This window comes from Pantanalinema rosaneae CENA516, from assembly GCF_050753385.1.
GTDB classification, from domain to species: Bacteria; Cyanobacteriota; Cyanobacteriia; order Leptolyngbyales; family Leptolyngbyaceae; genus Pantanalinema; species Pantanalinema rosaneae.
This window is the reverse complement of sequence record NZ_JBLZFZ010000061.1, coordinates 1-41,187: the sequence shown is the minus strand read 5'-3', so window position 1 is coordinate 41,187 and position 41,187 is coordinate 1. Positions and strand designations below refer to the sequence as shown.

The window sequence follows — 41,187 nt, the reverse complement described above, 5'->3', positions numbered from 1 at the left end:
AGATGTGTATAAGAGACAGGGTGTGAGGAGTGGGGTGTGGGGAGTGGGGCTACGATCGCAGGGCGTGTTCGGCGGCTTGTAGTAGGCGATCGCATTGGTGATCCCAGGAGAATTGCTGGGTCAGGGCTTGGCGGGCAGCTTGTTTGGCGGTTTGGAGTAAGTGTGGATGTTGGATCAGATCGGTGATGGCAGCGGCTAATGCCAGCGGATTTTGAGCCGGAATTAGATGACCGATCGGGGGGCATTGTTGGAATACTTCCCGCTGTCCGGCTGTATCGGTGGCAATTACGGCGAGTCCGGCTTGCAGGTATTGAAATAGTTTGTTGGTGATGGTGAGATTGCGGCTGGGTGGATCGGGTTGCTCCAGGGCTAATCCAATATCATGCTCGGCAATTCGGGCTGGGAGTTCGTCGTTGGGAACCGTGGGATGGACAAAGACACGATCGCGCCACCGCTCTGGAATTTGGGGTTCCAACCACTGTCGCGCATGGTCGGGGTAATGCCCACGCAGATGAATTTCCACCGGGAGATGTAGTGCTGGCAGGGCTTGGAATAAGGTTTCCAGGCCACGCCCAGGGCCGATCGTTTGGGAGAACCAGTGGAGACGAGCCACCGTAGTAGCCCGAGGAGAGAGCACTTGCAAGGAAGAGTTTGTTGCTGGGAACAGGTTGTAAATAACCGTTGGTGGGGGCGCTTGATAAACGGTAGACAGGGTGGCGGCGAGGGCATGGGAGGTGGTGAGACGATACGCGCAATGTTGCATTAGGGTGGCTTCTAAACCCTTCAGGGCGTGAATGGGGCGTGTGAGCAGAGCCGCAGGTAACAGGTCTTCAGAGAACCAGTCTTCAAAATCCACCCCAACCCGCCAAGCGCGTTGCAGCAAGTGTGACCCAACCCATAATCCCGCTTCTGAATGCACGATCGTCAGATCCGCTTGTTCTTGCAAAGCCGCTTTTAGCATGGCTCTGGCTCCATAGCCGAACAGGTCGGGAACAGGCTGACCTCTTCGCTGGAATTGTTGCCGCGCCAGCTTACGGGTCAACCGAACCCAACGGTTGGTGAACCAATGGCAGGGACGAAAATCCAGCACAGGTTGAAAGCGCCAGGGTTTTTGAGCAATAATTTGGCGATCGCGCTCTACCAACCCGGGATCAAACCACACCCCCCGCACCACAACTTCATGTCCAGCCGCCGCTAAAATATCAGCTTCTTTCTGGGGACGAGGAGCGGTACAGAGATGGGCACCAATCAGAATCAGAATTTTGGACATAGCTCCCCTATGGGTTCACAGTGTTCTGCTCGTATCCCCTTTTCCTGGTTGCGGCGGGCGGTTTGTTGATCAAGGAACTGCCACAGTTCGGGAAATGTGGCGATCGCCCGTGATATTTGCCAGACTGCCACCGGATGTTTTAGGCAATAGACCAGGAAGAACCACCAATCTGCCAATTTTGCTCCTTGCAAGACCTGAGTTGTACCGGGACAGCAGAAGGCGGCAAAAAAGAGGGTTGTGACTGAGGTGGGGCGCTTATGGCGGGCATGTTCCCAAATTTGCCGTAATTCAGCAGGGCTGTGCGGCATCTGCTTGAGAAAACTTCCTGCCAGGAGAGTCTGCAATTGCGCCCACAGAATCGAGTTATTGGAGCGGGAAGAGTGGCGAGTAATGGCGAAATTTGCACAGATCTGCGGCACAAATAACAATGGGAAATGAAAGGCTCGTTCCCGTGTGGCTTCAACGGCTTCAAATGGGATATTTTCAGGAGTTTTGTACTGGTTAGCGAACTGCGATCGCACCAGCATGGCTCCATTGGAATGTAACGCCGTAAAAAGCTGGCGCGGATTGCCCCATTCAATTAATTGGGGTGGCGCATGGCTGGAAATATCCCAGATGTTTTTGCCCGTGTCCACCCAGAACCCATCGGCTTCTTCTCGCCAATAGCGCATATTTGCCCAACCGACTTTGACGGCTGGAAACTGCGCCATCGCATTGAGCATGGTTTCCAAAAAATCCGGATCCCACCAGTTGTCGTCTTCCAGTAAACTGACGAATTCTTCTGATACTGACTGAAAAATCAGGTTAAAGCTGGCGGTGGCTCCCAAATTCTCCGGATGATCGACTATTTGAATGCGTGGATCGCCTAATTCCTCTACTAACTGTCCGGGAAAAGGATCGGTAGGGTCGTCGTTATGGAGTTCGCAGACCCAATCGGTAAACGTTTGATCGAGCAGGCTGGTCAGCGATCGCGGCAAGGTTTGATGCCGCCGATAAGTAATTAGATAAATCCGACAACGTGCCATGACCAAACTCTCCAATAAATTCGATTTAAATGACAGCCATTCTCGCCCCCTTGCCCCCCAATTCTGGGGGAACTAATCTGCTAAAGTCCCCCAAAGTTGGGAGATTTAGGGGACTTAGAGTGTGTGCTACTCAACGTCAACTTTGTCAGCGATCGCAGCGTCGTACTCCAGCCTTGCAACCGTTTTGCGGTCTGCCAACCTAGAATGGCAGCAGCTTGCTGAAATAAGGGACTGCCAACAGGTGGTAAGTCTGCGCCACCCAATTGTTGAATTTCGGTTTCGATCGCACACAATAAATTTGGATAATGGGGGTAAAGGTCGTAAACCAGACGTTGCCACCGATTAGCACAGGCTCGCCGGGTACGCGGGCTATGTTCTTGATTCAGGACATGCGTTTGATCGAGTTGGAGCGATCGCCATAAGGAATTCCAAGCATCCAACGACTTCGATCCGCTCAAGCTGCCGTTAATTCCAGATCGGTAATAGACTTTGGATTCTGGGCAGAACTTAATGGCACAACTTGCCAGCACCACGCGACAGAAATATTCACCATCATCATTCAGGGACAGTGATTCATTCCAACCGCCAACGCGATCGACAATAGGGCGGGGAATTAACCATGCCGCAGGATGCATCATCCAGTTACCCTCCCAGGCACAAAGCAACCAATCGATCGGGTGAAAATCTGCCCACAGGGGTTGGGGATAAAATTGGGCTTCGGAATAATCCGTATAAAATCGCGCCCAGGCTCCGGAGGCGATGCTGTTGGCATCTTCCTGCAACAGACGTTTTACCTGCTGTTCAATTTTGTCTGGAGCCAATACATCATCGGCATCCAGGTACTGGACAAAATCACCTTGCGCCAATTTCAGCGCCCAATTGCGGGCGGCACTGGCACCCTGATTAGGCTGAGTGATCACTTTGAGCTTGGGTGATTGGTAGGATTGAGCGATCGCTAGGCTGCGATCGGTTGAACCATCATCAACCAGAATAATTTCTATGGGTTGCCAGGTTTGATTCAATGCTGATTCCAGCGTTTCTGCCAGCCATAGTTCGGCGTTGTAGCAAGGAATGAGGATGGAAACGAGGGGAGGCATGGCAGGGAGGGGATGAGGGGGTAAGGAAGATGGGGTGGGAGGTATATAGTTTTTTGTCTATTACTCTATTGCTCGATCACTGCGACACTCCGATCGCTTGATTTCAGCGCCGGTGTAACCTGTGGCTAGCCAGATCAAGGAGCGGGTAACATCACGGACAGTGCGAAATCTGTCTTCTGGAAGTCTGGTGGACGGGATGGCGATCGCGGTAAAGGTAATGCCATGACTACCGAGAACAATGGTCGCGATCGCTTGGGATCGTGCCATGTGGTAATCCGAGGTAATCAGATAAACATGGCGAATGTGTTGGTGTTCCAGGTCTTTAACCAGTGTGGTGAAATTGGTGACGGTATCGATCGCTCGATAGTCTAACGTGACACGCTCATCGGCAATTCCTTGCTGCCGAAACAGGGGTCGGGCATCTTTGGGCAGGAGACCGGAGGATATCCAGATGGGTAATTCGGGATGCAGTCGGGCGAAGTCGGCGGTAAACACTTCGCGGGCAGGGCGACCCCCCAGAGTCAGAATTGCCTGGGGTTGCGGTGCTTGCCAGCGAGCGATCGCCAGCCGTATGGGAATATAACTGATCGCCACAGTCAATATCAGACCTGAAAGCAGCAGATAGGATTTCTGCGTCATCTGGAACGCACGACTGGCTGGAAATAGATGAGCTGAACGTTGCAGAAACGCCATAGCAAGAGTGGATGTAATTGCGTTCAGTTTGGCTGAGTCAAACTTGCGATCGTGGTTGTTTTCTTGTTCAACTTATGTCTGCGATCGATATGGAGGAAAACAACTGTGATAGCAAACGCTGACTATTTAAGGTGCGGATAGAACGCTAAGGAAACTTGGTTATGACAATTTCTCCCAATTATTCACCGAATTCTAGTTCGCAAAATATCGGCTCGATCGGGAATACTCCGGCAGCCCCGACCCTCCAGCAACAAAAGACGATGCTGCTATCCCGTCGGGTTGGCTATGCTCTGCTGATGCTCTGTTTTATCGATCTGCTGTATGTCCTGATTCCACCCGAATTTATGAACCCGGTCTGGGAATATCAGACGATCGGGGATCTGGTCAAACTGGTGCCCGTCCCGCTCCTGGCATTGATGCTAATCTTCTACGGCAATGCGGCGCTTCGTAGTAAACCAGAACGCTTGGCTCTCAACCTTTTATCATGGTTGACACTGATCGCTGGGATAGTCTTTCTGCTGTTAGTCCCACTGACAGTCAGTGATGCGATGCGAATTCATCGGTTCAACAATAATCAAATTAGTACCCAAGTTAGTCAACAACGACTCCAACTCGATACAACTCGAAAACAACTCGAAAAAGCATCTCCTCAGCAGCTCCAAAATCTAGTTCCCGTTCCAGATAAAGATGGTAATTTGCCGGACATTCCCAACAGTCCACAACAAGCCAAGACGCAGATTCTGAATAACTTAAATCGAGCCAAGGAACAGGCAGAGCAGCAAGCCAGTCAGGCTAGAACCAACCTGCGACAAAACCTGGTGAAAAATACGATCAAATTGGTGGCACAGTCCCTGATTGCTGGTTGTTTCTTCATCTATGTCTGGACGATGACGGCATGGACTCGGCGTAAAGAATCCTATCAGTATGAAATGCCTCGCAAGTCATCTTTGACCAGTTTGCCGAAGCTGTTCAGTGGTTTTGGCTCCCGATCGCGGCGACGCTTGTAAGTGTTGAGTTAAAGCTGAAGTGATGACATGATCACTGTGAACAATGTTTTACACAAGTTAGCGGCTGGTCAGTGGTTCAGGGGCGATCGTCCATTTGCACTGATCAGACTCGGGATTGGTCTGGCTGCGTTGCATTTGATCTTAACCTGGCGGTTACTGCACCAATTTGATCAACTGGTGCTGAATGCCGTGTTCTGGTTGGCAATTCTGGGAGTGCTAATCCAGTCCAGACACCAGCCTAATCGCGATCGCGGGTCACGCTGGATCGGGCTGGCACTGTTGGGAGTCGGTCTGGTCAAAAGCCTGTCGATCAGTCATCCTGAAGCCTGGTTTGTCCGCCTATTTCCGGCACTGATGATAGTTAGCCTGATCTTATTGATTTCAGGATTTCAGTTCCAGCCACACGGGCGGATTGGACTATTGTTAATGCCGCTGATGCTACCCAGAAGGCTGGTAGAACACCTGGCTGAACAGTTCGTTGGAGAACCTGTTCAAGTCCTCACGGCTCAATTCGCTGCGTTTATGTTGCACTACATCGGTTATGATGCCGTCCAACAAAATACCATCATTACCCTCAATCAAGGGGGAGTAGATGTGCTGTTTCGCTGTACTGGCATCCCGTTACTGATTGTGCTGTTGCAACTAGCCTTACTTTGCTTTGGCGTATTTTCCCTATCCTGGTCACACAAGATTAGGCTGCTTACTGTAGCCGCCATGATTGCTTTCTTGATCAGTGGTCTGCGTGTCGCGATGATGGCGGTGGTGGTGTCCGATCGAGCGGCGTTTGACTACTGGCATGGTGGCACTGGCTCCCAACTCTTTTCCACTGGCGCGATCGTCCTGTTTGGCTGGTGTTGTCAGCGATCGCTACCGCGAATATAAATCGACCGAGTAGTTTTTCACGCCATTGGCAACGACACCCAAAACCGGAATTTGAGCACTTCTCAGGCGTTCGACGGTTTGATTAAACGCATCGGCTCCATGCCATTTACCAAAGCCAGTTACCAGAATTACCCCATCGGATTCGGCCGCAATCAGGCTGACATCGGCTAACCCCATCAGCGGCAACGTATCATAGATCACCAGGTCAAATGTCTTGTGAACCCGCTGCATAAACTCTTTCATTTGGTTGGAAGCCAGCAACCGCGTCGGATCAGGCGGAATCGTTCCAGCCGCCACGACAAACAGACCCAACTCCCAATCCAGCCGTTGAATCACTTGTTCTAGAGTTGTTTCTTCACGCAGCAAATTACTCAGTCCAGCAGTAAACGGCAGACCAAACAAGTGCTCTACCTGAACACTCCCACTCCGCAAGTGAGCATCAACCAGTAGGACTCGTTTCCCTAATGCCGCAGCGGCTTGTGCCAGGTGAACAGCAACCGTGGTTCTCCCCTCCACTGGTAACGCAGAACTGATCACCAGCGATCGCAGGGGGGACTGTTTGTTAATGCCTTCAAGGGACGCATATAGAGCCCGAAACGCTTCGATAAATCCATAACTATCCTGTTCACTCAGATCAAACTGTGGCTTAGCCGCAGGCGGAATTTCCAGGTTGCAAGCGTCTGCTTCCGATGCATGAGCGTGGAGCAGGGATTTAAAGCGGGTTTTGATATCCTCTACATCTTTGATCACCGATCGCACCCCTTCTGGATACAGATGTCTGAGGTCAACCACATGAACTTCTGGGCCAGCCTGTTCCAGATCAGGGCGGAAGGGAATCACGCCTAAAATCGGTAGTTTGGTTTTCTTTCTCAAATCTGCAATGGTAAAGAAAGTGCTTTGCAGTTTCTCAAGTAAAAAGGCGATCGCGACTCCTAACCCCAGTCCGGCGGCAGCACCCGTCATCAAACTTTTATAGACATTACTGGCAACTTTGCTATCCGGCTGTTTCGGCGGAGTAATTAATTGCCAGGGTAGCTCATTTTGAGCCGCCTGAATTTCCAGGGATTCGCGGGTATCACTAAAACGTTGCAGGCTTTCCGTTGCCGATTTCAGTTCTCGTTGCAGGTCGGTATACTGGCGCGAAAGAATCGGGGTTTGCTGGAACTGCCGCTTAAGTTGCTGTTCTGTTTGGAACAGGGTTTGATCCCGCTTCTGCACCACCTGCATGTCATTCACTAGGGTGGCAATTTGATTGTCTAATGCCCGTTTTGCCTCATTCTGCAACAAGGGTACAAGGTTTTCTTGCTGCTGCCGTAGCATTTTGATCGTAGGGCTTTTATCCCCAAATCGTGCCGATTCGATCGCGATCTGACGATCCAATGCTTGAAATTGTTGCAAAAACTCTTGATAAAAACTGGCATTACTCAGGGTTGCCGTGACTCCCATTTGCTGTTGCAAAGTGTCATACCGGGTGCGTAGAGTCACCATTTCAGTTTGCAGGGTTTGGCGCTGTTGGGCGATCGTGCCCAGTTGCCCAGATAGTTGTTGGGCATAGGTATCGGGATCTACAAAATTATATTGCTGTCGTAGCGTTTGAATTTGTTGTTGTAAATCAGCGACTCGTTTTTGCAGCGCCGGTAGCTGATGATCGACAAATTTAATTCCCTGGCGTAAGGTGGCTTTTTGTTCCTCTAAACTATGTTTCAAATACCCTTGAGACAGTTTTTCCAACACATATTTCACCTTTGCTGGATCAGTACCGGAATAACCCACTTCAATAATTTTCGTTTCTCCCAGCCGATTCACAGAGAGTTTACTACTCAGTCCCTCATAGTTCACGTCTGGGTAGCGATTATTGATCGCTTTAATCATCGGTTCCAGTGTTTTGGGGCTGAACATCACCTCAATTTGGGTGGAATAATCCAATTCTTTGGTGGTTTCGCTGGGCCCATCGGTCAGCTTAGACAGTTGTTTCCGTTGCGTCACCGGCTCTACGAGCAAGGCAAACGTACTTTGAAATAGCGGGGTTTGGCGGGAGGCTTGGAACCCGGAAAATGCACTAGCGGCGATCGCCACTGCCGCAATGATCGGAGCCTTGCGTCGCACCATGCCCATAATTTGAGCGGGATTAAACCCCTCCTCTGGCGGTTCCACGGGAACGGTTGCATCCACTGCCTTGGCTGGTTTAGGAAGTGGAACATCATCAATGGGTTGAAACTGGCGAGACGGCTCCATTGCAAGTCAGGGCAGAAAAGAACAGGATGAGATTAAGGAACGGGTATGGCGGTTGTAGGGGTGCTGGTTGAGCCCCCGGCTGGAATAATGATGCTACTACCAGAACTGCCGCCGTTGGCACTGCCGTCCGAACTGGCTGGAAACAATGCTTTAAATAAGGTGTATACCGAGAACACCTGATTCACGGGATCTAAGACCGATGTTAAACCATCTGATAGACCCGCCCAAAAGTTTCTGCCCACCAGGACAACATCACGATTATGCAAAATGGGATTGGTTGCCTCATTAATTCCTTGCGAAAAATCAACCCGAATCTTGCGGCGGTTGACGCTGCCATCTCGATTCAGGCGGATCAGTTCAACAGAGCCTTTACGTGCCCGATTGTTGAACCCACCCGCTGCCAGAATCGCCTGATTCAAAGGTGTGTTGGGCGGAACCTGCACCACTCCAGATTGGCGGGTCTCGCCTAAAATTCCCACTTGAATAAATGGGGGTGAAACCGTCGCTGCTCCTAATAACCCTGCCTCCGTGGGATGCACTGGCGTTGCTGCTGTTGCCAACACGATACTATCCCCATCTCGCAGGGTTGTGTCCTGGCGTAAATCGCCCGATCGCAGTAATTCCCACAGGTTAATTTGAAAGGTTTCATCTGCTCCCGATCGTCGCACTCGAATCAGCTTTACCTGGCGTAAATCGGCTTGCTCGGTAATGCCCCCCGCTTTTTGAATGGCTTCGGTTAAGGTTGGAAGTTTACCGTCGGCGGAAGAGATGTTGTAGGAGCCGGGACGATTCACCTCCCCTGAAACCGCGATCCGTAGTGGACTGACCGTTAACACACTCACGGTAATGGCCGGATCCCGTAAAATTTCTGCCTGGACGTAACGGGTGGTTAACAGTTCAGCAATCTGTGAAACCGTTAAGCCCCAGACGGAAATTGCCCCAATCACTGGAAAATCAACGCTGCCATCGACCTGCACCTGATACTGACCACTGAACTCAGGAATATTCGCGATCGTCACAGCAATACGATCGCCCGCCGTGACTGTATAAGCTTCAGCCTGGGGAGAGGCGGCATCTGGTTCGGGGTTAATGCCACTGGCAGGAGCAATCAGTTTGATAGGAGCCATCTCCGGTTGGGACGATGGCGATAGCGCTGGGAGTGGCGGAGGATGGGTAGGCTGGAGGATGGGAACAGGCTGAGTTGTTGATGCAGGCGGATCGGCAGAAACCACCTCGGCACAACAATTGCCGACTAACAAGAGGGTTGTCAATATCGCAACTTGCCGCTGTAACCCGTTCATTTGCTTCTGGAATATCTGTGGTGGCTATTCCTACATTCGGCTATTCATCCTCTTGATCAGCCTGGATTTCTAGAAAGTTTGTCATTTCCTCGCAAATTATACATCACGAACAAATGAATCCGAAGTCAAACGTTGCCCTATACGAGACAGCAACTCTCCCTTTTCCACAGTAGAGGTATGCAGTCATCAAGGCTGCAATCCCTATTCCCAAATCCTGAACACGATGACTTCCAGCCCAAGTGAAATTATTTTAGCGACCGGACGGCGCGATCGCGATTACTGGCAAGACCTGTGGCGCTATCGAGAGCTGTTTTATTTTCTGGCATGGCGGGATTTATTGGTTCGTTACAAACAAACAGCGATCGGGGTTGCCTGGGCGGTCATTCGTCCCTTTGTCACCATGATTGTCTTTAGTGTCGTCTTTGGTTATCTGGCAAAGCTGCCTGCCAATGGTGTACCTTATCCAATTCTAGTGTTTTCTGCGGTGCTACCCTGGCAGTTATTCGCTAACGCTCTATCGGAATGCAGCAATAGTTTGATTGGAAATGCCAATTTAATTGCAAAAGTATATTTTCCCCGATTAATTATTCCTGCTAGCGCCGTGATGGTTAGCCTGGTTGATTTCTTGATGGCAGGCATGATTTTGTTGGGATTGATGGTGTGGTATCACTTCATTCCCAGTTGGCGGATTTTGACCCTACCTATATTTATGGTGCTGGCATTGCTCGCTTCAATGGGAGCGGGGCTATGGCTGGCGGCATTAAGTGTGAAATACCGAGACTTTCGTACCGTTGTCCCCTTCCTGATCCAGTTTGGACTCTATATTTCCCCGGTCGGTTTCAGCAGTAGCATCGTCCCGGAGTGGTGGCGTTGGCTGTATTGCCTGAACCCAATGGTGAGTGTAATTGATGGATTTCGTTGGGCGATTTTAGGTGGCTCAACCGAGTTGTATTTCCCCGGCTTTCTCTTATCCAGTGGTTTAGCGATCGTTGTCTTTCTCAGTGGTATTCGCTGCTTCCGAAGGTACGAGCGCACGTTTGCGGATGTCATTTAAGGATTTTGAACCATGTCAGATGTTGTTGTGCAGGTGGAGAACCTGGGTAAACGGTATCGCTTGGGTGAGCCAAGTCAGCCGAATTCTCTTAAATCAGCTATGAGTCAGGGGCTGCGATCGCTATCCCGGACGTTAACCGGGCGATCGCGCCGTCGCCAGCCAGTTGCTCAAGCCGATGAGTTTTGGGCATTGCGAGAGGTGTCGTTTGAGATTCGCCAGGGCGATCGAGTCGGCATTGTTGGTCGGAATGGGGCGGGAAAATCCACCTTACTGAAGATCTTAAGCCGGATTACCGAACCCTCGCGGGGCGAAGTGCGGTTACAAGGACGGGTAGCCAGTTTGTTAGAAGTTGGGACAGGCTTTCACCCGGAATTGACGGGACGGGAGAATATTTTTCTCAATGGTGCCATTTTGGGCATGAGTAAAGCGGAAATCCGACGCAAGTTCGATGAGATTGTGGCCTTTGCGGAAGTAGAACGCTTTTTGGATACGCCGGTTAAACGCTACTCATCAGGGATGTATGTTCGGCTGGCCTTTGCCGTCGCCGCTCACCTGGAACCGGAAATTTTGATTGTCGATGAGGTGCTGGCTGTGGGAGATGTCCAGTTTCAGAGCAAATGTTTGGGCAAGATGCAGGATGTGGCGCAGCATGGACGCACCGTTCTGTTTGTCAGCCACAACATGGCGGCAGTGCGACAGTTGTGTACCTCTGCCATCCTGTTACAGCAGGGCGAACTGATCATGACGGGAACTGGAGAACAGGTGGTGAGTCGGTTTCTCAGCCATCCTCAGACCCAGGCGAATGTGCGGCATATCAGTCCCTACGGCATTGAACTGGTGGAAGCGGTTTTGCAGGATGTTGATCATCTTCCTACCCGATCGCTGGTTTTCGATCGCGATTACACCCTACGAGTCATCTTACAGGCTCATCAATCCTTAATGAATTGTGGGGTGGTGGTGAAGGTATTCGATAGCGTTGGCACTCTAGTTTCAACCTTGTGTAGCACCGAAGAAGGGATTGCCCCCTTTGCCCTGCGCGATCGGCACGAAGTCACCTTTGATTTACCCAGACTGCCGTTATTTCCAGGCGAGTATCGCGCGTCCATTTACATCTTTCGTCCCAACGATGGCATTGCATATTTAGCAGCGGAAGATGTGCTGTCGTTTGAGGTGCATCCCGCCATTATTCAGGATGCGATGTGGGCCTACGGTCGGCAACACGGCATTTTCCGGTTATCTCAATCTGCGAGCGTTATGCACTATGAAAATTGCGTTTATTAGTTATGAGTATCCCCCGGATACCGCCACGGGGGGCATCGCCACGTATGTTTATCAAGCTGCCCGGATGATGCATCAGCGAGGACACTATGTTGAAGTCTTCACCAGTAGTCCGTATCGATCGGGAACAACGATCGAAGATGGCATTGTCGTCCATCGCCTGCTCTACCTCACCCCTACCGATCGCCGGGACTTTGCTGGTCTGGCTGGACAGATGTTCGCTCAGCGTCATGCCACCGTTCACTTTGATGTGATCGAAGGCCCAGAAAATGATGCCCATGCCAGAGGCGCGATCGCCCTAGTTCCTGAGATGCCCCTGGTCGTGAAGCTGCACACTCCTTTGTTTATGGTACAGGCGCTGAATTATGTCCCACCGTCACGGCAAATGAAATTACGGCGGTGGCTGGGAGCCTTACGGCGAGGACAAATGCCCAAACCCTTTCCGGTGCCGTCTGTCTATGATCCTGCATGTGACCTAGAACGATCGCACACCCTGGAGGCAGATGAAATCACCACTCCTTCACAAGACCTGGGCGATCGCCTGATTCACGCCTGGGGCTTACCCGCCGCAAAAGTGGCGCACTTGCCCAATCCCTATATTCCCAGTTCCGATCTGCTGCAAATCCCGGTGGAGACCCATACCAATACGGTGTCTTTCTTGGGGCGGTTAGAGGTCAGGAAAGGAATATTGCAACTGATGCAGGCGATTCCACTGATTTTGCAGCAACGTCCGCAGGTCAAATTCCAGTTTGTCGGGGAAAGCTGTCCGGCTCCTCCCAATCCAGAGATCACCATGCAGCAATACATGACTCGCAAGCTCTGGCGCTATCACCGATCGCTGGAGTTTACGGGATCTGTGCCCTTGCCAGAAATTCCGCATTACCTGGCGCAGACGGATATTTGTGTATTTCCCAGTCGGTGGGAAAACTTTCCCAATGTTTGTCTGGAAGCGATGGCGGCAGCCCGAGGCATTGTCGGTAGTCAGGCGGGTGGCATGGCTGACCTGCTGGATCAGGGCAATGCCGGACATCTGGTTGATCCGGAAAATCCTGAGCAGCTTGCTACCGCCGTAATTGACTTCCTAGATCATCCAGAACGCCGGATGCGATTTGGGCAAATTGCCCGTCAGCAGGTCTTGAACAACTACAACCTGGAACGAATTGGAACCCTTCAGGAAGCCAGCTACGAACGAGCGATCGCCCGCCGTCAAGCCCTGGGTTCTCGCACATCTACACAGGTGATCTGTTCTTGAACAGTTGAAAGACATGATGGCGATCATGTCTCCTGCATCATCGAATTATCCTAATCATTCGTCTTAGCCCTAGCTATGAAACCGCTCATTAGTGTTATTCTCTGTACCCACAACCCCTGCTTATATCAGCTTTTCAGCGCGATCGCCGCCTTACATAAACAAACCCTACCAGTACAGCAATGGGAACTGATCGTGGTAGATAATGCTAGTGATCTGCCGTTGGCAACTCAAGTAGATTTAAGTTGGCATCCAGCCGCAACCGTTATTCGCGAAGACCGACTGGGACTGAGCCATGCCAGGTTATGTGGGTTCAATGCCGCTAAAGCTGATTTAATTGTCTTCGTCGATGATGACAATGTTTTAGCATCGGATTATCTGGCCCAGGTGGTACAGATTTTTCAGGCTCATCCAGAACTCGGCGCGATCGCAGGCAAATCTCTACCTCAATTTGAAGCCGAACCAGAACCCTGGATTCGAGACTATTACTCTATCTTGGCACTGCGGGATTTTGGTGAACAGCCGTTAACAACCTCTGGTCAATTTGGTGCCTTAACGGCAGCATCCTATCCCTACTTCGCTCCCTGTGGTGCCGGAATGGCACTTCGGAGTGCCCTATTTGCCACCTATACCGTCCAGGTTGCCCGGAACGCCGGTCGCTTAGCCCTCGGTCGTATGGGTCAACAACTGACATCCGGAGAAGATAACGATATTATCCTGACCTTGCTAACGGCGGGATGGGGCGTTGGCTATTTTCCCCGGTTAACGCTGACCCACCTGATCGCAACGTATCGCTTACAACCCGATTATTTAGCCCGACTCAATTATGCCACTGCCCGATCGTGGGTTCAAGTATTGAGTCTGCATGGCATTCAACCCTGGAAAAAGATTCCCGTCTGGACGGTGTTCCTGCGTCAATTAAAGGCGGCGATGTGGTATCAACCCTGGCGCAACCGCACCGCGTATATCCAATGGCGTGGAGTCTGCGGCACTTTTGCCGGACAAAGCCTGTTGCCTTAGGTTCCTCCCATGCTTCCATCCACACTCATCAAGGTCTTGAACAATGCAGTTATTGAAATTGCCAGCTCGGAATCTGGGTCTGGGAGTCGCCCTGTACAGGCTGTACCATGCGCCTAAAGGCTTGATTCGTCGCTATCTCCAGCGTGATCCGATTCGACGGGCGATCGATGCACAAGGCCAATTGCAAATGGAAAAAGCTGCCTACGCATTGCCACCCTTGCCGGACTTTGGTACAGGTAATCCATTCGATGTTTACTTTCTGAGCGGAAAACGATTTTGGTATCAGACCTGTTTCTGTGCGTACTCAATGGCATACCACAGTCAGGTGAATCTGCGTCCAGTGATCTTTGATGATGGAACACTGGCGTTACATTACCAGGCGGAGTTGCAGCGGATTTTTCCCAACGCTCAAATCATTTCCCATGCCGTCATTCAATCTCGCTTAGAGACTGATCTACCCGAATCACAATTTCCCTATCTCCGGCAACGTCGCCTCAGTTATCCCAATCTACGCAAGCTCACGGATATTCACATCGGCTCTTCTGGTTGGAAGCTAGTGTTGGACTCTGATATGTTGTTTTTCCGATCGCCCACCTTTCTGCTCAACTGGCTGCGATCGCCGCAACAGCCCTGTCACATGGTGGATGTCGAAACGGCTTATGGTTACTCGCCGACCTTAATGGCATCTCTCGCGGGGACACCGATCCCCCACCGGATCAACGCCGGGATCAGTGGACTGAATAGCAGCACATTGGATTGGGACAAATTAGAGTTCTGGTGCAAAACCCTGATCACTCAGGAAGGCACTCACTACTATCAGGAACAGGCGATGGTAGCGATGTTAATGGCAGCGGGGCAACCCTGTGCGATCGCACCTGAAACCGATTACAAAGTGATGCCCGATCGGGCTGAAGTCCTTGCGCCGAAAGCCGTTCTCCAGCATTATGTTGCCGATTCTAAGCCCTGGTATTTTCGCTATGCCTGGAAGCGGGCGGTAGTGAACGCCAAATAAATAATTGGCTGTTAACAGCCAGCAATAATTGGCGTTGCAGAATACGGATATGAATTCTAGGTATCCAGACTCCTACACAGCCCCCTAAATCCCCCAATTCTGGGGGACTTTGAAAGATGAGTTCCCCCCAGAATTGGGGGGCTAGGGGGGCAAATCATTCTTGCATTCAGCAACGCCCAATAATTTACCCTCTCTATTCTCTATGCAACTTCATCTATATACTCCGGGTGCCTATACTCCGGGCGCACCCTACTGGAAACAAGGTTTATGGTATTTCCTGGGGTCTCCGTTAGTGCAAAGTGATTGGCTGCCATGTTCCAGTTTTAAGGTCGCTGTGTTGCGTCTATTTGGGGCTGAAATTGGTCAGGGAGTCCGAATTAAGCCGGGTGTGCGAGTGAAATTTCCCTGGCGACTTCGGGTGGGCGATTATGTCTGGATTGGGGAAAAAGCCTGGATTGATAATCTGGCGGCTGTTGTCCTAGAGGACAATGTTTGCCTGTCACAACAGGTTTATCTCTGTACCGGCAACCATGATTGGCACGATCGCGCCTTTCAGTTAAGCACAGATCCCATCTGGATTCAAGCCGGAAGCTGGATCGCCGCCGGGGCAATGGTGGGGCCGGGTGTCACCGTAGGGCAGGGGGCTGTGTTAACGATGGGTGGAGTGGCGACGCGATCGCTGGAACCTATGACCATTTATGCTGGCAACCCTGCCCAAGCGATTAAACAGAGAGATAGTGGCTCTGGGCAAGCAATCTCTAAACCAACCTAATCATTTTTGTCTGGAGGAATGATCGAATTATGGGTGATGTTACTGTTGGGCCGGTTCAAACCTATGTAGACGATTCTATTTCGTCCTTTACATCGATTGATCAAAATACAACTCAGGAATCTGTTTCAGTCAACTTAACAGGGAGTAATCTTTGGCTAGTAGATACCAGTAAACTCAGTGGCGAGACTATTGATCCGCAAACCCAGTACACCCTGTTAAACCTGGAAACGAAATATCAAACGATCGTCCCGGTTGAGAATGTCGATTTTACGGTGGCGACGCTGGCTTCCCCATCGTTAGGTGGGACTGACAGTTCCTATCTTCAAACTAACTTGTCGTTGGAAGACTCCTTAATGCTGGCTCAGGTCACAGGAACCACTCAACTCGGTTCGGATGGCGTTTCACTAACGTCAACTAGTTCCAGTGGCAGTGATAGCGGTATGGCGACAGGGAGTTCTGGCTCACTCTCAGGCAGTGGAGGAGGTACAGGGTCTTCCAGCACAGGATTTTCAGGTGCAGGGTCTTCAGATGCAGGATCTTCAAACACAGGGTCTTCGGATACAGAGTCAGCTTCAGACCCATCAATCGCTGATTCCCAGGTGATCACTAATCCTCAGGCGACCGTGAATCCTCAAGTAACGATCAGCCCTCAACCTGTTGAGCCAGTGCCATTTGAGATTTCTCCTGCGATCGGCTTGCTACTTGTCCTGTTGATGTTCAGCTATAAGATTTTGCGAATGTTTATACCTACTTGTTCAGATACTTACGATCGTCACCCAAAACAGACACAACCTATACATCAGGAAATCAATTAGAAAACCCGATCGCACACAATCATCCTTAACACTGAAAGTATCCAACTAATACCTCATGCACCATGCTCTGCTTTCCCAAATTTAGCTCTGGCACTTTCCGAGGGCACAACACTTCCATGACTAAACCTGCAACATTTTCAGATGCGATCAAGTTGTCGATCGTGACCCAGTTTTATCCACCCGATTTTGCCGCAACAGGGCAGTTTGTTGAAGAACTGGCAATTCGACTGGCAGAACGCATGCAGGTACAGGTCTTTACGGGGCAACCGGGCTATGCGTACCAAACGACCATAGCACCGCCGGAAGAAATCAGTCATGGCGTTATCATCCGGCGATCGCGATCGACCCAAACTCGCAAGTGGCTAGGCAGAACCCTCAGCAGTTTATTATTTTGTGGTCGTTCGGCATGGCATTTGCTGAAGCGGCAGCATCGGGGAGATCTGGTGTTGTTCGTCAGTGAACCACCTTACTTGCAAACACTCGGTTACATCGCCAATCGCTTATTCAAACTACCCTATGCTTGCCTGGTCTACGATCTGTATCCAGACGTTGCCGTTGAATTGAACATTGTTTCTGAACAGAACTGGTTAGTCCGGTTTTGGCACGCAGTCAACCGACAAGTTTGGCAGCAGGCAGAGTCCATCATTGTCCCGAGTGAAACCATGAGACAGCGGATGATCACTCGTTATCCGGATCTCGATCGCAAAATCACGGTTATTCATAACTGGGCAGACCCCACTTGGATTAAGCCTCTTGCTAAGCAAAATAACGCTTTTGCTCACACCCATAACTTGGTTGAGAAATTTACGGTGCTTTACTCCGGCAACATGGGGCGGTGCCATGATATGACGACAATCCTGGAGGCTGCCCGAGAACTGAAGGACGACCCGGTGCAATTTGTGTTTATCGGTGGTGGTCCCAAGCGAGAAGAGACTATTCACACTGTCGAAGCCTGGGGGTTAACCAATTGTTTGTTTCTGCCCTATCAGGAGAAGTCGGAACTGCCCAAGTCCTTGACCGCCTGCGACCTATCCTTAGTCAGTATGGATGTGGGCATGGAAGGCTTAGTAGCACCCAGTAAGTTCTATGCGGCTGTGGCATCTGGCAATCCGGTGGCAGTCATTTGTGAACCTCACTCTTACTTACGTCACCTGGTTGCAGAAGCGAAGTGTGGCGCGGCGTTTAATAATGGGGACAGCAAGGGATTGGCAGGATTCATCCGCTATTTGATCAAAGATAGCCAAATGAAAGACCAGATGGGCAGTTCCGGTCATCGCTACATTGCTGCCAACTTTACGCTAGATCAAATTAGTCAACAATACTTTAAGGTGTTGAAACGAGCAGTTCTGAAGGATGCTGACTTGAAACGGGCGATCGCTCAGCGAGAATTTTGTGTCCATTATCAGCCGATCGTCTCTCTGGTAACCAGACAGGTGACGGGCTTTGAGGCATTAATTCGGTGGCAACACCCAGAACGGGGATTAGTGTATCCTGGTGAGTTTATTGAGGCGGCTGAAGAAAGTGGACTGATTGTGCCAATGGGTTGGTGGTTGTTGAGCGAAGCCTGCCGCCAACTGCAATACTGGCAAATTGAGTTTCCTCAACGGCGATCATTGCGCCTTAGTGTGAACTTATCAACAGCACAATTTTTGCAACCCAATCTCATTCCTGAACTCGATCGCATTCTAGCCAGCCATGGCTTAGATGGCAGTTGCCTATCGCTAGAAATTAGTGAGAAAGCCCTGACGACGGATCCGGCGGCGGCGACTGCAATTCTGCTTCAGCTCCAGACCCGCCAGATTTCAGTCTGCCTGGATGGATTTGGGCTGGATCAAGCGTCACTCAAAAATCTGCATCGGTTTCCGATCCATGCCTTGGATATTGATCGGGCGTTGATTAGTCAAATTCATCACGATCCAGAGGTGCTGAAGCTGGTCAAAACTATTGTGATGTTAGGGCATGATCTGAGTATTCGAGTGAGTGCTGAAGGCATAGAAACCAGTGAACAACTTGAGACCCTCAAGTCAATTGGAGTTCAGAGTGGTCAAGGCTACTTATTTTCTCGTCCTGTGCCTCCAGCGTTTGCCCAAGACCTGATGCTACATCCTCAAGACCCTGAATCGATCGCCTCCGTGTTCTATTTACCAGCGACTGTCTCTGACCTCCGGCAACAGGATATTCCTGTAATTCTGATTGTGGACGATGAACGCATGATGCGATCGCTCCTGCGACGGGCGGTGGAAAAGGCAGGATATGGAGTCATTGAAGCGGAGAATGGGCAGCAGGCGATCGATTTGTGTCGCACGTTCCAGCCTGATCTGGTGTTGCTGGATGCCATGATGCCTGAGATGAGCGGGTTTGAATGTTGCCTGCAACTCCGTCAGAACACGAATCGTTCCCGAACCTCTACCCAGGTGGCGAGCCAACCGGCTCCTGTACTCATGATTACCACCCTGGAAGATCCAGAGTCGATCGATCGTGCATTTGCGGCAGGTGCAGCAGATTACATTACCAAACCCGTTAATTGGGCGCTATTTCGTCAGCGCCTACAACGATTACTCAATCAGTAAATCAACTATTGAGAGAAACGAATAGCTCCCTGGAAGTTGATTTCAGGGAGCTACTTATTTGTTTTGTCAATGTTGTCCCTATGTTTGTAAAATCGGGGTGTCTGCATAGCCCCTTCATACATCGATAGCAATGCCATTTGAGCGGCACAATTCAGCCAGATAGTTGGTCTTTTGCACTTCAGCGTCCAACTGGTCTTTTAATAACTGCTCCCGGATAAGAGTCGCCTGCCATTGGCTGGTGCATTGAGAGTTTTTCAGCAGTTGCTTTACTCGTTGACGGAGTACAGCCCAATGAATTGGCTTGGTCATAAAGTCTGCTGCACCTGCTGCAAACGCTTTGTCTACCGATTCCTGGTCGTACAGGGCGGAAATAATCAAAATAGCGGGGCAGCGATCGCCAAGCTTGGCTTTCAGCCGCCGACAACACTCAAACCCATCGATGCCTGACATCATGGCATCCAGAAGAATGATGTCTGGAAGTTCTTGTTGGCAGAGGAAGAGACACCGTTCTGCACTACTCACATCCACTGCCCGATAACCTTCGCCTTCCATCGCTCGGCGTAGGACAACTCGCAATGCTTTTTCATCATCAACAATCAGAATGAAGGCGGTTTGGGTGTCCACCGATTGGTTATTGAAGGAAGTCGGATGTAGTTGCATCATTGTCATAGTAGACCCTCAACGATAGGTACAACAAGTTTTGAAACAAAGGCAGATGACAACCAGTTGATATTGTTTATGCCATCATTCAACGGCTATTGCAGTCCTAAATTACTGATGTAATGAAATGAGGCGTTAAAGGGGAATCTCCCTAGAAGCCTTGCCACAATTCAAATTGGACTTTTATCGCAACTTCGTCCCTGATTTGAAGAAGGACTTATTCTATGATTAATGATTTATCTGTTCTGATCCAGGCTAGGAATACTGTTTTTGCCAATTCTACAGATCTGAATCATTTCTGAGGGGTTTTCTCAGGATACTTTCAGTACTTACTTAAGTGGTTTTCGCCAGTTGATTGAGGCTAACTGAGTGTTGCTCAAGCTGCTTAAGACAGCAGCAACTGCTTAACAGCCTTTGAGGGGTAGGCTGTTCACGGAGCTCTGCCAAGCTATACCTGCTAAGGGCTATCGTGCCACAGCGATCGCGGCTCGCAACTCACGGGATTTTCTACCTCTGGCGATCGTCTTACCAGCGTAAATTCGCTTATGTCCCGATCCGTGTGCCGCTCTCAGTACCTACTGATTGAGCCAGGTATTCAACGCCGCCTCAATATTTAGAAATGCTGAATTAAGTTGGGAAACTAAGGTGGGGGCATCTTGGAGGTTCTGGGCTTTAGCGTTTGTTTCTAAAACCTCACATAAGTTACCCAACGTGATTGCGCCTATCGTGACACTGACCGATCGTAAGGCATGGGCAGCTTGCTGTAATGTTGTGGCATCACTGTGATCAATAGCCGTTTGAATTGCCAATAACCGTTGTGGTGCATCTTCTAAATACACCTGGATCAATTCCCGTAACATCTCATCTGCCTCCTCACCTGCCATTTGACGTAACTGTTCAATTACGTTTGAATCCAGGACGTTCAAGGCATTGTCGGGGAGTCCATCTGTGGTCTGGGGAGAGGGGGAAGTGATTGGCTCAATTGCCTGGGTGGGGGCATGAATCACCTCCACCTTACCTGGCTCGCTGCTAGAAGGACGGGATTCCTTTAAAGCATTGCTTAGTAGCACCATGTCAATTGGTTTACTGATGTAGTCGTTCATACCGGCTGCCAAACATTCTTCTCGATCGCTGGCGCGGGCATGGGCGGTCATCGCAATAATCCAGGGCTGAGTTGGAGATCCCCATTCCTGCCGGATACAACGAGTCGCTTCCAGTCCATCCATTTCTGGCATCTGGACATCCATTAACAACACATCATAGGTCTGACGACGCAGCGCCGCGATCGCTTCTAACCCGTTACTGACCACATCGACCCGATATCCCAGCCGCTCCAGCATACGGAGGGCAACTTTTTGGTTGACGGTATTGTCTTCTACCAGCAGAATTCGCAGGCAGGTTGGCTCAAGCTGAACCATATCAAGCGACTCTGGTAATGGATCTGGCAAAACTTCGGTTGCTTTCATTGTTTGAATTGTGAAATAGAAAGTTGAACCTCTGCCCAGTGCGCTCTTTACCCACATGCTGCCACCCATCATTTCAGCCAACCGTTTGCTGATCACCAATCCCAAACCTGTACCACCATGTTTACGGGTTGTCGAAGCATCCACCTGGCTGAAGGCTTTGAATAACCGATCCATGCGATCGTGGGGAATGCCGATTCCCGTATCTCTAACGGCAAATTCAATTTCAAACGCCTTTTTACCTTCTTCAGCCAGAGATCTAGCATCATGTTGTTCTGCTGAGTTAAGTTCTATAGGCTTAGCCTGAACCAGAACCGTCACTTTCCCTTCTAGGGTAAATTTGACGGCATTGCTCAAGAGATTCCAGAGAATTTGTCGGAGTCGGGTGATATCTCCCACGATCGCAATGGGAACATTACTATGAATATGACAATCTAATTTGATGCCCTTAGCTGCTGCCAGGGGGGCTAACAGGTCGATCGCTTCTCTGACACAGTTGCGTAAATGGAACGGATGTTGTTCCAGTTCAAAATGGTTCGATTCAATCTTAGAAAAATCAAGGATGTCATTAATGATGTTGAGTAGGGTATTGCCACTATTCCGGATCGTTTCAGCATAATCCGCCTGTTCCTGTGTCAATTGGGTGCCAAGTAATAGCCCAGCCATGCCAATGACCGCGTTCATGGGGGTGCGAATTTCGTGGCTCATCATTGCCAGGAAGTCACCTTTTGCGCGGTTTGCGGCTTCTGCAGTTTCTTTTGCCTGTTCTAATTGGGCTTGCGTTTGTTTGCGCTCGGTAATATCGCGGTATTGCCATAAATGGCCCCGATATTCTACTCCGGCAAAAATTGGCACGTAATCGCGTTCCAGGATGCGACCATTGACTAATACCACTTCTTCGCCAACGCTAGGCTGTTGGAGGTTTAATAGTTCTTCGACTCGCTGGGTAAATTGTTCAGGGTTTACAAATAGGTACTTAGCGGTATCGGCTGATTGCCTGCAATTACTGCCAATCAGGGTTTCTGGCGGAACTGGAATGTTCATCATGGTGCAAAAGGCTTGATTGACCAGGACAATTTCCCGGTCTTCGTTCTCTACCAAAATCCCAGCTTGCAAACTGGCAATGATGGTTCTTAAACGAAAGGTTGTATCTTGCAAAGCTTTCTCTGCTTGCTTACGCTGGGTGATATCTCTAGCTACCCAAATGACGGTGTTCACATCGATCGGTGAAACGCAGGCATTTGACCACATTTCTTTGTCTTCCCAGAGCAATTTATATTCCACATTCAGTGTTGTTTGCGTATCGAGGGCTTGCTGAATATACCCCAGTAAGGTTGTGGCAAGTTCGATCGGCAGAACTTCCGTAATCTTTTTGCCCAGGCGATCGCTGGCTGGAGTAATCAAGAGTTCTGGATTACCCGCCAAAACTTTAAGGTAGTGTCCCTCCCGATCGAACACAAAAATCAGATCATTTATGGCAGAAAAAAATACCTGCATCTCGGCGTTGGCTTTATACAGCAGTTCTTCCGCCTGCTTGCGCTGGGTAATCTCCTGAACCTGAGAAACGAAGTATAACGGGCGTTGCTGGCGATCGCGAACTAGCGAAGTACTGAGTAGCCCCCAAATCACCTGACCATTCTTATGTAAATAGCGCTTTTCTAAATGGAAATGAGACAGTTCTCCAGTCAGGACTTTTTGGTGATGGGATAAATCGATCGCTAAATCATCGAGATAGGTCAAGTCTTGAAAGGTTAAAGCTTGCAATTCCGTTTCGGTATAGCCAAACAGTTGGCATAGGGCGGCATTTGCCTTGAGAAACTGCCCTTCTAATGACATGACGCTCATACCAATCGCCGCTGTGTCAAAGGATTGCCGAAACTGGCGCTTGCTCTCCTTCAACGCATCCGCCGTCCGCTTGCTCTCGGTGACATCACGTACAATACACAACCCACCTACCATTTCGCCAGCGGCATTGAGGAGGGGAGAATAACACCCTTCAAAATAGCCCTGCCGACCTGTTTCGGGGACAGAAAAGGCGCGATCGACGGATGTGACGGTTTCTCCACGGAGTGCCGCATAAAAATATTGGTCTTCTCCAGTTTCCTGCAAGAATGGAAAGCACTCAAACGCACATTTACCTATCACTTGCTCCTGGGCAATGCCAGTCAGTTTTTCCATCGCTGGGTTCCAGGCAAGATAGCGGCAATCGCGATCGAATGCCATAATCCCATCGATACTGCTTTGAATCAGTTGCCGGGAAAAATCAATGACCTCCGCCTTTTGAATAGCTGTAGCAACATGGTTGGCTAATTGTTGAAGAAAGCTAACTTCCAAGCGCTGCCATTGCCGAGGATCTGTACAATGGTGAGCAATCAGCAGTCCCCAGAGTTTGCTAGGAGAGTTCAGGTGACATGAATTGGTGGCTTCGTACAGCAAAGAGCCATTTTGTAGAATTGGCACTACTAAATTAGCTCTTATGCCCAGGTCTGCCAAAAATTGAGTATGGCAGGGCGGAAGATCGGAGGTGTAAATGTCCTCGATCGCCCGGATCTGCCCTTGTTTATAAAAATCGATCCAGGTAGTTTGCAAACCCGGATCTGTGATGGCTTGACCCAACAGGGAGAACTCCTCTGCCCGAACGGACTCGACGACGACCTGCCCACTCCAGTCATGATTAAAGCGGTATATCAGGACGCGATCGCAGTCTATTAATTGCTGCACTTCGGTCACGGTGGCTTGCAGAATTTGATCTAATTCAATCGATTGATAGATCCGCAGGGCGATCGTCGGAATTCGTCCTAAAAGGTCACCTCCAGATGCAGAGGCAGGTGAGGGTGCTTTTGGCAGCATATTAATATCCTTGGAAAATGATTTAACACTGGAGCCTCAGTTAAGTAGATTGAAGGTTGGAGCGGACAACAGGCGGACAGGGGGCAGCCGGGAATGGCTCTAAACAGAGCGTCATTTCCAACTGCGATCGCGTAGATTGTTCCAGGTGACAGTCACTATTCAAACAATCCACTAAGAACTGGGTTGCTTTATAGTATTCCCACAATTCTTGCTGCTGTAATGGGGTTCTATCCCAGCCAAAATCCATATTTTGAGGCCGCATCACCTGGTCGCGGAATTGTCTCAGCCAATCTGTTCGGTGGGCTTTCCACCACTCCTGCCATGCCAGTTCATTTGCTTCCAGGCTTGGCAACTGGGTCTGAAGCTGTTCCAGGGCGTGATTTAACGGCACGTTATTAGGGAACTGACGACCAAAGGCGAGGGAAAAGCACAGTTCGAGAATTTGCTCATAGTCCGGTTGCTCACCCATTTGTTGCAGATGTTGATAGGTGCGCGCGATCGCTAGATCGGTTGCTAACTCAGGTTCAAGGTCAAAGGCAAGCGACTCATCCAGTGCCAGCGCCAAACTGAGATCCTGGTTGTAACACAGGGTCAGGTAAAATGCTCTCACCGCCGCAGATTTGTAGGTATCAGAGACCATTTCTGATTTCTGGTTGCACCATTGCAACACTTGTTGCAGACCGCTATCAGCTTCCACCAGCGCACTGATCTGGACTCTCATGTGCATGAGTAGAGGCTCCGCCTGGGGCAGCAGGCTCAAGGTCAGTAAGATCACTTCCCGCCAACGAGGTTCTGTAAGATGTTGGGCAAGTTGATGCACTGACTCTAGCCCTTCGTTGAGGCAGCGAGCCATCATCTTGCGAGCGGTTAAGTATTCCTGAAACGTTAAATGGGAAAATGCATAAATGTCTCGGGCTCGCTCGACTAATAAACCGGATTGGAGCGCGATCGATCGCAATACCGTCTCACTCGTTAGCCAAACCTCTTCTAGATCTAGAGTTACCGTAGCCCTTGACTGTAAAAACTCTGAAATGATGGCTAAGACTTCACTTTTTTCAAAATAAGTTCTTCCCTGGTTAAACAAGGTAGACGCAATTTGACTCAACAGGTTCATGGTTTCAGGCAAAGACAGCGAACCACTGCCAAGGTCCCGTTGAATACCACGGACTTTATCCCAGCGCACGAGCAAAATATCCAGTCCTGCTTGATATAGCTTTGCCCGTTTAGCCGGAAACATCGCCCGTTCATAAAATACTAGACAGGCCAGGTGCAACAGGAGCGGAGTCGTCACCATTTCCCGGATTGAGCTATTCTCCGATCGTTCGAGATGTTGCAAAAACTGTTCTGCTTTTGCCATCCCGAGTTCCTCTGTTGCCGTCATGCGTTCTGAATCGCTATAGGTAACCCTGTTTTGAGAGTGTCCCTGACTCATGGCTATAAACCATTTACGGGCAAACGTCGCGACTTGACCCATGTCAAAATCCGATAACTCCACATAGGTAAAACCACGAAACTGATAATCCTGAGCCGCTAGACGACAGGTGATTAAAATCGTGGTTTTGGGATAGGTTCCTGCAAACTTTTGGATTTGATCAGAAAGCTCACTATTGTTCTGCTGAGAAACTTCATCCAGCCCATCTAGTAGGACTAAGACCTTGCCAGTTTGTAACAGTAAAGTCACTTGAGGCGGAGTCAACCCGATCGAACTCCATTGTTCCTCCAGGTGTTTTTCCAGATTGTAAACCGCTCTTGCCTGCGCAGCCGTTGCATAGGTTCGGAGTGAGATGAAAATCGGTAGACAATCCGGATAAAATTTGCCAGTTGCACACTGAATCGCTAAGTGTTGCAAAAGTGTGGTTTTTCCAGAGCCGGGTTTACCCAAAATGACTAGCTGATTACAGGTTGAGAGGACATCTGTAATAGTTAAACAATTAGCTGGTGGCGCTAAGTCCCATTGATTGCTCTGATCCACTTCTGCCAGGTTAGCAACCTCTAGCCATCGCTGACTATTAGGAGTTACCAACACCTGAGTTTGGGTATAAACCTGTTCCACAGCTAAGGGATAGGCCGTATCCAGGCTAACTTGTAATAACCGACATTGGGCTACTATTAGCTCATGAACCTGCGATCTCATTCCTTGGAAGTCCTGATCTAAGTTGCACCCATTTTGTGATGGGATGGGTTCATCCTCCTCCTCATCGGGGGGTGCAACAATTTCTTCCCAATCCAGGTCAAGCTGAAAGCAGATATCGATGAATAAATGACGTTCGATCGGTCGGCCTGAAAAAAATTTCCAAATCGATTGGCGTGTTTCTAACCCAACTGCACTGGCTAGATATTCCTGCGTCCATCCAGTCCGGCGGAATGCCTGTTTTGCCCGTTTAATACCAGCTTCAGACGCTTTGAGCGATCGCTTTGCCATCCCTGACTCTCGACTATATGTTCAAGTTTAAAAAACAGAATTTTGGGGCACCAAGCAACACATGTTTGAGCACAAACGATAGTTGTCCCTGTGGGCAGCTTAACTGCCGGTCAGATAGCCTACTCAAATCACAAATCACATGTTGACGGCGTATTCTGTCCTCAACTTTCTGACTAAAGCTGTGTTTGTGCCAGGGTGATAAACTCCCTCATTCCCTTTTCAATGGAAAAGAGATTGCCCCGGAATTTTGCAACCTCTTTTAAACAGGTCAGCTACCGATGTCAAGAATTATGTAGGGTGAACTATACCGGTCGGCTCAGGAGCGCTGCTGCTGTCTCCTGGATCACAGCCCCTCCAACCAGAAAGGGAACCGGAATGCAATTCAGGGCAGTGGTCTACGTCCACCGCTTGTTCGACTATCAGCTTCTCCAAGCTTCGGTAGCTTAAGGGATAACGGCAGTACCACCGGACGTTAAGCAAGATAATGTCGGGCAAGTAATGTTGCCATTTGAAGGGAGAAGCCGTAGACACAGCCAGGAGAACAGCCGTGTTTGGGATGACTTACCTTACCACTAACCAGTTTTTGCGACCCAACCTTTTATTTGCCATTTAATAGCCTCTACCATTTTTTAGGGGGAGGGGGTAAGGGATGTACTGGCTTGACTACACGTGGCGATCGCCCCAGTTGACTCGGCTCCAGCAGCTAGCTGACTCGCCACTAACTCGATGGAACCATCGGCATTACGGTGCATCCCATTGGCCTGCAGGATGGGTGGTGGGGCGGTGGTCACAGGCGATGAAGCGACTGGGCTGCCTCGATAGCCTGATAGATCCCGCACATCCGCCCATGTTTTCCGCACTTGCACCTGCTGAGTGGGGTTTTCGGGTACGCCACCTTGCCCCGTCATGACGAAGCGACTGCCTTTATCCATGCAGCTCGTGACAATCTGTTGTGAGGAATCGGTGAAGTTCACTGGGAGGTCGTTAATCCTGGAAATGGGATCGACATCAATGGTGTTGATATTGACAGTGCCACTCACCCCAAACTGAGAACTCGCCGTAATATCATTTTCCGGGGTGAGTTGCGGACGAAACTTCAGCCCAAGGAGTCCTTGAGTGGTGATTTGAATGTTACCACCCCGCCCCTGTACAGCATTAGCAATAATATCGCTGTTTTCAAACCCGGCAATGATGGGAGCATTGATGGTGATATTACCGCCATTACCAGTTCCTCCTGCGGTGGCAGTGATTTTGCTGTCATGGCGCATCAACAGGAGATCGCGCAGTTGCAGGTTGATGTTGCCGCCTTCACCGGATTGAGCTACAGCGGTAATGCTGCCTTGGCGATCGAGAACTAGTGAGTTGCCTTTAACCTGCACATTGCCTGCTAACCCTGGCCCATCATTTTTGACACTCACAGCAGCTCCATCCGTTATGCGTAGCAATGGGGTGTTCATAATCAGAGAGCCTGCATTGCCAGTGGGAATAGCCGGTAGCAAAAATGCAGCTTGAGTCGATGGACTAAGGATCTCAGCGTTTGAATAAATCCGAGAGGTTGAGATCGTCCCATCGCCCAGGAATACCCGTCCCTGGACATCGATAAACTCTGAAGCGTTGACTTCTACACTACCCGCTGAACCACTGGCTACGGTAGAAGATCCTAAAGCGGCCCCTCCTCGAACGATTAATCTACCAGTATTGATAATGGCATTACTCGCATTACCAGAACCTTGAGTAAAGGTGGACAGTGAACTTTCTGCAAAGGCTAGAGGGTTGTAACCTGCGATTTCAACTTGTTCAGTGGCATTCACTTGGATCGTGCCCGTGTTTCCAGATCTAAGTGCCACCGCAATAATGTTGCTAGAGTCCAGCACACTCAGCTTCTTTGTGCTGACTGTGATGTTTCCACCATTACCATCACTAGCGGAAAAAGTAACGATCCCGGTATATACGGCTGGATTGCTGGGGGTAAAGCCGCTGATCTCAGTGGCATCGCTCACATTCAGATGGATGTTGGCACCAGCCGTTTGAGTCCGGGTTCTAGAGACAATTCTGGCTCCATCCTGGAGAGAAAGCTTGGCGGCAGAAACCGTGATATCTCCGACTGACCCAGTGCTCAAACTGTTACTTTGGATCAAACTTCCCACTTGCCCATTGGCGGTATTGCCAGTCAACGTTAGGGCCCCTCTGGCATGGATCGTGATTCCTCCAGAGGATTGGGAATCCACTAGATTTTGGAGCAACACCGCTGACCCCTCGGACAGGCTGATGTTGTGTCCTTGAATCTGGATGGAACCATGACTGCCACTGGCGTTCAGCATCGAGTCTTGCGCCAGACGAATATCGTTAAATTGCGACACGGTGGAGTAATCTCCTACCCACCCTGTAGGCGTGGCAGTCAGTCCCACAATTCCAGATTTGGCACTGCCCACTTCCAAGTGTCCGCTGCTATTGATGGAAGCGACCCCCCCAGAAAAGTTGACCGCGCCACCAATAAACGCCAATGTTCGATTGACTCCAGCCTGTAGTCCAAGGGGGCTATTGATAGCACTGACCTGACCAAAGCCAGTAACATCTATTAACTGATTGCCAGATCCTTGTACCGTAATTGCTCCTGGATTGCTGCCCATCTGCAAGCCAATCGGCACATTGACGGTCAAGAGGGGGGCGCTGGTGGTATTCGTCGCACTAAATTGCCCACCGTCAGCAAAGAGAACACTATTGGCGGTACTGGCGACAAAGGAACCACCGATATTCAAGCGGGCATTGGGCCCAAACAGAATGCCGTTGGGGTTGAGCAAGTAGAGACTGGCGGTGCTGTTAGTTCGAATTAAGCCATCAATGGTTGAAGGACTGCCGCTTGTAACTCGGGCAAAGATGTTTTGCACATCTAGGCCATTGTTGAAGGACGCGGAACCGCCTGTGGGCACGGAGAATTGACTGAAGCTGTGGTATAAATTACCGCCCGATCGCGCTCCCCCATCAATTGTAAAGTCCAAATTATTGGGACTGTTCACCACTGTAGGTAAGGTGCCATCCGGTGCAATCTGGGCGATGGTTCCTGCCATCCCTGCCATCCAGCCCAATATCGTTATCCCGCTGGAGAGCGCGACTTTCCTCATTGGCAGTTCACCCAAAAAACTTTTGCTAGAGTCAATTATAATGTTACAGGATGGCGTTAGGACGGTAGAGCAGGGATAGATTCGTGTTTAGCCATGCCCATGCCTGCTTCCTACAGTTAAGATCGGCGCACCAAAACCATCGAGGCGATTAAACGTGGCGAAGGCAAAATGTCTGTGTGTCGAACGGTGTAGATTAGCTGCAACATGTTAAACCTATCGTCAATTACCAATCTTGAATCTCTGGGATTTCAATAGTCATAGCCAGTTGGCGATCGATCAATTCTTGAAGCATAGAAAGTTGTGGTTCCAGTTCAGCGATCGCTTCCCGTCGTTGAATTCTGGCTCGCCAGTCACGGTACTTCTCGCTGCCTGCCTTCCCCACGTGCTGATTCTTACCCTTCTTCAGTCACTCTAAGCAGAAGAAAATATCAATTGTAGGCTCAGCCGATGTATCAACGGACAGACGAACTCGTTCATTTTGTCCGTCCGTTGCTCGAACCCTGTTTGCAGACCGGTCATGGGAAACAGTTCTAACCACCGTTTGAGCCAGTTAAAACAAATCAGCGGTTGAATGATTAAGCGCAGGTTGTTGAGCAGATTTTTCCAGCCACTTTGATTGTCCCACTAGGGATGCTGAGCAAACTGCTGATAAGTCAGGGGACAAGGTCAAACAGAATACGCAAAAAATCGAGCATAAACACTTGACCTTACGCACCCGCATTAAGCGTACACCTTTGGCGGAGCGAAGTTCTATAGCGCGCAAGACGATCTGCTTCTCCAAGTCCGAATGGATGCATGATATTGTGATTGGGCTGTTCCTCAACCGCTATGAATTTGGACGGGCGGTTTGATCCCATTAATCCCCATGTCTAGAACATTACCCGCATTTGACTGTGGGATTGCTCATCCTGCATCTGTCGTTACCTGTTCTTTCCCACTGTGAACGATCGCTAAGATCCTTGGGACAATAGCATCAGCTAGGCAGTATGGGTGAAAATCAATAAAACCTCACTGGAAGCCTTTCGAGTAATGACTGCAATTCAACCGAAATCAACTTTACTCAGTGTCACTCTGCAATCTACTGCGATCGAGAACCGCCCTGCCCAGGTTGTTTGGGTAATCTGTCGAGTGGCGGTCGGCTTACTGATGATCCACAACGGATTTAGCAAACTGGCAGACGTGCAGGGATTTGCAGACGGAGTTGTAAGCTTTATTGGCTTGCCCTACCCAGTGTTCTTCACCTATTGTGCTGCCTACGCTGAAATTGTGAGTTCGATTCTGCTGGCTGTTGGATTATTCACTCGGCTCAACGCCTTGATCCTGCTATTTACCATGCTGATTGCGGTATTCTTTCATCTCAAGAAAGACGGCTGGCATGTTCCTCCGTTAGAAACGGCTTCCCTGTATGCCCTGTGGTTTAGCTTTTTCTTGACCAATGGGGGTGGGTTATTCTCCCTCGACACGGCGATCGCACGTTGGTTGGGGAGATCCACATCTCCGTAAGGTAGTCAATGGGAATTAGTATCGGCAGTGGATTGGATCGAAGCTGTATTTCCGAATCAGGCAACCAAGAGCGATGTTCTTCAGACAGGCTCCGCTGTCAGGAGCCATTGTTGCTCGTGCAATCGCTGCCACGCTTGCTTGATGTGTTGTGGCTTAAAGGATTTTCGTTGCCCTAGTCGCCACACTTCAACCGCAGCGTTGGCGAAGCCCTCCGAAGGAATCGCTTGCTCTGCATTTGCCGCTGCCTGCGGATCTGCTTGCATCACCCAGTGGGCGATCGCCAGCACTTCCAAAGTATAAGTCCTTCACGGGCACTGTCAAACCCGCCAATGACATAGGCAGCAGGTAGGAGGAACAATGCCAACCCCAGCCAGTTGAACTGCAAGGCACTCCAACCCAGCAGCACTAGAAATCCACAAAGCAATACTGCCAGAGCATCCGGATGGTCGGTGGCAACGCGAGTCAGACGAGTAAGGTGGAGCATGGGCAGAATCAAGAACACCTGCTCTCAGGCTAAACCTTGACATTAATGTTAATGTTAAGGTTGTAGGCTCTTTTCGGGTGGAAATGACAGCACTGACGATCAAAGAATTAACCGATGCCGTTGGGGGCAGGATTACCCCTCGGATGGTGCGGCACTACCATCAGTTAGGATTGCTGCCGCAACCTGCGCGATCGCCCGGAAACTATCGGCTCTATAGCGAATCGGATGTGCAACGCCTGAAGCGGATTGTTGCCTTAAAGCAGCAAGGATTTCAACTGGCTCATATCCAAAAATTACTGGAGACGGATGCCAGTCATGATGTCCCAGAGTCGCTGCTATCTCAGCTACAGCAGCAGTATCAAGCGGTGGTCGGGCAAATCGCTCAACTCCGACACACGGCATCTGCCCTGGAACGATTGCTGGGGCGCGATCGATCCTGTCAGGCAACGCAGGCGGAAGTCCTGGCACGCTTGAAACAGCTAGAGGTGCAGACTCAAATGCAGTTGAACGGTTTTGAGGAATTGTGGGATGAACTGGATGCCAACGTTCATGCTCACCCTGAATCCTTTCAAGAATCGCTGCAATGGTTGTTGCCTGACCTGGGTGTTCGTGGAACGTCTCCACAGGAGACTCGCTCTGAAATTGAGGTGGATCTGCTCTCCCAGTTGGTGCTGGCGTGTGGAGATGTGAGTCTGGTGCCGTTTGTCCGGGTCGGGAAAGGAGCGATCGCTGCCAGCCGAGAGGCCCTCAAAGCAGGGTGTTCGGTGGTGACGGATGTGCCAATGGTGGCAGCAGCGTTGGATCACACCCGCTTGCGGCATCTGGGCTGTGAGGTGACTACCCTGATCGATGATCCTCATGTCACGACGGCACCCGATGCAGAGCAAGCCTTTTGGCAGTATCAGGACTGGCAGGAGCCATTGAGTAACTGTCCTGATGGATGCATTCTGCTGATCGGCTATGCCCCCTCCATTTTGCTAGCGGTATGTCAGGCAATTCAGCAACAAGCCATTCAGCCTGCTCTGGTGATTGGGATGCCGATCGGGTTCAGTCATGCCCCGATCGCCAAACGCCAACTGATGCGATCGGGCTTGCCCTTCATCACGATCGAGGGGGCATTGGGTGGCGGGCTACTGGCAGCGACAGCACTGAATGCTTTAGCGGAATCGCTGATTACCAAGCCCAATTGCCACTGCTATCTAACAACTTAAGTATTTGCTTAGAACACAGGAAATTGCCCTTGTAGAAGTTCCTCGGCTTTAGTGCAACGGGCACAGGCACATCCCGTCGGAAGCAAAGGGCGATCGGAGGGAGATGCGACAGCAACAGAAATAGTGTGATGGTCAGTTGTAGGCTCTACCGAGGTTGATTGCAAGAAGCTAACAGGTGTACTGGCTTCAGCAGGACTGCTAACCAGTACCAAAGCAGCAAGAACGATAGGATATGAAAAAAGGGTAAGTTTGGTCAAGCTCATGGTTTTTTTGCCAGTACTTAGTCACCCAATTTAGCCTTTGTTCATAAAATTGTCATCAAAAAACATGTAGTATGGAGCGATTTCTCCGAGAATCATTTTGCCAATGGGCTGACGGTGACGGAGACGGTAAAAGACCAAAATTATCAGTGCAAGAGGGGCGACTGTATGAATCACTAAGCTGATTGGCATCGTGATGTACAGTGCAGCCAGTCCACCCCCACATCACCTGATTTCGGAGCAGTACATAAATGGCGATCACAAGCCAACTGAGGGGACCAACCCAAACTAAAATCTTGCCCCATTGGTGATTCCATTGCTATGTTGTTTTACCACTACCTAAAAAGCCAGTGATGATAGTAACAGGAAGTTTGGTGTCAGTGGTTGAGAAATCAGACATAGAGGCTGGAAAAGGGAGTAGGGAGTGGGAAGTGGGGAGTAGGGAGTGGGGAGTAAGGAATAGAAAGTTGCAGAAATCAAGGTATTTAACCCCATTCTCCACTTCCCCATTTACGACTTAATGAAAAGATGGACTATGACGAATTAGATCCATAAATTCCTGACGGGTTCTGGCATCGTCGGCAAACACACCCTGCATGGAACTAGTCACTGTCCAGGAACCGGGCTTTTGTACACCCCGCATCACCATACACATGTGGGTAGCTTCCACCACAACGGCAACACCCTGCGGGTCTTCACCCATGCCTAACAGGAGTGTGCGAACCGCTTGCTGCATCTCTGCTTCAGAAACGGCTGGCTTTGATTCTGTGATCACCGCTTGCTTACGGATATCGTCAGGAGAAAAGGATAGTGTCATGAGTGAAATTGAGTTAGGAACATTAGTCGTAAGGATGAGGGGTAAGACACGCAATACCCCTCCCTCCAGCAGACAACTGCACTACTGAAAGACTTGGGATCAGGCAAGGCAGGCGGTTAACTGTTGTCGCAGTTCGTCTGCATTCAGGTTGCGCCCGATCAAGACCATCTGAGTTTTCGGCGGAGTCCGCCATTCTTCTCCTTGCAAGTCGAATCGAGGACCACTCAGTTGAAAGACATTGCGGAGATCACTTTCTGCGAACCAGAGGATACCTTTGGCTCGGAATACCTCTTTGGGCAATTGTTCTTGCAAGAATAGTTCAAACTTTTTCACGTCAAAGGGTCGATCGCTTTCAAAGGCGATCGACACAAACCCATCGTTGTCCAGATGATCGGAATGGTGATGATGGTGTTCATGAGGATGCTGGGTGTGATCTTCATGATGACCATGCGAATGGTGATGATCATGCGAATGATGATCGTGATCGTGCTGAGTTTGCTCAATCTCTTCTTGAACGAGATCGGCATAGGCTTCTGGGTTGTTATATCCTACGTCCAATATCAACGGCAGTGGCACCTTTCCATGCTGGCTATGAAGAATTCTGGCACTTGCTTTGACCGTATTGATGTAAGCTTCTAACTCCTGCACTTTCTCCGGTAATGTCAGATCCGTTTTGTTCAAAATCGTGACATCTCCATAAGCGATTTGTTTCAGTGCGGCTTCGCTGTCGAAGTGATCGGGGGTAAAGGTTTCAGAATCGACAACGGTGACGATCGAATCGAGCCGAGTTAAGTCACGCAGTTCCGTTCCCAGAAAGGTCAAAATAATCGGCAGTGGATCGGCAACACCCGTCGTTTCAATCACCATGTAATCGACCCGATCGTCCCGCTCCAGCACGTTATATACCGCATCCACCAAGCCATCATTGATGGTGCAGCAAATACAGCCATTACTTAGTTCCACCATGTCTTCATCCATTGACACCAGTAACTGACTGTCGATGTTAATATCACCAAATTCATTCACCAAGATCGCAACTTTTAGATCCTGGCGATTGTTCAAAATGTGGTTGAGTAATGTGGTTTTACCACTGCCGAGAAATCCCGTGATAATCGTGACAGGCATTCCTCGTTTGGGAATGTCCAGGGTGCTGGGAGTGGGAAGAGTTGTTGTGTTGGTCATATCCAATTCCTCAAATTAAATCGCAATGCGTTCAACTAACTGTGCTTTAATTAATTCAGCATTTAAGTTTCGCCCGATGAACACTAACTGATTATGCTTTGGTGACTGCGATCGATTCTCTTTCAGAGACATTGCATGAACGCTTTTCATATCACATCGCTTACCACTCAGTTGCAAAATATGGCGCAGTTGGCTGCCCTGGAACCAGACAATTCCCTTGGCGCGGTAAACATCAGGAGACAGATGATCCAGAAAGTTTTGGAATTTGGGTAAGTCGAAGGGGCGCTGGCGCAGTTGCTCTGGAAGCGATTCGCTTTCAAATGACACCGCTACAAACCCATCATTTTCTAGATGATGAGAATGTTTATGGTCATGATGCTCATGAATTGGCTGGGATGAGTTGAGGTAGGTACTGGTATCATTAAATCCAATATCCAAAATTAACGGCAGTGGCACCTCTCCATATTGAACCGAGATGATACGAGCGCCTGATTTGATCGAGCGAATATAATCTTCCAATCCATTCACGATTTGAGGAGAAACCAGATCGGTCTTGTTCACCAGAATAATGTCTCCAAAGATAAGTTGGTTGAGTGCGGCTTCACTCTCGTAATGAGTGGAGGTAAAGGATTCAGCATCCACAACTGTCAGCACTGAATCTAGCCGCGTGACATCCCGCAACTCTGTACTGACAAAGCTCAACATGATCGGCAAGGGGTCAGCAATGCCAGTCGTTTCAACCACAATGTAATCAACTGAGTCATGGCGATCGACCATTTCATACACAGTATCAACCAGGCTTTGATTGATGGTACAACAAATACAGCCATTGCCCAGTTGCACCATGTTTTCATCCACAGAAACTAACAGTTGCGAGTCAATATCAATGTCACCAAACTCATTCACAATTACAGCAATTTTTAAGCCTTGGCGATTGTTCAGAATATGATTGAGCAGCGTGGTTTTGCCACTGCCCAAAAAGCCTGTGATGATGGTAACGGGTGTGATGCGCTGAGGAACGCTCACCGATTCTGGATAAACTTGCATCACTGAATTGGACATAATGCCTCCTTAAGTTCGCAAGTAAGTCGCAGCCAGATGATAGACCAGCGCTTTCTGTTGCATGGTTTGAAAAATATTGTAAAAACCATTGGCACGAGACGGAGTCAGGCTGACATCCAGCCCGGTTTGTTGAATGAAATCGGGCTTTAACTGGATAATTTCTGCGGGGGCCAACCCGTTCAATCCTTCAACCAACAGCCCCACTAATCCCTTGGTTAGTTGAGAGTCGGAATCGCCCTGAAAGATCACCTTGCCCTGCTGCAAACTGGCAGTCACATACACTTGAGAAACACAGCCAGAAACTTTATGGTCTGCCACCTTTTGCTCATCGGGAAATGGCGGCAGGCAATTGGCAAAGCAAAGCAAGTACTCATAGCGCCGCTTCGGTTCCGAAATCTGTTGGAACCGCTGGACAATCCGCTCAAGGGAGGCAGGCAAGGGTTGGGAGACGGGCGACATACTGTTCTAGTAGCAAGCTATCTATAAAAATGATAATCATTCTCATTATATAGGAAGTGGGTGAAAAACTGAAGCAGTTCTTCGCAAGCGATACCACCCCTGCGGTTGATCTACTTCCTATGTGGTACTGAGGCGCACTGCTCATAGCAGTGTGCTGATTTAGCTAAACCCGAAATTCAGAATGTGTCATAATACCCTGATTGTGTTATTGTTCAGTTACTTATTCGGTTCTGATGGGGAGCAGCCATCAGACGCAAGGGGGAAAGTCCGGTGCAAATCCGGCGCTGTCCCGCAACTGTGAGCCGATTTTAGATTGCCGATTTTAGATTTTTGATGGGGGTGTATTGCGACCTCAGGCCAAAATCCAAAGTCCAAAATTGTGTGAGTCAGAATGCCCGCCGAGTTGTCAACCCGTTACATAATCATCTGCGAGGTACAGATGATGGCTATCTTAGCTTTCAAATCATTTACTGGGCTTAGGGCAATTTTTCTTAAGTTGAATTTGTAGCGTCTTCATTTGAAGTTGCCGATTTGTAGAAAAGTACCCCTGCTCAGGCATTGATTGGTTGAAGCCACATTCCAATATGTGGCTTACATGGCTGTTGTTCCGGGATTGTTGAATCCTGCTAGGCAGATATTTGGGTTGCCCGCGATCGCTTCATTCTGCTTGTTTACGGCAGAAGTGAAACAGATTTTTGCAACTATTTTCAGTGTTAAGACGCTACAACCATGTTCGTACAAACCATTCAAACTGCAATGACGGGATATTCCCACGTTGGTAAAAATTGTGAAGTCAAAAGAGCAGTAGAAGCCTTACAGCCAGTGCGGGAGGAGAACCATGCGACCTCAAGATAGCACCTGGCAGGGCTGTTTCGGCTACTGGAAAAATCTATTCATTCGAGAAAACCTTTTGCCACTGGGACACGCCGCATGGCAAGGATTTATCACTCAAGGACGAGGCATCGTGGTATGCCATGTGGTGCTCGTCGATGCTAAGTCTGTGGATTGGAATAGCGACATCGTGGAATACCCACTCCAGTTTGTTCCTCTCCCCAACATTTCAGCCTACTTGCAGTTTCTCAACCTGGAAGCAACTTTAATTGATACCTTTTACGATCGCCCCTGGCAACCCAATGAACCGCATCAAACTCGATTGGTCTTTATTGGGCGATCGCTGAATTCAGAACCAGTTTTCTCTGCACTCCAGAAGAGTACCAATGCTCAGCCAGTTTAGCGTTGTATGGAAAATTTCTTTTTGTGATTGTTTTAACGAACTTTCTGGCGATGGACTACAACGGTTGAAAAGGGTAGTAAATCCAATAAATCTGATCCAGGTCGAAGCTGAAACGTCGGGAATTTTAATTGCCAATCTTTCCAGATTTGCAAATAACGCGATGGTTCATGCCCCACCTTTTGCGATGGCAGCAAAGCTCCCGTTAAAATAGTCTTCTCCAGGATGGCTTCGGCAAACCCAGTCACCTCAGATAAATCCGCTTTCGTCAAATTGGTATGACTTAAATTTGCCTCGGTTAAACAACTTTGGTGTAAATTTGCCAGAATCAAAAATGCCTTTGTCAAATTTGCTTGCGTGAAGTTAACAGAACTGAGATTAGAGCGAATTAAGAATGCGCCACTTAAATCCGCTCGATGCAGATTTGCACCACTGAAATCAACGCTCATCAGAGATGCACCACGCAAATCGGCGCAGTTTAAATCAACATCCCGCATCCGGACATCTCTGAGATAAATACCACGTAGATTGACTCCTCGAAAGTCACGATCGCCCCGTCGATAGCGTTCTAAAAGCTCGTCTGCTCTCATGTAGGATAGTTTAACCCGATTGCTTGCAGTTTTGCACTTCGGCATAATTTAACAGACCGCATCCGGCTTGACTATCCCGGCAAGGGGCATTTGAGGATTATAAAATGATTAAGAGCATACATATTCTGGGTTGGGTCGCCATACTGTGTGGGATTTCGGGATTTGACGGAAGCCTGACCGCTACTGCTACAAATGGTATGCTGCGCGATTCCGCCCAGGACAAATTCGCTTCATTAAATGACCATCAACAACTTGCGCTTCAGCCAACTCGTCCGACCGAAACACCCGATCAATGGGTAGAACTAGGACGGCGAGTGCATGGAGGCTTTGGCTCCTACATTGCCTTGGGCATTCGTATCGGTTTGGATGCTATGCAACGATTAAATGCAGCCCCCCGCACACTGGATGTCACCTACTACAGTGGGACGATCGCACCATGCCCTTGTGTTGCAGATGGCATCATGATTGCCACCACTTCAACCCCTGGACAAAACTTGTTGCAAGTTGCTACGACTACCAGCCCAGAGGGAACTTTTGGCGTTGCTGAGATTCGCGATCGCAAAACTGGAAAGATGCTCCGCTACACCATTCCAGCAACTACCAGAACGCAATTGGATGTCTGGAACCAGGACACCACTGGACGACAACGCTACGATGCCGTAATGAATGCTTCCGAAGAGTCGCTATTCTCGGTAGAAGCCATCCCCTGATTCGCTGTTCAAATCAACGATATATTTAGCCAAGATTGAAGCCCCAGCAGGCGAACCAACTGGGACTTCAGGGAAGTTTTGAGATGCGTAGCAGGAATGACAAACCACCTACCCAACGCTATTAAACAACGCTACCCATAGAACTCCTGCTGCACCCACAGCCAGCAGTAAATTTGTGAAAAAGCGACCTGCCTCCGCATTAAAGCCAAGCACTTTATCTTCTTTGCCAGCAGTGAAAAACAGTGACCATGCCTGGTTTGCACTGATGACTTCAGACTGAGCGTTAAAGCCAGGTCTGAATACAACTGGACCGATCAGATACTTGTTGGGAAAATCGAAGTCAGTTTTCATGAGAGTTATCTCCAAAATAGATGACGTTTACTGATCTAAAACTTACCTAGAGGGAAAAGCCTACAGCCCTGTCAGCCAACCAATTACACCGTGTCCAGTTACCACTTCCAGGATCAGGGCAGACACAAAGCCAATCATTGCCAGCCGTCCATTCAGCTTTTCCGCATATTCGTTAAAGCCAAACTTTTGGGTGTCATCCACATACATCTTGGGTTCAACCGCATAAACATTGGCACGTCCACCCTCTTCCATCACCTGTCCACGAACCATGATGCTGTTTCCTTTTGCTTAACCTTATGTAACAAAGTATAGCTTAATGTAAATAAATATTGCAATAATCTTGACATAAGAATCTTTTCGTATAATCTGAACCGGAAAGTCGGCTAACCGTAAAAATGCTTCTGAGTACCAATACAGCTAAGAATCTCGAATCAGGAGCAACTGCTGCTTAACCCAGCTAATCCGACCTTCCCGCTCAAATTGACCGAGCAGGCGGGTCACGGTGACACGGGTAGTCCCCAGGGTGTCAGCAAAATCCTGATGGGTGAGTCGAAGTTTAATCAGGTGTCCCTGCTCTGACTCATGACCAAACTTATTAGCCAGCCAATCTAATAGTTGCCAGAACCGATGATGAATCTGTCCGCTACGAACTCGCAGCAACTCTTGAGTTTGGTGGAGATGGGAAAATAAGATTTGATTTAACTGATCGCATTCATTCAAATGCAGAACCCGCGCCTGAACATCTGTTAAGCATTCCATCTCATACGGTTGAATTCTGGTCAGAGATTGCCCAATGACATCTCCTTCACCCCAGAAACCAAGCGCAATAACCGTACCATCATCAGTCAGGGTGTAGGTACGCACTGCGCCAGATTCAATTTGCCAAAGCTGGTTGCGATGGGCAGGCAAATACTCCCGCCGTTTAAACAACCGAAGTATTAAACCCTCTGGCTTTGCCAGCACTAAATTAGAATTTGCCATTGGTTCTGTTAAGAGAGGGGTTAGGAGGAGAACCCATCGACCCTTGCCCAACTACGCTGATATTTCAGGGTCGTGAGGCGGAAAAGACAACTGGCCTGTATTTAGATTGGGCTGGGAGGATTCGATCTCACTTTCCTGGAATGATAGGACTGATTTTGTTGCCTAATAGTCTCAATAGCTAGGGTAGGCATCTCTTGCCAGCAGGTTGGGCAAAACCAGTAGATCCCAGAATTGCGGATGTGACGCAAAAGGTTGCCATTACAGCAAGGACAATCACTCATAGGACTTTTATTACCTCCATAGTGCTCAGGACGATGACAGTATTAACAGCTTATGGGTTGTCAGGTATGTCCTTCCATTCTTGATAAATATTTGCAATAAGTCAAGGTAGAGACAAAAAAAGATGAGGAATTCCTATCGCTATAAGGCTTCAGGTGGATTCAGGTGTGGTGGACTTGTGGCTAGAATTCCTTTTCGAGCCATTCAGGACGTTCCTGGCGAGGAATATTGGGGAGTGGGGAGTGGGGAGTCTGTCTCTTATACACATCT

35 protein-coding genes, 4 pseudogenes and 1 riboswitch are annotated in these 41,187 nt (G+C 49.4%); of the genes and pseudogenes, 16 read left to right on the top strand and 23 right to left on the bottom strand.

The features are described from left to right. Positions 1-49 precede the first annotated feature (49 nt). From ACN4EK_RS26225 to ACN4EK_RS26210, 4 genes are all read right to left on the bottom strand, one after another. Positions 50-1,270, bottom strand: a complete 1,221-nt coding sequence (locus tag ACN4EK_RS26225) for a glycosyltransferase family protein (protein ID WP_431661243.1) — start codon at positions 1,268-1,270, stop codon at positions 50-52. Continuing rightward, positions 1,255-2,295, bottom strand: a complete 1,041-nt coding sequence (locus ACN4EK_RS26220) for a glycosyltransferase family 2 protein (RefSeq protein WP_431661242.1) — start codon at positions 2,293-2,295, stop codon at positions 1,255-1,257. The genes ACN4EK_RS26225 and ACN4EK_RS26220 overlap by 16 nt, the downstream gene beginning before the upstream one ends. Before the next feature lie 80 nt (positions 2,296-2,375). After that, on the bottom strand, positions 2,376-3,392 hold the full coding sequence (locus ACN4EK_RS26215) for a glycosyltransferase family 2 protein (protein ID WP_431661241.1): 1,017 nt from the start codon (positions 3,390-3,392) through the stop codon (positions 2,376-2,378). A gap of 60 nt (positions 3,393-3,452) precedes the next feature. Beyond that, on the bottom strand, positions 3,453-4,085 hold the full coding sequence (locus ACN4EK_RS26210) for a YdcF family protein (RefSeq protein ID WP_431661240.1): 633 nt from the start codon (positions 4,083-4,085) through the stop codon (positions 3,453-3,455). Between the two features lie 161 nt (positions 4,086-4,246). On the opposite strand from ACN4EK_RS26210, the gene hpsJ-A reads away from it, so the two are divergent. Beyond that, positions 4,247-5,092, top strand: a complete 846-nt coding sequence (gene hpsJ-A, locus ACN4EK_RS26205) for an HpsJ-like protein, cyanoexosortase A-associated (protein WP_431661238.1) — start codon at positions 4,247-4,249, stop codon at positions 5,090-5,092. A gap of 27 nt (positions 5,093-5,119) precedes the next feature. Next, entirely contained in the window at positions 5,120-5,974 is an 855-nt protein-coding gene (locus tag ACN4EK_RS26200) for an archaeosortase/exosortase family protein (protein ID WP_431661237.1), read from the top strand. On the opposite strand, the gene ACN4EK_RS26195 is transcribed toward ACN4EK_RS26200, so the two are convergent. Beyond that, positions 5,960-8,209, bottom strand: coding sequence for a GumC family protein (locus ACN4EK_RS26195; protein ID WP_431661236.1), 2,250 nt, complete (start codon positions 8,207-8,209; stop codon positions 5,960-5,962). The genes ACN4EK_RS26200 and ACN4EK_RS26195 overlap by 15 nt on opposite strands. 32 nt (positions 8,210-8,241) lie before the next feature. Continuing rightward, entirely contained in the window at positions 8,242-9,510 is a 1,269-nt protein-coding gene (locus ACN4EK_RS26190) for an SLBB domain-containing protein (protein WP_431661235.1), read from the bottom strand. Between the two features lie 223 nt (positions 9,511-9,733). Here ACN4EK_RS26190 and ACN4EK_RS26185 point away from each other — a divergent pair, with 223 nt between their 5' ends. From ACN4EK_RS26185 to ACN4EK_RS26150, 8 genes are all read left to right on the top strand, one after another. Beyond that, a complete protein-coding gene (locus tag ACN4EK_RS26185) occupies positions 9,734-10,564 on the top strand; it encodes an ABC transporter permease (RefSeq protein WP_431661234.1) in 831 nt (276 codons plus the stop codon). Between the two features lie 12 nt (positions 10,565-10,576). Further along, the gene (locus ACN4EK_RS26180; RefSeq protein WP_431661233.1) at positions 10,577-11,845 is read left to right on the top strand and encodes an ABC transporter ATP-binding protein; all 1,269 of its coding nucleotides are present in this window, start codon (positions 10,577-10,579) and stop codon (positions 11,843-11,845) included. Further along, positions 11,826-13,094, top strand: a complete 1,269-nt coding sequence (locus ACN4EK_RS26175; protein ID WP_431661232.1) for a glycosyltransferase family 4 protein — start codon at positions 11,826-11,828, stop codon at positions 13,092-13,094. The genes ACN4EK_RS26180 and ACN4EK_RS26175 overlap by 20 nt, the downstream gene beginning before the upstream one ends. 75 nt (positions 13,095-13,169) lie before the next feature. Beyond that, the gene (locus ACN4EK_RS26170) at positions 13,170-14,111 is read left to right on the top strand and encodes a glycosyltransferase (protein ID WP_431661231.1); all 942 of its coding nucleotides are present in this window, start codon (positions 13,170-13,172) and stop codon (positions 14,109-14,111) included. Between the two features lie 43 nt (positions 14,112-14,154). After that, a complete protein-coding gene (locus ACN4EK_RS26165; protein WP_431661230.1) occupies positions 14,155-15,123 on the top strand; it encodes a hypothetical protein in 969 nt (322 codons plus the stop codon). 202 nt (positions 15,124-15,325) lie between these two features. Next, positions 15,326-15,895 (top strand): WcaF family extracellular polysaccharide biosynthesis acetyltransferase, encoded by a 570-nt coding sequence (locus ACN4EK_RS26160; protein WP_431661229.1) that lies wholly within the window; start codon positions 15,326-15,328, stop codon positions 15,893-15,895. Positions 15,896-15,924: 29 nt separating this feature from the next. Further along, entirely contained in the window at positions 15,925-16,710 is a 786-nt protein-coding gene (locus ACN4EK_RS26155) for a hypothetical protein (RefSeq protein ID WP_431661228.1), read from the top strand. Positions 16,711-16,826: 116 nt separating this feature from the next. Then, a complete protein-coding gene (locus tag ACN4EK_RS26150) occupies positions 16,827-19,280 on the top strand; it encodes an EAL domain-containing protein (RefSeq protein WP_431661226.1) in 2,454 nt (817 codons plus the stop codon). 114 nt (positions 19,281-19,394) lie between these two features. Here ACN4EK_RS26150 and ACN4EK_RS26145 read toward each other — a convergent pair whose 3' ends face one another. Next, positions 19,395-19,949, bottom strand: a complete 555-nt coding sequence (locus ACN4EK_RS26145; RefSeq protein WP_431661225.1) for a response regulator — start codon at positions 19,947-19,949, stop codon at positions 19,395-19,397. A 405-nt stretch (positions 19,950-20,354) separates the two neighbouring features. On the opposite strand from ACN4EK_RS26145, the gene ACN4EK_RS26140 reads away from it, so the two are divergent. Continuing rightward, complete coding sequence (locus ACN4EK_RS26140) at positions 20,355-20,477, top strand: hypothetical protein (protein ID WP_431661224.1); 123 nt, start codon at positions 20,355-20,357, stop codon at positions 20,475-20,477. Positions 20,478-20,515: 38 nt separating this feature from the next. Here ACN4EK_RS26140 and ACN4EK_RS26135 read toward each other — a convergent pair whose 3' ends face one another. From ACN4EK_RS26135 to ACN4EK_RS26110, 6 genes and pseudogenes are all read right to left on the bottom strand, one after another. Further along, complete coding sequence (locus ACN4EK_RS26135) at positions 20,516-24,253, bottom strand: PAS domain S-box protein (protein WP_431661223.1); 3,738 nt, start codon at positions 24,251-24,253, stop codon at positions 20,516-20,518. A gap of 40 nt (positions 24,254-24,293) precedes the next feature. After that, complete coding sequence (locus ACN4EK_RS26130; RefSeq protein WP_431661222.1) at positions 24,294-26,675, bottom strand: NACHT domain-containing protein; 2,382 nt, start codon at positions 26,673-26,675, stop codon at positions 24,294-24,296. A 390-nt stretch (positions 26,676-27,065) separates the two neighbouring features. Further along, a pseudogene (locus ACN4EK_RS26125) lies at positions 27,066-27,206 on the bottom strand (IS6 family transposase); the annotation flags it as partial. A 98-nt stretch (positions 27,207-27,304) separates the two neighbouring features. Then, positions 27,305-29,797, bottom strand: a complete 2,493-nt coding sequence (locus ACN4EK_RS26120; RefSeq protein ID WP_431661221.1) for a filamentous hemagglutinin N-terminal domain-containing protein — start codon at positions 29,795-29,797, stop codon at positions 27,305-27,307. Between the two features lie 223 nt (positions 29,798-30,020). Beyond that, positions 30,021-30,179, bottom strand: a complete 159-nt coding sequence (locus tag ACN4EK_RS26115; RefSeq protein ID WP_431661220.1) for a hypothetical protein — start codon at positions 30,177-30,179, stop codon at positions 30,021-30,023. Positions 30,180-30,208: 29 nt separating this feature from the next. Further along, positions 30,209-30,460, bottom strand: a pseudogene (locus tag ACN4EK_RS26110) (IS701 family transposase); the annotation flags it as partial. A gap of 5 nt (positions 30,461-30,465) precedes the next feature. On the opposite strand from ACN4EK_RS26110, the pseudogene ACN4EK_RS26105 reads away from it, so the two are divergent. Together ACN4EK_RS26105 and ACN4EK_RS26100 are read left to right on the top strand one after the other, a co-directional pair. Continuing rightward, positions 30,466-30,648, top strand: a pseudogene (locus ACN4EK_RS26105) (IS1 family transposase); the annotation flags it as partial. A gap of 178 nt (positions 30,649-30,826) precedes the next feature. Next, the gene (locus ACN4EK_RS26100) at positions 30,827-31,300 is read left to right on the top strand and encodes a DoxX family protein (RefSeq protein WP_431661219.1); all 474 of its coding nucleotides are present in this window, start codon (positions 30,827-30,829) and stop codon (positions 31,298-31,300) included. Between the two features lie 80 nt (positions 31,301-31,380). Here the strand turns inward: ACN4EK_RS26100 and ACN4EK_RS26095 are convergent, their stop codons facing one another. Both ACN4EK_RS26095 and ACN4EK_RS26090 read right to left on the bottom strand, forming a co-directional pair. Next, positions 31,381-31,593 carry a hypothetical protein gene (locus ACN4EK_RS26095; protein WP_431661218.1) on the bottom strand — a complete coding sequence of 71 codons (213 nt, stop codon included), beginning with the start codon at positions 31,591-31,593 and terminating at the stop codon, positions 31,381-31,383. Continuing rightward, entirely contained in the window at positions 31,563-31,784 is a 222-nt protein-coding gene (locus ACN4EK_RS26090) for a hypothetical protein (RefSeq protein WP_431661217.1), read from the bottom strand. Before ACN4EK_RS26090 ends, ACN4EK_RS26095 begins: the two co-directional genes overlap by 31 nt. Positions 31,785-31,867: 83 nt before the next feature. Between ACN4EK_RS26090 and ACN4EK_RS26085 the strand changes: the two genes are divergently transcribed. Continuing rightward, entirely contained in the window at positions 31,868-32,995 is a 1,128-nt protein-coding gene (locus ACN4EK_RS26085; RefSeq protein ID WP_431661216.1) for a precorrin-8X methylmutase, read from the top strand. Positions 32,996-33,772: 777 nt separating this feature from the next. Here the strand turns inward: ACN4EK_RS26085 and ACN4EK_RS26080 are convergent. From ACN4EK_RS26080 to ACN4EK_RS26065, 4 genes and pseudogenes are all read right to left on the bottom strand, one after another. Further along, positions 33,773-33,946 (bottom strand): annotated as a pseudogene (locus ACN4EK_RS26080) (GTP cyclohydrolase I); the annotation flags it as partial. A 225-nt stretch (positions 33,947-34,171) separates the two neighbouring features. After that, positions 34,172-35,254, bottom strand: coding sequence for a CobW family GTP-binding protein (locus ACN4EK_RS26075; protein ID WP_431661215.1), 1,083 nt, complete (start codon positions 35,252-35,254; stop codon positions 34,172-34,174). 15 nt (positions 35,255-35,269) lie between these two features. Further along, entirely contained in the window at positions 35,270-36,316 is a 1,047-nt protein-coding gene (locus tag ACN4EK_RS26070; protein ID WP_431661214.1) for a CobW family GTP-binding protein, read from the bottom strand. A gap of 9 nt (positions 36,317-36,325) precedes the next feature. After that, a complete protein-coding gene (locus tag ACN4EK_RS26065) occupies positions 36,326-36,775 on the bottom strand; it encodes a SufE family protein (protein ID WP_431661213.1) in 450 nt (149 codons plus the stop codon). Between the two features lie 208 nt (positions 36,776-36,983). Beyond that, a riboswitch (cobalamin riboswitch) is annotated at positions 36,984-37,192 on the top strand. 421 nt (positions 37,193-37,613) lie between these two features. Here ACN4EK_RS26065 and ACN4EK_RS26060 point away from each other — a divergent pair. Beyond that, positions 37,614-38,009, top strand: a complete 396-nt coding sequence (locus ACN4EK_RS26060; RefSeq protein ID WP_431661211.1) for a hypothetical protein — start codon at positions 37,614-37,616, stop codon at positions 38,007-38,009. Between the two features lie 32 nt (positions 38,010-38,041). On the opposite strand, the gene ACN4EK_RS26055 is transcribed toward ACN4EK_RS26060, so the two are convergent. After that, on the bottom strand, positions 38,042-38,596 hold the full coding sequence (locus tag ACN4EK_RS26055; protein ID WP_431661209.1) for a pentapeptide repeat-containing protein: 555 nt from the start codon (positions 38,594-38,596) through the stop codon (positions 38,042-38,044). A 104-nt stretch (positions 38,597-38,700) separates the two neighbouring features. Here ACN4EK_RS26055 and ACN4EK_RS26050 point away from each other — a divergent pair, with 104 nt between their 5' ends. After that, the gene (locus tag ACN4EK_RS26050) at positions 38,701-39,306 is read left to right on the top strand and encodes a formylmethanofuran dehydrogenase subunit E family protein (protein WP_431661208.1); all 606 of its coding nucleotides are present in this window, start codon (positions 38,701-38,703) and stop codon (positions 39,304-39,306) included. A 108-nt stretch (positions 39,307-39,414) separates the two neighbouring features. Here ACN4EK_RS26050 and ACN4EK_RS26045 read toward each other — a convergent pair whose 3' ends face one another. The 3 genes from ACN4EK_RS26045 to ACN4EK_RS26035 all read right to left on the bottom strand — a co-directional run bounded on the left by ACN4EK_RS26045 (position 39,415) and on the right by ACN4EK_RS26035 (position 40,638). Beyond that, a complete protein-coding gene (locus tag ACN4EK_RS26045) occupies positions 39,415-39,657 on the bottom strand; it encodes a hypothetical protein (protein ID WP_431661207.1) in 243 nt (80 codons plus the stop codon). Between the two features lie 60 nt (positions 39,658-39,717). Further along, positions 39,718-39,927: a chlorophyll a/b-binding protein gene (locus tag ACN4EK_RS26040; protein WP_431661205.1), complete on the bottom strand. Its 210-nt coding sequence runs from the start codon at positions 39,925-39,927 to the stop codon at positions 39,718-39,720. A gap of 147 nt (positions 39,928-40,074) precedes the next feature. Then, the gene (locus tag ACN4EK_RS26035) at positions 40,075-40,638 is read right to left on the bottom strand and encodes a Crp/Fnr family transcriptional regulator (RefSeq protein WP_431661204.1); all 564 of its coding nucleotides are present in this window, start codon (positions 40,636-40,638) and stop codon (positions 40,075-40,077) included. Positions 40,639-41,187: the final 549 nt, after the last annotated feature.

Excerpts from the sequence above, each read along its gene's own strand:
- ACN4EK_RS26160 (WP_431661229.1), top strand. The coding sequence starts at position 15,326 with ATGCAACTTCATCTATATACTCCGGGTGCCTATACTCCGGGCGCACCC.
- ACN4EK_RS26085 (WP_431661216.1), top strand. The coding sequence starts at position 31,868 with ATGACAGCACTGACGATCAAAGAATTAACCGATGCCGTTGGGGGCAGG.
- ACN4EK_RS26185 (WP_431661234.1), top strand. The coding sequence starts at position 9,734 with ATGACTTCCAGCCCAAGTGAAATTATTTTAGCGACCGGACGGCGCGAT.
- ACN4EK_RS26045 (WP_431661207.1), bottom strand. The coding sequence starts at position 39,657 with ATGAAAACTGACTTCGATTTTCCCAACAAGTATCTGATCGGTCCAGTT.
- ACN4EK_RS26180 (WP_431661233.1), top strand. The coding sequence starts at position 10,577 with ATGTCAGATGTTGTTGTGCAGGTGGAGAACCTGGGTAAACGGTATCGC.
- ACN4EK_RS26215 (WP_431661241.1), bottom strand. The coding sequence starts at position 3,392 with ATGCCTCCCCTCGTTTCCATCCTCATTCCTTGCTACAACGCCGAACTA.
- ACN4EK_RS26175 (WP_431661232.1), top strand. The coding sequence starts at position 11,826 with ATGAAAATTGCGTTTATTAGTTATGAGTATCCCCCGGATACCGCCACG.
- ACN4EK_RS26220 (WP_431661242.1), bottom strand. The coding sequence starts at position 2,295 with ATGGCACGTTGTCGGATTTATCTAATTACTTATCGGCGGCATCAAACC.
- ACN4EK_RS26075 (WP_431661215.1), bottom strand. The coding sequence starts at position 35,254 with ATGACCAACACAACAACTCTTCCCACTCCCAGCACCCTGGACATTCCC.
- ACN4EK_RS26210 (WP_431661240.1), bottom strand. The coding sequence starts at position 4,085 with ATGGCGTTTCTGCAACGTTCAGCTCATCTATTTCCAGCCAGTCGTGCG.
- ACN4EK_RS26195 (WP_431661236.1), bottom strand. The coding sequence starts at position 8,209 with ATGGAGCCGTCTCGCCAGTTTCAACCCATTGATGATGTTCCACTTCCT.
- ACN4EK_RS26040 (WP_431661205.1), bottom strand. The coding sequence starts at position 39,927 with ATGGTTCGTGGACAGGTGATGGAAGAGGGTGGACGTGCCAATGTTTAT.
- ACN4EK_RS26170 (WP_431661231.1), top strand. The coding sequence starts at position 13,170 with ATGAAACCGCTCATTAGTGTTATTCTCTGTACCCACAACCCCTGCTTA.
- ACN4EK_RS26190 (WP_431661235.1), bottom strand. The coding sequence starts at position 9,510 with ATGAACGGGTTACAGCGGCAAGTTGCGATATTGACAACCCTCTTGTTA.
- hpsJ-A (WP_431661238.1), top strand. The coding sequence starts at position 4,247 with ATGACAATTTCTCCCAATTATTCACCGAATTCTAGTTCGCAAAATATC.
- ACN4EK_RS26050 (WP_431661208.1), top strand. The coding sequence starts at position 38,701 with ATGATTAAGAGCATACATATTCTGGGTTGGGTCGCCATACTGTGTGGG.
- ACN4EK_RS26225 (WP_431661243.1), bottom strand. The coding sequence starts at position 1,270 with ATGTCCAAAATTCTGATTCTGATTGGTGCCCATCTCTGTACCGCTCCT.
- ACN4EK_RS26100 (WP_431661219.1), top strand. The coding sequence starts at position 30,827 with ATGACTGCAATTCAACCGAAATCAACTTTACTCAGTGTCACTCTGCAA.
- ACN4EK_RS26065 (WP_431661213.1), bottom strand. The coding sequence starts at position 36,775 with ATGTCGCCCGTCTCCCAACCCTTGCCTGCCTCCCTTGAGCGGATTGTC.
- ACN4EK_RS26070 (WP_431661214.1), bottom strand. The coding sequence starts at position 36,316 with ATGTCCAATTCAGTGATGCAAGTTTATCCAGAATCGGTGAGCGTTCCT.
- ACN4EK_RS26165 (WP_431661230.1), top strand. The coding sequence starts at position 14,155 with ATGCAGTTATTGAAATTGCCAGCTCGGAATCTGGGTCTGGGAGTCGCC.
- ACN4EK_RS26130 (WP_431661222.1), bottom strand. The coding sequence starts at position 26,675 with ATGGCAAAGCGATCGCTCAAAGCGTCTGAAGCTGGTATTAAACGGGCA.
- ACN4EK_RS26145 (WP_431661225.1), bottom strand. The coding sequence starts at position 19,949 with ATGACAATGATGCAACTACATCCGACTTCCTTCAATAACCAATCGGTG.
- ACN4EK_RS26200 (WP_431661237.1), top strand. The coding sequence starts at position 5,120 with ATGATCACTGTGAACAATGTTTTACACAAGTTAGCGGCTGGTCAGTGG.
- ACN4EK_RS26135 (WP_431661223.1), bottom strand. The coding sequence starts at position 24,253 with ATGCTGCCAAAAGCACCCTCACCTGCCTCTGCATCTGGAGGTGACCTT.
- ACN4EK_RS26155 (WP_431661228.1), top strand. The coding sequence starts at position 15,925 with ATGGGTGATGTTACTGTTGGGCCGGTTCAAACCTATGTAGACGATTCT.
- ACN4EK_RS26035 (WP_431661204.1), bottom strand. The coding sequence starts at position 40,638 with ATGGCAAATTCTAATTTAGTGCTGGCAAAGCCAGAGGGTTTAATACTT.
- ACN4EK_RS26060 (WP_431661211.1), top strand. The coding sequence starts at position 37,614 with ATGCGACCTCAAGATAGCACCTGGCAGGGCTGTTTCGGCTACTGGAAA.
- ACN4EK_RS26090 (WP_431661217.1), bottom strand. The coding sequence starts at position 31,784 with ATGCTCCACCTTACTCGTCTGACTCGCGTTGCCACCGACCATCCGGAT.
- ACN4EK_RS26055 (WP_431661209.1), bottom strand. The coding sequence starts at position 38,596 with ATGAGAGCAGACGAGCTTTTAGAACGCTATCGACGGGGCGATCGTGAC.
- ACN4EK_RS26150 (WP_431661226.1), top strand. The coding sequence starts at position 16,827 with ATGACTAAACCTGCAACATTTTCAGATGCGATCAAGTTGTCGATCGTG.
- ACN4EK_RS26120 (WP_431661221.1), bottom strand. The coding sequence starts at position 29,797 with ATGAGGAAAGTCGCGCTCTCCAGCGGGATAACGATATTGGGCTGGATG.